The organism is Sutterella seckii, from assembly GCF_009183815.1.
Taxonomy (GTDB): Bacteria; Pseudomonadota; Gammaproteobacteria; order Burkholderiales; family Burkholderiaceae_F; genus Sutterella; species Sutterella seckii.
The window spans coordinates 1-53,795 of the sequence record NZ_WEHX01000006.1 but is presented as its reverse complement, the minus strand read 5'-3'; the positions used below and the strand labels follow the sequence as shown (position 1 = coordinate 53,795).

The window sequence follows — 53,795 nt, the reverse complement described above, 5'->3', positions numbered from 1 at the left end:
TCAAAAACGAGATGCCGTATTGAGCACATCTTCGGCTACGTTGAAAGCACCATGAAGGGCTCTATTGTCCGTACCATCGGCATGACGCGCACGCACTTTCTGAGCTGGCTGACGGTGTTCTGCTACAACGTCGCACGACAGGAGACTTTGCAGCGCACGATGCCCATGACGACGTAGCGGCGACACGGCTGAGGCGTCCGAGATCGCTTCACACACCCCCCTTAACAACTGCCTCTACAGAAAAGCCTCAACATCGGATCGGTGCTGAGGCTCTCGGCGTTGTTTTGGGTACTGTCGGCGAAGTGGAAAAACTGGCTTTCCGAATTTATGGAAGCCCCTCATTTCAAACTCCAAATAGTCCCGACAAACCGCTCCCGGACGAGATCAGTCTGTCGTTTATAAGCGACTATCCGAGTCTAGTTTTTCTGAAACCTGCCGCCGCAGAAGATTTCACCCCTTGCTAACAGTTTGCTTTATTTTCATAGTGTTATGAGTGTTTACAGATAAAGCAACGTTGTCTACAGACAACTCTGGCGCTCAACCTGCCGCCCTCCTTCCATGCCCCGGCAAACGCAGAAAGCCCGGCCTCCTCTGCGCGCAAACGGCAGAGAAGTACCGGGCTTCAAAATGCTCAGATAGAACGGAACTCAGTGAATCAGTGATCCGACTTGATTCCGGCTCCGCAGAGCGTGATGAGGACATCGGTCGCCGGTCCGTAGAGCTCGCAATAGCGATCCCAGGCGGCGAAGTTGGCGGCCGTCGTGTGCTCGATGTAGTAGCCCTCGCGAGCCACCGCAGCGCGCGCGGCGAGGATCTTGTCCTCAGGCGCCGTCACAACCGTGATGTCGTGGCGCTTCATCATGTCGAGGATTTCATGGCCGCGAAGGGGCTTTCCGATCGCAATGCCCTCAGCAATCGTGGGCTTTACGTCGACCGAGACGGGATCATCCTTCCCTTCCTTTCTCGCCTGATAGAGCGGATCGCAGTATTCGCTCTGAAGCGCCACAATCTTCGGGAACCTCTGGATCGCGCCCGAGGCATGGAGGTGTTCAAGGGCCTTCACTGCACCGATGAAGAGCGTGCCGTTTCCGACCGGAAGCACCACGTGTTCAGGAATGCGTCCGAGCTGCTCGTAGACCTCGTAGATGTAGGCCTTCATGCCTTCATAGAAGAAGGGATTTACGACGTGATTGGCATAGTAGACGCCTTCGTCCTTCACGCGGGCGCGGCAGACGTCGGCGCAGTGGTCGCGAGACCCAGGAATCACATGGACTTTGGCGCCGTGCGATTCGATCATCGCGATCTTCTTGGGGCTCGTGCCTTCAGGCACGTAGATTTCGCACTTGATGCCGGCGCGGGCGCAGTAGGCGGCGACGGAATTCCCTGCGTTGCCGCTCGAATCCTGAACGCATTCAGCGACGCCGATCGACTTCATGTGGGAGACGAGGCCAGCAGCGCCGCGGTCCTTGAAGGACAAGGTCGGCATGGCATAGTCGACCTTCACGAACATGCCGGGCTTCATCTCCACGGTGGGCGTGAGGCCCTCGCCGAGCGAAACCCCGCGCCAGGCGTCGCCGTCAAGCGCCATGAATTCGCGGTAGCGGAAGATGCTCCATTCCTTCCTGTCGATTTTCGCGTCGTCCCACTTCGGGGGCGTGAAGTCGAGTTCGAAAAGTCCGCCGCAGGAGCATGTGGGCTCGCGGGTCGTCACCGGGGTTTTCCTGCCGCAGCAGGTACAGATGTAGTTGAGCATTCTTGAATTACTCCTCATTGAGCTCAGCAACCGCCTCAATTTCAACGAGGCATCCGAAATGAAGCGGCGTCGTCGAGACAACAACGCGGCCGGGTTTATGTTCTCCGAAGAAGTCGCGGTAGACCTCATTGATCGCGCCCCAGTATTCGTTCGAGGGCGTGTAGACGCGGCAGAAAACCACCTGATCGCGGCGGGCGCCGGCGGCCTTGAGAATCCGGTCGAGATTGTCGAGCGCAAGCGCCGCGTGCTCGCGGATGCCGCCCGTGCAGGGTTCGCGCGTGTCCGGGTTGATGGAAAGCTGTCCGGAGACATAAAGCATGCCGTGCGAGACGACGGCTGCGCTGTAGTAGCCGGGATTAGTTCCCTTGAAGCCAGGATCAATGAATTTCATTCTTCTCCCCTCCAGTATGGTGTTTTGCTGAATTTCGCCATGCGTCTGATCTGGTCGAGATCGCTGTAAATCGTTACCTTTGAGACGCCAAGCCGTTCGGCGGCGTGTTCGAGCGCTCCCTTCATGAGGAAGATGCCGCGGCTCTCCATGAAAGCAAGGAGCTTCACCCGGTCCTCACGCGTCCACGAAGCCTTTCTCCCGGGGCGCGAGGGCGGCGAATCGGACGGCGCTGCCTTCGCCTCATCCACCATGCGGTCGATGAGATCAAATACGGCGTCGGCAACGCTCTCGCCTGCCGCAAGGCCCTCTTCGCGGACATTCTTCTTCGCTCTACCGGCGGCCAGGGAGGATTCCCCGAACTGAGCCTTCATTTCCGGAGGAAGAAGCCAGTCGAGGCGTACGAGCTCCGCTGCATCGGCCGTCACGTCCTGATTGACGCAGAGGGCGCCCGCGAGCTTCCCCTCGGCCCCGCGGATCAGCATCGTAACGGAACGGATCAGCTTCTCGTTTCCGTCCTCGTCCTTATGCCTGAACCACCAGACCGGAAGCAGGTCGCCTTTTTCAGGGTGCTCGCCCCGAAGGAGCATCTCCTCGACGAGGTGCCTCACGCCCTGCCCGATCTTGCGATTCGTGACATGGCCGTTCACGACGTAGACCACGGAATGAAGGGGATCTGAAAGATCATGGAGCACGACCTCCGTCTGCGTGCCGCCCACAAGCGCCACCAGATCGGCAGTCATCCGCCAGGGGGCGAGTAAGGCCGGAACCGGCGTCGCATAGGAAGAGTTGTCGTGCTGAGGCATATCTGCTGCGTGCATCCCGAAGAGGGCTGAAAGGAACATCGAGCAGTATTCCATAATTTTTTATGGATTGCAACTCTATAAAATTAAACGGTTATTTCAGAAATTAGCAGGAGAACCACGCATTCATACTCGCAGAAACCTGCCTGGTGATAGAATTTTTTATACATCTCAACAGGAGTCTTCCGCAATGATCCCCAGCGACGCTCTTCCCATCGTTTCGCCCGAATCCCTCGGCAAATTCGCGCCCGACCCGGCTCAGTCTCTGATCGGGCTCTCCGTCAATGACCCTCGCGTCCCGACGCCGTCCTTCCTGATTGAGGACGAAAAGCTCGAAAAGAACCTTGAACGCGCGAGAGCCCGCGCCAGTGAGCTCGGCGTCGCTTTCCGTCCGCACCTCAAGACCCACAAGTCGATCGTGATTGCCCGGCGGCAGATGACGTCGCCCGAAGGCCCCGCCACCGTTTCCACGCTTTCGGAAGCGCGCTACTTTGCCGCGAACGGCGTCCGCGACCTGATCTACGCCGTCGGCATAGCGCCTCAGAAGCTCGCAGAGGTCGCGAGGATCCGGTCGCTGGGCGTTGATCTGAAGATCATCCTCGACAGCACGGAAGCCGCGAAAGCCGTTTCGGACTTCTGCCGGGAGCATCAGACGGAAATCCCGGTGCTCCTCGAAGTCGACGTGGACGGCCATCGCTCGGGGCTTCCTCCCGAGTGCGATGAGCTCATTGATGCCGCAAAAGCGCTTCAGGGAGGCGCGAAGCTTGCGGGCGTTCTCACCCACGCGGGCGACAGCTATGAATGCAAAACGATTGAAGCGATCGAGGCCGCAGCCGAAGGCGAACGCGCCGGCATCGTCAAGGCGGCCGGGCGCCTCAGGGCAGCCGGATTCGAGGTCCAGATCGTTTCCGTGGGATCGAGCCCCACGCTCATGTATTCAAAGAGCGAAGCGGGCGTCACGGAAATCCGCGCGGGCGTCTGCGCCCTTTTCGACCTCTTCATGACGAACCTCGGCGTCTGCGAATCAAAAGATATCGCGGGTTCGGTTCTCGCCACCGTCATCGGCAGACAAACGAAGAAGAATCAGCTGATCCTCGATTCCGGCTTCCTCGCCATGTCGCGCGACCGCGGCACTGCGCGCCAGAAGCGCGACTTCGGCTACGGACTCGTCTGCGATGCGCTCGGGACACCGCTTGATGGCGGCCGCATCATTCTCACCGGCACGAACCAGGAGCACGGCATCCTCACGCTCCCGGAGGATTCCGCCTGCAAGCTCGACGACTTCCCGCTCGGCACGCGGCTCCGGATCCTCCCCAATCACGCCTGCCCGACGGCAGCGCCCTATAAATACATGCTCCTCGTGAAGAACGGGCTCATCATCGACGTGCTCGAGCACGTCCGCGGCTGGGATTAACCCAGAACGCGAAAAAGCCCCGGGAGAACCGATCGGATCCGCCCGGGGCTTTTCTTTATTTCAGAATCGCGTCAATTCAATCAAGCGGCGGAAGCGCTGCCGCGAGACGGTCGAACTCGGCGAGCCACGTCTTCTTCCACTTTGCCTTTTCTTCGTCCGTCACCCAGGCGGCATCGATGGAGTTCTCCACCATGGCGCGGAGGTCGGCGAGCCCAAACCCGAGGAAATTGAACATCAGGTACCAGGATTCACTGATCCGGATGTGGTGCATGGTCGGGTCGTCGCTGTTGGGGAAGAGCCTGAGGCCCATTTCGTGCATGCGGCGGATCGGGTGCTTTTGAGCCCACTCCTCGTCCGTGAAGGTTCTGAGGTAGTAGGAATTGGTGGGCACCACGGCGAAAGGCATGCCGAGCGCCTTTGCGTGCGCGGCGAGCTCGGGGTTGTCGATGATCGTGTAGCCGTGATCGATCCGTTCGCACTTGAGAAGGTCGATTGCCGTTTCGACGTTTCGCCAGTGTTCGCCGAATTCGCCCGCGTGCGCCGTGATGTGAAAGCCTGCATCGCGCGCCATGAAGTAGGCCTTCCAGAAGTTCTCGGGCTCGTGGTTGGTTTCGCGGTAGTCGATCCCGAGACCGATCGATTCGGGTTCGCGGTGCGCGATCATTTCGCTGACGAGCTCAACGGCATCCTCAGGCGTCGCCTCGCGGTCGATCGAGGGCACGAGGCGCCCGATCACGCCGTAGCGGGCTTTGCCCTCGCGAAGACCCTCGCAGATGGCGCGCTGAGCGGCTTCAAAGGTCATGAAGTGCTTGAGGCCCGTCCAGTTCCAGAAGAATTCGATGTAGCGCACGCCCTGCTTCGAAACGCATTCCATATGCTCGACGGTAATGCGCTTCAGGTATTCGGGCTTCTTCAGAATGTGGGCTTCGAGCGCGCGGAAGATGCGGAGCACCCCGACGGGCTTTTCGCCGCGGGTATAGAAGCCTTCGATTTCCTCCATGGAAACCGGGGCGCCGGAGTCGCGCACGAGGTCGATGAAGGTTTCGCGGCTCGTCGTGCCGAGAAGATGGCAGTGGAGCTCCGCCTTCGGGAATTCGGAGAAGAAATTCATCCATTCGGCCGGAAGCTTCCGGCTGAAGGGGGAGTCAGGAACAAAACCGGGATTTGTGCTGCGCATGAGTGCCTCGGGACTTCTTTTGAATGCGATGGGGAAAACTTTCAGCCGGGCCCGCATCGGGAAAGCTTCAGGGGGCCGCGGGAAAACGGAGAGATTAGCGCACTTTTCCTGCAGAGCGCATCGGGTAGCGGTATATTCCCCGACTTCCCTTTTTTCCCCTCACGATTTCTCTCCCCAAATGCTTGCCGCACTGATATCCATCATTGTGCTCGTCCTTGCGGGCTGGGCCATTGCCAAGAACTACGACGCCAAGGTCGTGCTTTTCGCCGCCGGGCTGATCCTCATGTACGCCGCGCTCCTCCTCGGGCACGACGTGCTCGCCGCCAAGGCGTCCTCGGGCCTCTCCTGGGTTGATCCCTTCAAGGCGATCAAGGATCTCTTCGTTCGCCAGTATTCAAACGCGGGCCTCATCATCCTCACGCTCTTCGGTTTTGCCGCCTACATGTCCCACATCGGCGCCAATGCCATGGTGATCAAGGTGATGAGCCGGCCGCTCGCGCACGTCCACTCGCCCTACGTGCTCGTGCCGCTCGTCTTCTATCTCGGCACGCTCCTCTCGATCATCATCCCGAGCGCGTCGTCGCTTGCCGTGATCCTGATGGCAACGCTCTACCCGGTTCTGAAGGCGGCGAAGATGTCGCCTCTTACGGCTGCGGGCGTCATCGCCACGACGGCAACGATCGTGCCGACGCCCCTGGGCGGCGACAACGTGGTTGCGGCCCGCGTCCTCGGCTTCGAGCACGTGGTCGACTACGTCTTCTACCACCATGCGCCGATCTCGATCCCCGCGATCATCATCATGGGCATCGTGCACTACTTCTGGCAGCGCTGGGAAGACAAGAAGGACCTCGAGTCCGGAAAGGCGCTCGCCGGTTCGATCGACGAATCGAAGCTCGGGGAGGATGAAACCGACGCCCCCGTCTGGTATGCGATCTTCCCGGTTCTGCCCCTCATTCTCACGATCTTCTTCTGGGCCTTCTTCAAGTCGGTCAAGATCGGCCTCGTTGAAATCACGCTCTTCTCCTTCGTCTGCGCCTTCATTGCCGAACTCGCGCGCAAGAAGAACATGAAGGGCTCGATGAAGGACGTGAACCTCTTCTTCCGCGGCATGGGCGACGGCTTCTCTAAGGTCGTCGTGCTGATCGTCGCCGCCTCGACCATGGTGGCGGGCCTCTCCGCGATGGGCCTCATCAGCATGATTTCGTCCTCCGTCTCAGGCGTTGAAAACGCGGGCGCAGGCCTCATGCTCGCCTTCTCGGGCATTACGGCGCTCATCACCTTCATCAGCGGCTCCGGGAACGCCGTCTTCTACAGCTTCATCGAACTCATCCCGCAGCTCGCAGAGAAAGCCGGCATCGACCCCCTGATGGTGGCGCTCCCGATGCAGCACACCTCGAACCTCATCCGCGCGGTTTCGCCCGTGTCGGCCGTGGTGATCATCGTTTCGGCGGTGGTCAAGGTGAATCCCCTCATGGTCGTGAAGCGCACCGCAGTGCCGCTTCTCTCGGGCTTCGTCGCGGTCCTCATTATTTCGCTCATCCGCTACATGTAACGGAAGCCTCTTTTCCTCGCATAACGCACAGAAAGCCCGGGAGCCGCCGTCAAAGCGCCCGGGCTTTTTCGCATCCTTATGCCTCGTCTGCGCGAAGGCCTTTGATTCCGGTATCGAAGACCCGCACGCGGAAAATGTTGCCCTCAGGCGTGCTCTCAAGCTCCACCTTCCAGCCCGATCGCCGGGCCGCCTTCGCCACAATTGCGAGCCCGAGGCCGGTGCCGGGAGCCGCCGGGCTGTCGCCGCGCTCATAGGCTTCGAAAATCCGCTCCCGGTCTTCTGGCTTGATGGGAGGAGCGTTATCGGCAACGAGAAAGCCGTCCGAGGTTTCCCTGAGAAGAATCCGGCCCCGACTGGTATAAGACACAGCGTTCCGAAGAAGGTTCGCCGCAACGATCCCGAGCATGCCGGGCGAATAGGTTCCGGGACAGGTTTCGGAAAAATCGGCTTCGAAGGCAAGGCCCTTTGCTTCTGCAAGCGGCTTCCAGACATCGCACGCGTTGCGGAGAATGCCCCGCACCGCATCGGGGGGCTCGGTGCTCCTGCCCGACGACGCGCGGGCGAATTCGAGGAGCGTTTCCATGAGGGACTGCATTTCGCGCGAGGCGCGGTGAATCCGCTCCACCTGGCGGCGCTCTCTTTCGCCGAGCTTCCCGGCGGCGAGGAGTTCCGCGCTCGTTTCGATCACCGTGAGGGGCGTTCTGAGTTCGTGACTCGCATCCGCCGTAAAGGCGCGCTCGCGCTCGAGCGCATCGTTGAGGCGCCTGAGCGCCCGGCTGCAGATCGCCGCAAGCTCGCCCACCTCGTCGGGTGTCTGAAGCTCCTCCGGAATCGGCGTCCAGCTGCTGCTTATCGACGCGCGCTTCACTGCGTCGGAGAGCCTTTCAATCGGGCGCATGATGCGCCGCGAAAGCCACCAGCCGGCTAAAGCGCCGGCGAGCCCGGCGACGGCAAGGGAGAGCGCCGTGAAGAGGAGAATCTCCTTTTCGGCTTCCTCAAAGCGGCTCTGGTCGCGCACGATGAGGATCGTTCCCTCGGGCCTGTTTTCCCGCCAGACGAACCGCGCCGGGTCGTCCAGGATTTCCGTGAAGCCCTGCGGAACGCCCTTCAGCGCCTCCGGGATGGGCGGGAGCCGTTTGTCGTCGCCGAAAATCTCGGTTCCCGGCGGAACGTTCGGGGCATTTCCTTCTGCAAGCGTTTCCTCCGCAAAGCTCAGTTCATCCCGAAGCAGCCCTGCAACGAGGTGCTCCTCCGTGAAGGCGATTGCAAACCAGATGGCGCTCCCGTAGAGCGCCGCCGTCAGAAGAAGAAGCGCCGCGAAGGACAAAATGATGCGCTGCGAGAGCCCGCGCATGCGGCGCCTGAAAGTGGCGAATAAGCGCGCGATGGGCATGGTTTATTCGCTCCTTTCGTCTTTCGGCGCGGCAATGGACCAGCCGAAGCCGGGGTGCGTTCTGATCATCGGAGCGTCGAACCCCTTGTCGACCGCATTTCTGAGGAGATGCATGTTGGAGCGGAGGCTGTCCGACTTCGGCGCATCGTTCCCCCAGATCCGGTTTTCGAGCGCCTCGCGGCTCACGACGCCCGGGCTCGCGCGCATGAGCTCCCTGAGAATCCGCTGCCCCGTCGGGTTGACGCGAAGAAGGACCCCGTCACGCGTGACGGTGCCCGCCGCAAGGTCGAGTTCCAGCGGGCCGATCCTGATGGAATGGGCGCGGCCGCGGTTGGCGCGCCTCAGAAGCGCCTCGATGCGGGCCGAGAGTTCGAGAAGCGAAAAGGGCTTCACGAGATAGTCGTCCGCTCCGGAGGAAAGCCCGCGCACCCGGTCTTCCATGGCATCGCGGGCCGTAAGCATCAGAACGGGCGTCTCGTCCCCGGCTTCGCGAAGGCGCCTGAGGAACGTGACGCCGTCCGTGCCCGGAAGACCGATGTCGAGCACCAGAAGATCGGCTCCCTCCTGATTGAGAAGATGCGCGCACGCTTCCGCGTCCGCCGCGCCCGAAACCTCGTACCCACGCATTTCGAGCCAGTCGCGCAGGTTCGCGCGGATGTCCGGATTGTCGTCGACCACAAGAATCCTTTGCGCCATGACAGAACCTTCTCAAGTAAAAACAGCAATAAGAAGTGTATCGGGAAAGCCTTCCTCAACAAATCCTCACAAAGTGAGGCTCGAAACCATTGAGGCGGATCACGCGCTTTGACGCACTTTTGACGCGGCATCCGGATAATTGCAAGATTATTCGTATACATGGATTTTTCCTGAAATGCGCGTCAGAGACCTTCCCCCGCAGGCCGAAAGCCGCCCGCTTTCACCGCTCGAAATCCTCTTCTGGTTCCTCATTCCGGCAGGGCTCCTCATCTGGCTTTTCCTCAATCCGCCGCATGCGCTCGATCTTTCCCTCCAGCGCCTCATCTGGAAGAACTTCGATGGAGAGTGGTTCAATACCGATCAGACGGAATTCTGGCTCCACAAGCTCCCGAAGTTCGCGTCGATCGCCGCTTATGCGCTCCTTCTCCTCGCGCTGATCCGAAGCTTCGTCCGGGAACGGACCTCTCCATCCGCCGCAAACGCCTGGGACCGTCTCATGCGGGGACGGATTCTTTATGCGCTCCTCGCAGGGGCGCTCTGCGTGCTCGCCGTCTGGTGGCTCAAGAAAACAACGGGCGTGAGCTGCCCCTGGAGCATCGCGGAATTCGGTGGGAGCGCCGAAATCACGAACCCGACCCTCTCCCTCGGCTTCCGCCCGGGCGTCTGCTGGCCCTCGGGCGCGGCGGGAAGCGGCTTCTGTCTCCTCCCCGTTTTCTTCATGCTGCGCGGGTTCCCGAGGAAGCTTTCAGTCCTTGCCCTCGCGGCAGCGATCATCCTCGGACTCACGGCCGGAATCGGACGCATGCTCGCGGGCGCGCACTTTCTTTCGCACGTCGTCGACGCCTTTCTGATCGACTGGCTGATTTCAGCGGCGCTCTACGCCCTCTTTTTCTACCGCCGCGGGTTCGCGAGCGCCGTTCTCCGGGTCCTCCGGGGATCGGAACGAACGGGAAGCACGATCGGCGCGGGATTCACGGGGAAGGAATCATTCCGCCCCGGCTTTCCTCTTCTCCTCCTCGGACTCGGGCTTTGGTGGGCGTTCGTCTTTGATGCCCCGATGCTCATGAAGCTCCTCGCCCCGCAGGGCACGGCGACGCTCTCCTCCATCGCGCTCGCACTCTCATCCGGCATCGCCTTCGCATTCGTGGGCGCAGGGCTCGCGGCGCTCCTCTCGCTCCTCCCCCGGGCAATCTTCAGGACTCTCCTCGTTCTTCTCAACGTCCTCGGGGCCCTCTCCTTTGCCGCCGCATTCCTTTACGGCACGGCCATGACCCCGGACATGGTGAGGAACTTCCTCGCGACCGACCCGGCCGAATCGGCGGGATATCTGGGAGCGCGGCCGGTCTTCGTCTTCCTCTGGGTGCTGATTCCGCCCCTCTGGCTCTCTCTCAGGGGACAGGTGCCGCCTCTTCTCAGCCTAGGGTCCGGAAAACGAGCGCTTATGAAGCGCCTGGGGCTCCGCCTCGGCGGAGCGCTCCTCTGCGCTTTCGCCGGCGTTCTGGTCATTGCCCTCAACTTTCAGGCCTTCTCGAGCGCCATGAGAAACGACAAGACGCTCCGCTACCAGATCGCGCCCGTCAATGTCGTCTATTCAACGATCCGCACCTTTGCCGCGGACGAGTCTCCCGACGCGAAGCGCGTGCGTCTCGTGACCGACCCCAGTCCGAAGGCCACAGTGCAGGTTCGCCGGCCGACGCTCTTCGTCTTTGTCGTGGGCGAGACGGCGCGCGCCGCCAACTGGGGCTTGAACGGCTACGCCCGCGATACGACGCCGGAGCTCTCGAAAATCAAGCTCATCAACTTCCCGAAGGTCACGGCCTGCGGGACCTCGACCGACGTGTCGCTCCCCTGCATGATGAGCCGCATCGGGAGGAGCAGCTACGACCGCGACCGGATTCTTCACGAGGAGTCGCTCCCGAAGCTTCTCGAACGCGCCGGCATGAACGTGCTCTGGATCGACAATCAGTCGGGCTGCAAGGGGACCTGCGAGGGCGTTCCGACGCGCGAGGCCTCGTGTCCTGAGGGGAAGTGCAGGAACGACGACGTGCTCCTCAGAGAGCTCAGCCGCGAAATCCCGAAGCTCCCCGCCGACCGCCCGACGGTGCTCTTTCTCCATATGATCGGCTCCCACGGGCCCGCCTATTCAGAGCGTTCTCCGGAAGCCGTCAAGGCCTTCGAACCCGAATGCCGGAACGCCGACCTCGGGAGCTGCTCGCGCGAGGAAGTCGTCAATGCCTACGACAATTCGATCCGCGAAACCGACCGCGTGCTCGCGGGCCTCATCCGGCGCCTCGAAGCGAGCTCGCCCCGCATGGACTCGGCGCTCCTCTACGTGTCGGATCACGGGGAGTCGCTTGGCGAATCGGGGCTCTACCTCCACGGCGCCCCCTGGTGGATGGCGCCCTCGGACCAGACGCAGGTGCCGATGATTCTCTGGATGAACGACGGCTTTGCCCGGACCTTCGACCTCAATCCCCAGTACATTCTCGCGCGCTCGAAGGAAGCGCTTTCGCACGATAATCTCTGGTCGAGCGTCCTCGGGATCCTCGGCATCGAAAGCTCCACCCTGCGGCCCGAATACGACTTCTCGGGCAGAAGCCGGTAACGAAATGAGGGACGGCAAAGAGACGCTGCGGGCATCCCGGAGCGCCTCTTTGATTCTGAGGAATAGACAAAATCACACGCTTCAGGCGCGAAGATCCTTGTCCTCGGCAAGAATCCCGAACATCTTCTCAACGCGCCGGAACATTCTCCGGCAGTCTTCCGCCTGCGGATGAAGACGCCTGAAGAGAAGCTCGTAGCGGGCGTCGGCTTTGCCGAGAATCTCAAGCCGCTCCTTTGCGTCAAGCGTCACGGCTTCCGCTGCCGCACGATGGATTTCAAGGACGAGGTCGCCCACGGCCATGAGGAAGCTCTCGGGTTCAAGCACGGCCTTGGGATCTTCGGGGAGCGCCTCCGCGACCGTTCCCCAGTAGCGCAGATCCGGGTTTTTAAGGTCAATCAGCGTCTGCGCGGCAAGGGACACTGCCGTCACGAGATAGTCGGGCGCGGCCTCAAGGGCGTTCCCTTCCGCCCAGGCGTCCGAAATCCGGCGCTCGAGGTTGGCGCGGGCGATCAGGCGGAAAGCAAGGTCGAACTGTCCGGTGCGAAGCGCAAGGAGTCCCTCCGCAAGGGGAAGGAGCGCGCGCTGGCCGTGAGCATCCGACTGCCTCACTGCCGCCGCGATCCGCGGGAAATGGTTGAGCGCAATCTGCGCGAGCGCCATTGTCTGGCGCACAGGGGCGTCAATGTGCGAGAGCGCGGCGAAAAGCGCCCGGAGGAGATTCTTCGCGTAGAGCGGGTCGTCGAGCCGCTCGGCAGGGAGCGCCTCAAAGGCCGCCACCGCTGCCGGCCATCGCGGGAGTCCGTCGGCCGGAAGTTTTTCAAGAATTTCGAGGAGCCGCTCGTCGACCGGCTGCTCAGGCGAGGATTCCCTCGGCGCATCCGCCAAAGGCCCTTTCAGCTTCTCCTTCAGCCATTTGAACATGTCTTCTTTCCCCTGCCTTTAATAGTGCATTCTTAAAGCCCGCATTTGCCGGACAGATTCGATACTACCGCGGCGAGGAGGAGATTCGCCTCTGCAGATTTCCTGAGGAAGAACCTTTTTCAAGACCGCAAGGGAGGCCTCCCGCGATTCTTTTGTCATATTTCTTTATCCGGGATTCCGCCCGATCGGGCGGCAGATAAAATGTAGTGGACGATTCTCCGCGCCCGATCTGCGCGGACCTCAACGGCACCCGGGGACCATAAGCACATGCGCCGTGCACTTACCTTTCTTCTGATTCTCTGCACGCTCCTCTTCTGGAGCATGAGCCTCTGGACGCTTTCCGCCCGCGTCTCCGGCACGGACTTCCTCTGGTGCGCGCTTCCGGCAGCGGCGGGTCTTCTGATGATGATCGGACTCTTCGCCTCGGGAAGAATCTTCAATCCCGTCGACCGCGTCAGGCGCCTCTTTTCCGCGGTGCTCGCGACGACGCTTCTCGTCGTCATCGCCTGCGTCTACGCCGACGTACTCATGCTGAACGGCGTCATCTTCGAAAAGCTCCTCGGGATCTTCAATCTCGGGATCTTCATCGACAGCCGCCTCATTCTCACGCTCGCCTGCGCCGGCGCCTGGGTTCACCCCGTGCTCTTCATCGTCGCCGGGGTCGGGCTGCTCTGCCTCCCGCCCCCGTCGGACAACTTCTTTCGTCAATGATCCTCGTCGGCCGGAATGAAGGCCGACTTCGGATGCCCGCAGTCGGGGCACACGAATTCGTCGGGAAGGTCCCTGAAGGGCGTTCCCGGAAGAATATTCTCCTCGGGACAGCCTTCGGCCGGGTCGTAGACGTACCAGCAGACCTTGCACTGCATGCGGGCATCGGGCGGAACGCGCTCGGCGGCGAGCCGGTCGAGGAGCGCCTCGATCTCAGAGCCCTTCGTAAAGCGCCCGGAATTTTCCTCAGGCATGCGACGCCTCCCTTCTGCCGCCGATCGTGCCGCGCTCAAGGTCGTGGCGGATCCATTCAATGAGATCCGTGCACTTTCTCACCGCTTCCGGGAATTCCTCGGCCGACACCGGCACCTCGGGCGGCACGCGCGCGATCACGAAGGCGTCGAGAAGCGTTTTCCCGGAATTATTGATGATGCGGCTGCGCCAGAGGTTCTTCACCCGCGTGCGCGTGAAGCGAGAGTGCGCAAACCCCTGAAGCTCCACTTCAATGTCGCCCGTGCCGAGGGTCGAAAGGAGCGCCGTCATGTCGCCGGGCGACAAGGGCTGGCGCTGGAGCTCCACCATGAATGCGGGGTCGTCCGAAAGCTTTTCGATTCTGCCCGAGGCAGTTTCTTCCTTCAATTCGTGCCCGAGTTCCTCAAGGATCGCCGGGGCGGCAAAAACGTCGGCGCTCGGATTCACGAGCTTCGGGACTTCCGTTTCGCCCCGTTCCGAGACGACGAGCACCGTGCGGGGAAGGCGTCCCAATACGAAGGAGTTGGCGGCGTGGCCTTCGTCCCCCGCCTGAACGCGCCAGAGGCCGGGAACGCCAGTGTCGGCTGCGCGCGCTTCGCCGTTGAAGAGAAGGATCTTCACCTCGCCCTCGCCGATCGTGGGGAGGAGGAAGTCGAGATGCTTCGGGTCGAAGCCCGAAAAATCCCAGACGGCATGAAGGTCGGAGCCGTCTTCGGCGGCATTGCCCTTCGCCATGTCGTCCAGATGCTGCGAAAGCTTCCCGCGGACGTCGGCAAGGAAGTCGATGGTTGCGAGCGCCGCCCTGCGCTCCGTTTCCGGGTCGAGTTCCGGGGCGTTCTGCCACCGGCGCGCCACGTCGGCGGCGGAATAAGTCTGAAGGCTCATCTCTATCTTGTCCGAATAGGTTTTGAATTCTTCTGCGAAAATCGGTCAGCAGCAGGCGCTCTCTTCGGCCGCGTTCCTCGGGAGAATCGCGACGGAGCGCTTCGGCGCCTCGGTGCGCGCCGCAATCCCGGCGAGCTTCGCGAGGTACCCGTCCCAGGAGTCGAGCCCTTCGGCGGCGCCGAGATAGACATTGCCGCGAAAGAGCGCGAGCGCGGGAAGCTTTCTCACGCCCCAGCGGGCGGCGAGAGCCCTTCCTTCCGCGACATCCGTGCACCAGGCGCTTTGAACGATGCTCCCCATGCTGCGGCGGATTTCCGGACCGATCACGACGATGTCCATCGTTTCCTTCCGGGTATTCGGGTCATCGGCAAAAATCACGAATTTGAGCCCCGGCTCGGCAAGAAAGCCCTCGAGCGAGACTTCGGAGAGCGTTCTGAATCCCTCTTCCCCGCGCATGCGCTGAAAGAGCGGGTTCGTCTGCGGATCGATTTCCGCAATTCGCGTGAATTTGGACATGCTTGAAATTCTTTTCTTAATTGAGGATTGAAGCGATTGCGGGATCAGCTTCTTCCCGGAACCAGCCTGCGCAGATGTTCGGGGAGCTCGGGTTCGCGGTCGATCAAGTCGCCGAAGCCCGCGCGGATCGCCGCCTCGTCGGCTTCGCCCGCCATGGCGAGCGCCGTCGCCTTGAGCGCGGCTTCAATTTCAGAGGCTTCCGCCTCATCAATCGCCCGGATGGCGCGGTCCTGAAAGACGAGAAGCCAGTCGCCCGGCTTCGGCGGGTCGATCATGGAAATGTCGACGACGACTTCGCTTCCCTTTCGCTCGCACCGCGCCTTCATTTCCTCGAGCGCGACGATTTTCATGGGCAAAGCAATGCACATTTGAGGTGTTCTCCCGAAAACCGATCCTTATGAGGGGTCGGACGCATGACCCGCGGGACGAACCAGAAACCGCTCGTCCCCGGTCCGGCAGGCCTCGGCCTCGTCGGGGCGCCCGGACTCATAGGCGTCGATTGAAAGGCTCTGAAAGGAGAGCGGCGGCACGCGCTCGCCCGGCGTTCTCTCGACGGGCGGGAATCCCCACTCGGAAAGAATGCCGCGGGCGGCTTCAAGGGCCTCGGGAATGCGCGCCTTCACCGTTTCGGTGAGGCTTCCGCCGTAGTCGTCAAGGAGCTCCGGCTGAATGCCCACGACGGCGATGTCCTCGGGGCTCGAGCCCATGAGCGCCGCCGTCGCGAGGAGATCATTGAAGCCCGTCTGGTGGGGCGAGATCTTGGTTGAGCTCCAGATGCGGATGTCGTCCTTTCTCAGAACGCGAAGCGTCCCCGGAGCGGCCTTCAGATCGCAGCAGTCGAAAACGAGAATGCGCTTCGTCGAGCAGATCTCGTTCACGAGCCAGCCGCCGAGCGTTCCGCCGTCCATGACTTCCGCGCCCTCAGGCAGCCGGAAGCGGCTGTTGAAGGCCTCGGCCGCCCTGGGGCCGAACCCTTCGTCCGCCCAGAGGATGTTGCCGATGCCGAGGAGCAGCACGTCGCGGGCATAGCGCCCCGGCGAGAGTTCCTGTGTATTCATGAATTTCCTCCCTGAGAGTGTTCCAGCCGGCATCTTTCTCTTCAAGAAATTGGGGTGCGGATGCTGCCGGAGACTCTTCTTATGCTGATCTCAACTATATCGAGTGAGGCTCATAAGCCGCCATTCTCCGAAAGGCCCACCGTTAAGCCTCCGGAAGCACTCCCTATGGAATAATGCGCTCCGCTTTTGGGCATAGTCCGGCCGGTCATCAGAGCAGAGGCTCCGGGAATGAAAAGCAGTACTCCAAAAATATACAAAACTATCGGTAAAAGATTGGCTACTGTTTTTTCAAATTCCCTCTTCGGTCTCGGTCGACCCACTGCACTCTCACATTGTTTACCAGAAAAGTCAAGAGAAGTACGCGAATGATGATAAAGGATCGTCCTTCCCTGAGAAGAAACCCTGATTTTTGCCTGTTTATACCGAATCGAGTTGCAAAACGCTTGAAAGCGCCATACAGTGGAACTGAGCAATGGCAATCCGTCCTTAGAAGGAGGAACCACCATGCCGGGTAAGAAAACACAATCCGCACCAAGCCCCATCAAGCCGTGCAAACCCCTTGCCAAGAGAAAGGCCTCCAGTCATGACGGCTGGGGCGGCGTTCGTCAGGGCGCCGGCCGCAAACCGCTTGGCGAAAAGGCCCTCGACAAAATGGTCGTCATTCGCCTGACGGCTGAACAGAAGACTTTCTTCAGAACGCTCGGCGGAAGCGTCTGGCTGAGACAGGTCCTCGACCTCTGCATGCGCGAAAGCACGCCGGAGAAAATCCGGGACGCAGCCAACGAGTCGCCCTTCGGCGGCATTCCTGCAGAAAAATTCTTCGCTGAAAGGATCTAAAGCCAAAATCGCCAGCAGACGAGCCGGAAGATTCAAAACATCTTCCGGCTTTTTTCTCAGTGCTGAGGAAACGCTTTGAGGAAAGCGATTCCGCTCCGCATCAGCTGCCGCTAAACGGCCTGCCGGTTCAGTCGCCGCCCGCGTCCACTTCGAGCCACTTCTCGAAGCGCCGGGTCTCGGCGTTGAAAACAAGGACTGCCCGACGGAGCTCTCGCTTCACCGAATCCTCTCCGTACGGGCGGCTCAGCATCTCCTCTTTGCCTCTTTCGAGGAGCTTCTGGATCTCTTGCGGCTCGGCGGCGAATTTGAATTCAAAAATCCAGTACCGGTGTCCGGCGCGCACCTCGATGCCGTTTTGCCCGGGTGCAGTCCGGCTTTCAACGTCCGGCATTTGAGCCGCTCCCTTCAGAAAAAGCTCAATTGAGGCGCGGCAGGCGGCTTCCGTCGCAATCGGGAACTTCCGACTGTCGACGAATTGGAAGCCGTCATTGAATCGCCTTGCGATGTCGTCGAGCGTCCCGAATTCGATGAGTTCGGAGAGCATCGGAATGCCCGGAGGATCAAGAATTTCCCCGCCGAGAAGCTCATCCGAATAAAGCGCGGCCATCGAAAGCTCCACTTCCTTGTTCGGCCAGCCGAGCTTAATCCGGCCATCGCTCAGGTGAGACCGGATCGTCAGGTACCCGGTCTGGGTGAGGAGCGCTTCAATGCCGATCGTCTGCAAATCGCGCGCGGACGTAAGTTCCGAGAAGCGGATCTGATGCGTCTTATTGAAGAAGAAAGGATCCCCGGCATTGTGTTTTTTAAGGAAATTCAATAAAACCTTCGGCTTTCCGCCGCTCTCGAACCAGTAGTTGAGAAAGCCTTCTTCCGGGGCATTCAGAAAATTGAGAACCGGTCGCGGGCAAAAGACGCGACGCCGCGCCTCGCTCTCAAAAGAGTAGCCGCCGTAGCAGGTCCGCAATCGTTGCAGAAGCTCGTCCCGATTGATCCGGAGCTCCTTTTCCGCCCGGGTGAGATGGTCGTCAAAATAGAACGCAAGCTCCTCTTCCGTCAGGCCGAGAAGGCTGCTGTATTTGGGATCCCGGGTAATGTCCGTGATACCGCTGAGCGCCGGGAAAATGCCTGCATTCATGAATGAAGCAACCCCGGTCATGAAGAAAAACCGCAGACAATGTTCTGCGGACCGGAGTGCCGCATAGAAATCGTTCAAGTGCCGGCGTACAACCTCAAGAACCCGACCATCATCGAGATGCGCGGCGAGCGGCGCATCGCAGCCGTCAATCAGGAGCACCAGTGAATCGGGCGGCAGCATCATAAGCCATGACCGGAAGTGCTCGAAAAATGCAATCCTTTCCGGGACATTCCTGAACTCAAATCCCAGCGGCGCAAAAGCCGAGATCAGCACGCTCTGAAAGTTCCGGTCAAACTGAACAGAGTTCTCAAAGAGCCGCAGTCGGGAAAAGTCAAGCCGCACAACGTTGTACTGCCGATCCGTCCAGAGCTTTTCGATGGCGAGCCCGGAAAAATGCTCTAGCCCCTCGCTGAAAAGCGACTGAAATGCGGAAACGAGGAGCGATTTGCCGAAGCATCTCGGCCGTGCAAGATAAATCCAGGATCGTCCTGCCGCCAACGCGTGGATCAGATCCGTTTTATCGGCATAGATCATGCCGTTGCGCCGAAGCGCCGGGAAATCGCTTGTACAGAGCGGCAAGGGATGCATTCCGGTTTCCTCGCGCGACGTCAGCCCAGTCAAAGACCTGGCGACTATTTGGCCCTGGCGTAGGCAGCATGCGACGCCCGAACGGCCTTCACGAGCTCCGCTTCCATTTCGGCATAGCTCCTCTCCTTGCGGGGTTCGCCGCCGATGCTGTAGACCACGTCCTTCGGACCGTAGCGCGGATCCTCGCGCACGATTGTTTCGACCGTCATGCCCTTTCCGGCCATGTAGTCGGCTTCGGAAAGCGCCCGGAGGCCCGCGAAGAAGTGCGCCCTCGCGGCGATGTCCGAATTGCTCATGCAGGGAAAGACCTTGGTAAGACGGATGAGAGGCCATCCCCGGCTGTCGAGGAGCGGCTCCTCCGGCACTCCTTCTTCCTTCTTATTGTCTTTGACGTTCCCGGTCATGGCGCAGACGCTCCGCTCAATGGTTGCAATGCACCCGATTTTAGCGGATGCCGCATGACGCGCCCGAGCTCAAGCCCTCTCGACCGGGAAAGCCGGTCTCGAAGGCCGTCGCCTGAACTTCCCGCAGCTTGCCGCCGCCCACTTTGCACTGCTTTCCGCAGAAGGCAATGCCGTACGCATAATGCTTTTGCATTGCAGCCGGTGAATAACATTCCGACGACTCGACATCCTTGTCCGCCCGAGAGAAGCTCACCTGGCAGAGCGCTTTTGGCACAAATCTTGCTTCAGAGTTTTTGAGCGACGAAAGAAATTCTTCTTCCGTCCCATGGAGAAACACTCATGAAGCTTGTCACCATCATCATCAAGCCCTTCAAGCTCGACGACGTCCGGGAAGCCCTCTCCGACGCCGGCGTTCACGGCCTCACCGTCACGGAAGTGAAGGGCTTCGGCCGGCAGCGCGGCCACACGGAGCTCTACCGCGGCGCTGAATACGTCGTCGACTTTCTTCCCAAGACCCGCATCGACGTTGCGGTCACGGACGACATGCTCGACGACGTGATCGAAACGGTCATTGCCGCCGCCCGCACGGGCAAGGTCGGAGACGGAAAGATTTTCGTGACGCCCCTTGAACAGGTCGTCCGCATCCGCACCGGCGAAACGGGAGAAGCCGCCATCTGACGCCCCGGAAGCTTCAGAGCGGTTCTTAAACCCCCAGTATCAAAAAAACTCCCAAAGACGGAGTACAAAAAATGCACGCCTACATCAAATACATCCCTTTCGCGGGGCTCCTTGCACTCATGAGCGCCCCGGGATTCGCAGCTGACGCCCCGGCGCTCGACAAAGCCGACACCGCCTGGGTCATGGTCTCGGGGCTCCTCGTCCTCCTCATGACCATCCCGGGCATTGCGCTCTTTTATGCCGGCATGGTGAGAAAGAAGAACATTCTCTCGACGCTCGCGCAGTCGGTCGCGATCTGCGGCATCATCACGCTCCTCTGGTACTTCGTCGGCTATTCCCTCGCCTTCTCGGAAGGGAGCTCCTTTGTGGGCGGGCTTTCGAAGGCCTTCCTCTCGGGCATCGGCATCAATACGCTCTCGGGCACGATTCCGGAGCTCCTCTTCGTCTTCTTCCAGATGACCTTCGCGATCCTCACGCCCGCGCTCATCACGGGTTCGATCGCCGGCCGCATGAAGTTCTCCTCCCTCCTCATCTTCATGGCCGCCTGGAGCCTTCTCGTCTACGCACCCATCTGCCACTGGGTCTGGGCTTCGGACGGATTCTTCTTCAAAATGGGCGCGCTTGACTATGCGGGCGGCACCGTCGTCCACATCAACGCCGGCATTGCGGGCCTCGTTGCCTGCCTGATGGTCGGTCCCCGCCGCGGCTGGGGTCAGCAGCACCTTGCTCCCGCGAACCTCGCGCTCGCCGTCATCGGCGCCTCGCTCCTCTGGTTCGGCTGGATGGGCTTCAACGGCGGCTCGGGCCTTGCAGCCAATGAACGCGCCGTGATGGCGATCATCGTGACGCAGATCGCGGCCGCTGCCGGCGCCGTGGCCTGGATGTTCACGGAATGGAAGACCCGCGGCAAGCCCTCGCTCCTCGGCATGATTTCGGGCGCCGTCGCAGGCCTCGTTGCCATCACCCCGGGGTCGGGCTTCGTTGAGCCGGCTCCCGCACTCTTCATCGGCCTCCTTGCCGGCGTCGTCTGCTTCTTCATGGTTGCGGTCGTGAAGGCAAAGCTCGGCTACGACGATTCGCTCGACGCCTTCGGCGTTCACGGCGTGGGCGGGATCCTCGGCGCCATCCTCACGGGCTTCTTTGCCTCGAGCGCTGTTACGGGCTCTGAACTGCCCGCCATGTGGACCCAGGTCGGCATCCAGGCTCTCTCCGTCGTCGCGACCCTCGTCTACGGCGGCGTCATGAGCTTCGTGATCCTCTTCATCATCAAGAAGACCATGGGTCTGCGCGTTTCGACCGACGACGAGCTCTCGGGCCTCGACCTTGCCTCGCACGGCGAGCGCATTGAGTAGCGCCCTGATCTTTCGGTCAACCGCATAAAAAATCCCGGGTTCGGCAGGCGCCGGATCCGGGATTTTTGCTGAGCGCCTTCTCTGAAGGGAGAGAGCGCGGGGCCGCCGGGGCGGCCTTCAGGGAAAAGCCGGTCAGAAAAGCGGCTCGTTCATGTAGATTTTCTTCAGCATGTCGTCCGCATCCGGGCCGCGCACGCTGATGCCCGCATATTCGGCATCGTTCATGGAGGTGAAGGTCACCATGCGGAGCGCCGCCTTCTGCTGACGATCAATCCGGAAGTCGAACTGGATCACCGTGCCGTCGTCGAGCCTGCAGGAGAACTGCACGTCTCCGGCCTCAACCTCTTCCCAGAGACGGCTCTTCGGCGTGCAGGCGCCGTACTGCTCGAAGGCGGTTTCAAGCGGAATCGTCTCGTCGTACGGAAGAACGGTTTTTCTCACGAGCATCACGTTGGGGGTCTGCACGGGTGCGGGCGCCTCGATTTCAGCGGAGGAAGAGGAAAGAACCCCGGTTCCGGACGTGCCGGTCGTGCCGCAGCCGGCGAGCATGCCGGCAAGAATCAAAGCTGACGAAATTCCAAGAAGTCGAAGAGAAGTATCACGAGCCACGGTATTGCGCTTCCTTGAATGGATTAAGACGCCGCCCCGGAACGGCAGCCCCGGTCATTCCCGGGTTCCGGTCGTCTGAAGGCAGCGGATGTTTTCGTATCCCAATTCTAGGAATCGCGGCTTAAGGGAATTCTGAAGGAGAGAAGAGAAAAGCCGCTCACGGGCGCATGAGGTCGTACATCGGCGCGAGGACGCCCTCGACGGGCTTCCCCTCACGGTCGAGGAGCCTCACGCCATTCGGAATCGGAAGCGCATACCAGGGGCCCTCCCCGGGCGCCGCGGAATCAAAGCGGAGCTTTCCGCCCTCAAAGGACCACTTTCCGCCTTCATCGAAGGCGCCGTCCGTCCCAAGATAGTGCGAAACGCGCGTATAGGTGCCCGACGCCCTCAGATAGAGCGCCGTGCGGATTCCTTCGCAGTCCGCGCACGGAAGCATGCCTTCATAGACGCCCGCAACTTCAGATGCTGCTCCGGCCTGGGGCGAAGCCGCCTCTTTTGCACCGTTTGAAGGCGCAGTGCACCCGGAAAGCGAAAGCGCGAGCGCTGCGCAAATGGCGAAAGGACGGATCAATGAAAGCGGCATGACGGCATCCAGCGAAGGAAGAGAAATGTAAACGGCAGGACAATCCTTGCACGAAACCTATCCCCATCATAGGGAGAGCGATGGTTCGAAGCGGCGTCCAAAATGTAACGATTCCCGACGGCATACCCTGCATGAGAGCAAATAGTCTATTGTTTTTCTTGGAGTTAACGAAATCCCTGCTGTCTTCAGCGAAGGATCCTGCACATTGGCGAAAGAAGAATTAGTAAAACCACCTACGCATAAATACGATACGCAATCGCCCGACTTTCCCGTAGTATCTAGTTCGAGGTCAAAAGGAGCCTGATCTGCCTTGCGCGACAGATCCGACTCCGCAGGGAGAGCGCCGGGAAACCGGCGCTCTTTTTGCATCCGGCGCATCAATCGATAGAATCCACTGAAACGACACCGCTTCCATTGGATTCCACCATGACTGAAAAGCTACCCAAAGTCCGCCTCCTCACCTGCGGCGGCACGATTGTTTCCTCGGGCGAGAGCGCAAGCCAGATGACGGGCTACCGCCTCAAGGACTTCAGCGTTGATGCGCTTCTCGCGGCTGTTCCCGGCCTCGCCGATGTCGCCCGCATTGACGTCCGTGAAGTCGCCCGCATCGACTCCATGTCGATGACGAGCGCCGTCTGGAAGGATCTCGGCCGCGCCGTTGCGGAAGCCGACGCGGATCCGGAAATTGACGGCATCGTCGTCACGCACGGCACCGACACGATGGAGGAAACCGCCTGGTTCACGCACCTCACGATGAAGACCGCGAAGCCCGTCGTCTTCACGGGCGCCATGCGTCCTTCGACCGCGCTTTCCGCCGACGGCCCCCTCAACCTCTACAACGCCGTGCGCATCGCCGTCGACCCCGAAGCCCGCGGCCGCGGCGTGCTCGTTGCCCTCAACGACGTGATTTACGGCGCGCGCGCCGCCATGAAGGTGAACCCCACGAATGCCGCCGCCTTCGGCGGACTCGCAGAGGGTCCCTTCGGGATCGTCTCTGGCGACGCCGTCGTCTGGCTCGGCCGACCGGAGAAGCCTTTCGGCGCCGAGACGCCCTTCAGACTTGAAACCTACTCGCACCCGAAGCGCCTCCCGCGCGTCGACATCCTCTACTCGCACGCGGACGACGACGGCATGCTCGTGCGCGCCGCCGTTGAAGCGGGCGCCGAAGCCATCGTCCATGCCGGCACCGGAAACGGCTCCATTCATGCCGAAACCGAAAAGGCGCTCGCCGAAGCCGCCGAACGCGGCGTCTTCATCATCCGGGCAAGCCGGGTGCCGGGCGGATGCGTGACCCCGGGGCTTGCCGAGTGGCAGGAGCGCGGCTACATCCCCTCGGGGACGCTTTCGCCCCAGAAGGCGCGCATTCTCGCCATGCTCGCGCTCGTCACCTTCGGATGGAATCCGGAGAAGATGAAGGAAGCGTTCGAGCGCTTCTGATGAAGAGCCTCCGGAAATAAGAAAAACGCCGGCTGACGATCAAAAGTCAGTACCGGCGTTTTTGGTTTTCCGCGAAAAATCCCCTGCTCAGTCCTTGTAGAGCGAGCAGCAGTTCTCGGCAGCCATCACAAGGGGCTTCCCTTCGGCGTCGAGGAGATGGAGCTTGCCGTCTTTTCCGACCTCAAACTCGCGATTGACGACGCCGCCCGAATTCTTGAGAAGCACGCGGCCGTTCTTCACCTCGAAGAAGCCCGTTTCAATGCCGCGGTCCTTCTTGACGGAAAGCGCGTAGCAGCCGTAATGGTCGAGCGAAAGTTCCGCGTCCGCGGCTTCCTCTGCCTGAGAGAGGAGGACGCCCGACCAGTGCCCTTCAAGCCCCGTGTCCTTGTGCGCGGTCTCAGCGGCGCCCGCAGCAAGACTGACGGAAAAAAGAGCGGCGAAAAGGACTTTGGAGAAGGACATGGCAGAGGGCCTGGGGAAAACGGGGAATGAAATGAGGAACCCGTCGAACTTCCGCGGCTCAGCTGCGACCAAGCAAGCTCACTTGAAGCGGCGGGAAGCTTCGCAAAGTTCCTCCTGATGACTCATACCTTACGCCGCGCACCTCACGCGAACCTTAAGGACAGAATCGGAAACAATTGCTGATGCTTCGCGCCGCCTTTCTCCGGATCAGAGGAGCGCGATCACGGCGTCGACGTCCTCTTCGCGGGTCGCCCAGCTCGTGCAGAAACGGCAGAGAGTCTTCCCGTCGTCGCGGCGCTCCCAGATGGAGATGGCCGCCTTCTCGCCGATGTGCTTCAGATCCTCATCAGTGAGCCAGGCAAAGATCTGGTTCGTGCGGGAGTCGACATAGAGCTCGTAGCCCTTTTCAAGGAGCGCCGCGCGGATTTTCTGCGCGAGCTCGACGCCGTGGCGTCCGGCGTCGACGTAGGTAGTCCCGCTCATGAGCACCTCGAAATTGATGCCGAGGAGCCTCCCCTTGGCAAGCACCGCGCCCTGCTGCTTCTGGAGCGTGAAGAAATGCTTCATGAGGGCCGGATTCGTGACGACGAGCGCTTCGCCGATGAGGGCGCCGCACTTCGTGCCGCCGATGTAGAAGACGTCCGCGAGCCGCGCGATGTCGGAAAGCCCGGCGTCGTTCGCTTCAGAGGCGAGGCCGTAGGCCATGCGGGCGCCGTCGATGAAGAGCGGCAGCCCGTAGCGGCAGCAAACGGCTGAAATGTCTTCGAGCTCGGCAAGGCTGTATAGCGTGCCGAATTCCGTCGGCTGCGAGATGTAGACCATCCCGGGCTGCACGACATGGTCCTTGCTCGTATCGCGAAGGAACGCCTCCATCCACTTTTCGATCGACGCGGCGGAAATCTTTCCGTCCTTCTGCGGGAGCGTGATCACCTTGTGGCCGCGCGCTTCCACTGCGCCCGCCTCATGAACGGCAATATGCCCGCTCTCGGCGGAGAGAACCCCTTCGTAGCCGGCAAGAATCGCGTGAATCGCGATGGAATTGGTCTGCGTGCCACCTTCGAGGAAGAAGACGCGGGCCTCCGGCGCCCGGCAGGCCTCACGGATGAGGCGGCGGGCATTTTCGGAAAACTCATCCTCGCCGTAGCCCGGCGCCGGAACAAGATTGGTTTCCTGAAGACGTTCAAGAATCGCCGGAAGGCAGCCTTCCTGGTAGTCGCAAGCAAGACGGATCATTGCCGAAATTTCCAATTGAATAAAAGCGGGAAGCGCCGCAGGAGAAGCGGCGCACCGATGGACAACGATTATAGGAACACCACTTTCATCATTCAGTGCGTTTTGCTCACATTTAATAACCCGGAAAAGTCGCGTAAACGCGTTCCCGAAAGAAAAATGCGGTCTCCAGTAAAGGGAAGCCCGGCAGCGGAAGCGTCCGCGGCCGGGCTTGTCTGTCGGTGAGGCTTCCTGAAGTTCCCCGAAGGGAAAGCTCGTCAGGCCCCCTTTCCTCGTGCGGATTACCAGATCACCGGATCAAAGTAGCCCGCAAAGAGAACGGAGGCGCGAAGCGCGAGCGCGCCGATGATCGAGCAGAGGCCTCCGAGCATCACCATCGAGCGGTGCTCCTTCATGAAGGTGCAAAGGATCGGCATCACGATGCCGAGGCCGATGGCGCCCGCCCAGAAGATGAGGGAAGCCCCGCCCATGAGGAGGCTTTCCGCACCCGCAGCGGCGCCGGGCGTACCCGTCCAGGCCGACTGGATGAAGGCGAAGATCACGAAGGCTTCGCCCAGGTGCACGCCCCAGGCGGTGCCGCCGAGCCAGCCGGGATGCCCCGTCTCGAGCTTTCCGCCCGCGGCGAGGAGCTCAGCAAGACCCACGGCGCAGCCGAGGCCCGAGAAGATCCAGAGGACCGGGAGCACGGCGGTATTCCAGAGCGGAACGCCCGCGGCCTGGGTGAGAAGGAACCCGGAATAGGCCGTGGCCGCAACGCCCAGAATGCCGTTGCACCAGCGCACCATCACGCCTTCAGCGATGTCGGCGAGGAAGCGGCTGCCGCCCTCCTTCGAGCCCAGCCAGATCATGAGGCCTTCAGCGACCACGGCGATGCAGAGCACTGCGAGGAGGCAGATGCCGATGAACATCCAGCTCGTGAAGTTGAAGGACCAGTTGACGAGCGCGTGAAAGGCCGCAAACGGGAGGTTGAGAAGGCGCCCCAGGTGCGAAAGCACGAGCAGCGTGCCCGCGATCGCGGCAATGCCGGAGATCACGAAGACGCGGCGGCTCTTGAGCCAGATGTTCAAAAAGAGCGCCATGCCCGAAAGGCCGACGAACCAGAGGAAGAACGCAATCGTCCACGCCCAGTGGCTCGTGGCGGCCTGAGCGGTAAGTTCCATGTATTCAGGAGTCATTTCTGCACCACGACGAAGTAGTTGGGCTTAGTGCCTTTCTGCGGGAGAAGGCGTTCAGTGCGCGAGCGGGCGATGCGCTGCGAGACGGCGGATTCCGGATCCTGGATGTTGCCGAAGGCGCGCGCCGAAACCGGGCAGGCGGCGACGCATGCCGGGTCCTGACCCTGGGCGACGAGCTTTTCGCAGCCTTCGCCCATGCACTTGACGGGAAGCCCCGTCTTCGGATGGAGCCAGCGCACGTCGTACGGGCACGCCGTAACGCAGTAGCCGCACCCCACGCAGCGCTCGGGATCGGTCTTCACCTGGCCCGTGAGCGGATCGTGGTAGTTGGCGCCGAAGGGGCAGACGCCGATGCAGGGCGCGTCGTCGCACTGCTGGCACTGCACGAGGATCTGCTGCGGACGACGGAGCGTCTCGAGCTTCACGACGCGAATGTTCGAGGGAAGAGACTTCCAGCCCGTATTCTCGTCGTTGAGCATGTCCGGATAGTTCGTCTGAGCGCAGGCCACGATGCAGGCCGAGCACCCGACGCACTGCGTCGCATCAAAGAGATGCGCAAGCTTTTTGCTGTATTGAGTCATTGCCTGATGCCTCCCTCTTAGATGCGTTCGACGCGGACGGTGGAGTTGTTGGCGAGCGAACCCGTCACCGGTTCGCGGTAGCCCGTGCAGAACCAGTGCGAGTTGATGCCTTCGCGCGTCCACTCATAGGCGCCGAGGTTTCTCTTCGTTCTCACGCCGCCGGCGAAGCCGTGGGCAAAGAGCGAGCCCGCAACGACGCGGTTGGTGACCGTCACCTTCGTGCGGCCCCTGACGCCCGTGTCGAGACTCGTGAGCTCCACGGTGTCGCCCGTGCGGATGCCGAGGCGTTCGGCGTCGACGGGGTTCATCCAGACCGTGCGGTCGCCGAGGAACTTCGTCGGCCACGTCCACATGGAGACGCCCGAATTCGAAGCGCTGTCCTTGCCCGAGACGAGATAGAACTCGTTCGAGCGCGGTCTCGGGATGGTGTAGGCCGGAGGCATCACCCAGTCGGAAAGTCCCGAAGCGCCCTTCTTTTCGTATTTGCCGGCAAAGAGGAAGGAGATGATTTCGCCCTTGCCCGTGGGGGTGCCGAAGGGCTTCTTCTGCGGATAGACGCCGAACTTCTTCGCCGAGACCTGCGACCAGCCGCGGGCCTTCACGTCCGCATCGATGCGGTCGCCTTCGCCCGCCTTGTCGCTGTTCTTCTTCGCGATGAACTTCGCCCAGGCGCCGTCCATCATGCCGCGGTACCACTTCTTGAATTCCTCGCGGGTCTTCATCTCGTGGTCGTAGCCGAGGCGCTCCTTCGCGCGCTCGGGGAATGCGCGGCGCAGGATTTCGCAGAACTGCCAGATCTCGTCGCGCGCGTCGCACCCTTCAGGAGGTTCGATCCCGGCGTTCGAGAACTGGACGTTGCCGTTCAGAGCCCACTTGACGCCGCCGTATTCGTAGGCTTCGAGGAAGAAGGTCGAGGGGAGCACGTAGTCGGCGTAGTCGATCACCTCGTGCGGGAAGATGTCCTGCACGACCATGAGGTCGAGCGCCTTGAAGGCCCTCGCCATCCTGTCCGAATTCGCCTCGCGGTGGAACATGGTCGAACCCGTGATGAAGGCGGCGCGGATCGGATAGGGCTTTCCTTCCTCAATCGCGCTGAAGATGGCCGAATAGGTGCCGGAGCCTTCCGGATAGAGGACCTTGTCGAGGGCCTTCCCTTCGGCGTTCTTCCAGGATTCGCCGTGCGGGCCCTTGCCCTTTCCGCCCGACTGCGAGGCGCCCGGCCCCTTGAAGCCGCCGCCCTGGGTGACGACGAAGCCGCCCGGCTGATCAATCTGCCCCGTGAAGAGGTTGATCATGCTCATGAGCGCATAGGCGTGGGTGTCGTTGCCGTTTCTCGAGGCGTACCAGCCGTCGTCGCAGACGCCGCCTTCGGTGAAGAAGGCGCGCGCAATGCGAACGATCGTTTCGGACGGAATCCCCGTCGTAAGCGACGCCTTCTCGGGCGTCCAGGCAATCGCGGTCTTCGAGAACCGCACGAAGGCCGTTTCAACCGCGAGGTCCCTGCCGTCGACCGTGCGGACGGTGCCCGCATAGTCGAGATCCGGGTCGACGCCTTCGGGTTCGTCGAAGCCCGTGACGGCGCCCTTCTGGTCGCGCGCGAGCCCCATCGCCGCAAAGGCTGAGGAAGCGCGGTTCATGACGACGAAGGAGTCCTTCGAAGCGCCTTCGATCAGTTCGTTCGCGGCGATCGGACGGTGCGTGCCGACCTCAATGAGGTAGGGCGCATTCGTATAGCGGCGCAGGAACTCGAAGTCGACGAGCTTTTCCGTGATGCCGACGCCGATCATCGAGAGGAGGAACGCGGAGTCCGTGCCCGGGCGGATGGGAACCCATTCAGCGCCCGAGGACATGGCGTTTTCAGGCATGCGCGGGTCGACGAAGATCACCTTCGCGCCCTTTTCGCGCGCGCGGCCGAAGACCGCAGTCACGCCCATGGCGCAGTTGAGCGAGCGCCCCACGCAGAGAAGCAGACGGCAGCGTTCGTAGTCGGGCTCGACCTTGCCCGCGCCGTCGAAGCCCTTGCCGAAGACCATGCGGCGGCCGGCAACGGAAGCGGAATTGCAGGTGGAGGAATGACTGATCACGTTGGGCGTGCCGAGAGGGGCCGCAAGCCACTGCTGAAGGCCCGAGAAATTGTGCGACGTCATCGAGATCGCGCGTTCGCCGTGCTCCTCGACGATCTTCTTCACGCGCTCGGCAATTTCAGTGAGCGCCTGATCCCAGGAGATCTCCTCGAACTTCCCTTCGCCGCGCTCGCCCGTGCGCTTCATGGGCTTTCTCAGGCGCTGCGGGTGGTTCCACACCCACATCGCCTGCGCGCCGCGGGCGCAGCAGCCGCGCTGGGGATGCGTGGGGTTCGGCATGATCTTCACGGTCGCCTGGGAACGGGCTCGCCCTTCTTGTGAAGCGCGAGCAGGCCGCAGTAGCCGCCGCACACCATGCAGGCGGTCGGGTGCGCTTCCCAGCCTTCGGCCTTCAACGCCTCGACTTCCTTCGCGATGGCTTCGTCGGCAGCCGTCCAGACAGCCGCACCGATCGTTCCCGTGCCTGCAGCCGCGCCGACCGCACCGGCGGCGCCGATGAAGCTGCGGCGGGAGAGACCGGGACCGCGGGCCGCGGAGGGCTCAACGTTCTTCGTCATAAGAATCTCCTCTTGAGGAGAGATTGCCGCCAGATAAATAAAGAAAGCAGAAGCCGTCCTGAACGCACGGATCACGGGGGGAAGTCTTCAGAAGGAAGCTTTCCCGGAAGCGCGCTCAGGACTTTAAATGAGAATCTGCGGGGGTCCTGGCAGACATCTGTCCAATCAATTTTTTTTTCAGGGTCGCGGCCTTAATGCTTAATGAATTCGTATAGTTGCCGCTGACGGCAAAGATAAAGACCCCCGCCCTCTTCTCTTACAGGGTAAGCCCTCGGTTTTTCGAATTCGTTATTCATTCAATGAATAGCGTAATGCCTTCAGTTTTCCTGAACTTTTGAAGTACATCGAACACTTAGAATTTATCTGACCCGAGGCTTAAAACGTGAGATGGGGCTAATCCACTACCTCGTAAAGAGTAGTCCCTATTAAAGACAGATTACCGTTAGCAATAAACTACCGGAAGCCTATTCCTGCGCAGACTCCCTGCCTTCTCCTAAAATAGCGGGATTATTTTTTCGACCTGCTGAACAGGAAGGCTCAGGCCTCCGGTTCCGCAGCATGAGACTTTCCCAACAAAACATCTGAAGGCATACCTACATGTCCGCCATCATTCTCGGCCATAAGCACCCCGATACCGACAGCATTGTTTCCGCCATTGCCTGCGCGGATCTCTATAAGAAGCGCGGCCTCGACGTCGTCCCGGCCGCTCAGGGGACGCCGGCTCCTGAAACGGCCTTCGTTCTCGAACGCTTCGGCCTCAAGGCTCCTGAAGTCGTCACGTCGGTTGCCGGCCGCGAGGTCTACATCGTCGACTATTCCGACCTCAATCAGGCGCCGGACGATTTTGCCGAATGCACGCTGAAGGGCATCGTCGACCACCACAAGCTCGGCGACATGACCTCCACGGCTCCGCTCGAATGCGTGATCATGCCGGTCGGCTGCACGAACACCATCCTCAAGCGCATGTACGATTATCTCGGCTTCGTTCCGCCGAAGGAAATCGCCGGCGCCATGCTCTGCGCGATCCTCTCCGACACCGTGATCTTCAAGTCCCCGACCTGCACGGAAGCCGACCGCGCCGCCGCGCGCGAGCTCGCCCTCATCGCGGGCGTTGATGACATGAAGGCCCTCGGCATGGAGCTCTTCACCGCCAAGTCCGCCGTCAAGGGCGTCGCCGCCCGCGACCTCATCATGCGCGACTTCAAGGACTTCAACATGTCGGGCAACAAGGTCGGCATCGGCCAGCTCGAACTCGTCGACCTCGCGCTCCTCGAGGACCGCATCCCCGAGCTTCTCGAGGAACTCGGCCGCATGAAGGCCGAAGGCCGCCACACCGCCATGCTGCTCCTCACGGACATCATGAAGGAAGGGTCGCTCCTTCTCATGGCTTCCGACGATCCCGCGAAGATCGCCTCCGCCTGGAAGAAGACCCTCGGCAGCGACAATCTCTGGCTCGAAGGCGTCATGTCCCGCAAGAAGCAGGTCGTGCCCTTCCTTGAAGCCGTCTTCAAGGCCTGATTGAGCAATGCCGTCCTTTGACGGCTGAGCTCTGAAGGCGCTAAGCCGAAACCCGCACTTTCTTTGATGGAAGCGCGGGTTTTTTGCGCTTCCAGCGTTCTGAGTACGCCTTTCGAAGCAGAATGGCCTTGCGTAAACAGAATGCCTTCTCCGAAGCATCTCTCAGACGCCGAACCCAATCACACTTTTCCCAAAAGGAATTCCCTCATGAATCCGATATTCCCGTGGCTCGGCATAGCCGTGCTCATCCTCTGCGGATGGGCAATCGTCAGGAAGTACCAGGTCAACATGGTGCTGCTTCTCGGCGGCCTTCTTCTCAACGCGCTCGCGATCTGGGGCGGCGCCCAGGTCTTCCCGGCCAAATTCAACGCCACCGGCATCCTGGGATTCGACCTCGTCGAGTTCCTGCGCACGATCTCGGTTTCCCAGGTGAGCGGCGTAGGCTTCCTCATCCTGATTTCCGGGGGCTTTGCCGCATACATGCAGGCAATCGGCGCATCGGACCGCTTCGTCACGGTCTGCGCGAAGCCTCTTTCCTTCATTAAGAATCCGTATCTCATCCTCGCCGCCGTCTTCATCGTCGGGCACTGTCTCGGTCTCGTCATCACGTCCGCGGCGGGCCTTGCGATGCTGATGGTGGTCACCGTCTACCCGCTCATCATCCGCGTCGGCTGCTCGCCGCTCGCCGCGGCCGCCGTCGTCGCGAGCGTGCTCGCGATCGGCTACGCACCGGCTTCGGGGACGGCCAACCTCGCCTCCCAAATCGTGCACCTTGATCCGATCGAATACCTCGTGCGCTACCAGCTCCCGATGGCGGTGCCGGTCGTGATCGCCATGGCCGTGGCGCACGTCTTCACCCAGTACTGGTTCGACCGGCGCGAGGGCAAGGGCGAGGTTGCCGACCTCGCCGAGCTTGAATCGAAGCGCCAGAATCTTGAAAAGACGCCGGCCTTCTATGCGCTCATGCCGCTCTTCCCGATCGCGCTTCTCCTCGTCTTCAACAAGTTCGTCTGGGGCACCGGCATGAACGTCGCCACCGCGATGTTCATCGCCTGGATTCTCGCCTTCGTAATCGACCTGATCGTACGGCGAAACGTGAAGGAATCCTTCGACCTTTCGTTCGCCATGTTCAAAGGCATGGGCTCGATTCTCACCTCGACCGTGGGCCTCATCTTCGTTGCCGCCTTCTTCGCGAAGGGCCTGCAGAACATCGGCATCGTCGACCTCCTCATGAGCGGCGCGCAGTCGATCGGCCTCGGCTACACCGGAACAAGCGTCGTCCTCTCGGCGATCATCGGCGTCGTTACGGTCCTCACGGGCTCGGGCGTCGCGGCCTTCACGAGCCTCGGGCACCTCGTGCCGGATGCGGCCCAGGCCTTCAACCAGAACGGCATCGCCATGATGTTGATGATGCACACCGCCTCCGAAATGCTCCGCGCCATGAGCCCGGTTGCGGGCGTCATCATCATCGTTGCGGGTTTCGCCAAGGTGAATCCGCTCACCATGGTGAAGCGCACGATCATCCCGTGCCTCACGGGCTACGTCGTCATGCTCATCACCGTGAATCTGATCGTTTGACCGAGCTGGGAACCCATGCCGCGGTCTCCGCACGAGCGCGGCATGACAGATCCTGAGAAAAAAGAAAACGCCCGCGGAAGCGAACAACTTCCGGCGGGCGTTTTCTTTGTCAGTCAAAAGCGGGAAAGCACTTTATTCGGCAGCCTTTCCATTGGCCTTCAGAAGGTCGCGGATTTCGGCGAGGAGCTTCAGCTCCTCGGCGTTGACGGGCGCGGGAGCAAGAGCCGGAGCGGGCTTTTCGGCCGCAGCCTTCTTCGCCGCCTCTTCGGCCGCCTTCTTTTCCTCCGCATCCTTGTCGGCAAGGAGGCGCGCGGCTTCAGCCGCGATGCGGGCGCGGGCCGTCACGACGATCTTGATGAGCCAGAAGACGGAGAAGGCAAGGAGAAGGAACTGGACCACGGCCGTGAGGAAGGCGCCGTAGCCGAAAACGGTGGCGCCTGCCTTGACGAGCGCCTCATACGTGTGAGGACCCGTATAGCCCGCGGGAGCATCCTTCAGAACGATGAAGAGGTTCGTGAAGTCCGGGCGCCCGACGATGACGCCGAGGATCGGATTGATGATGTCCTTCACGAGACTGTCGACGATCTTAGAAAAAGCAGCGCCGATGATCACGGCGACGGCCAGGTCAAGGACATTCCCTTTCGAAATGAATGCCTGAAATTCCTGAAAGAACTTGCGCATTTCTTTATTCACCTTTGGGTGCGTTTATGGTTTTTAAAGTGTGTTCGTTCATTCCGCCGGACGCGCAGTCCTTAGAGCCCGCGGCTCCGGCGAATTGCCGACTCCGTATTTTCCTTGAATTCGCGCGCGTCTGCGCGGGAAACGCGCAGCGACTCGCGGATTTTCTGCGCCGTCCTTCGCGCCGTCACGGGGTCGAGGCCGCCCGAAGCAGCGCTTTCGAGGAAGGTCCGGCGCGTGAGATCCGCGTCCGCAACATAGAAAATCGAGAGCGCCCAGGCGAGCCCCATGGAAACGTAGTAGGCCTTTCCGGCCCAGCGGAGCACATTTTTGTCGAGCGCGAGGCTGAGGGCGCGGGGAAGCGTCGACTCGTCGAGAAAATTGGTGAGGAGCAGCACGAGCCCCGTACGGACGCGCCAGAGTTCATCCGATTCAATGAGTTCGCGGATGAAGCAGAAGGCATCGTCGGGCGACTTTCTGAGGCACTTCATCGATCCCGCAAAAAGGTCGCAGAGCGCCCAGTTCGTGATGAAGGACTGATACTGCCTGGCATATTGAAGCCGCTCACCAAGGGGAAAACGCTTCTCGAGCGCGATCACGAGCCCAGTCGTCTTGAGTACTTCATGCGCTCGAACCTTCCCCGGGACGAGCGCTTCCGCGAGGAATTCCCTCGAACGGCCGCTCCGGATGATTCTCTGCGCCGCGGCCCGCACGGCCGCCATCGGTACGCCGATGCGGTAAGGCACGCCCGGGAGCATGACGCCCTTGGTGTCGTACATCCGGAAGTCCGCGGCGTGAATGAGTTCCATGTGGAGCTCGTCAAGGAGCGTCATAAAAAGTGCCTCTCAAAAAGGAATGCGCGAAGTTCGGAAAAGGATAGCGGAAGCGCCTCGCTCAGCGAATGAAAGAGGCCTCCCCATTGAAATCCCGAATGCGCCTCCCCTTTCGCATGCCGCTACAATGCTCTTCGAAAACAATTCCAACGCGCCCGTTGAAGCCGGGATTTTTCTGAATCTCCCGCCGGCGCTCCACCACTGCCACCGAAGTTCATCATCATGCAAAGCGAAACGCCCACCCCGGCAGCTGATCCTGCCCTGATTCAGAAGAAGAACCCCGGCATCGTCGCCTACATCGCCTTCGCGCTCGCCGTCGCGTTCTTTTCAGGCCTTCTCATTACCGACAAGTGGTGGGGCATCTTCGACTACACCGTGCTCCTCGGCGACTTCGGCTCCGTCGTCGCCAAGGTAACCGACAAGGGCGGGGAAATCTCGACCGTCATGTCGAACTTCCGCGGCAAGGGCGGCTCGGGCGCCATCGACGGCTTCATGTTTGCGCTCGCGCTTGTTCCGACCATCATGCTCGCCACGGCCATGATCGCGGTCTTCGAATACTACGGCGCCCTCAATGCCGCGGAACGCCTCCTCAACCCGATTCTGCGTCCGCTCCTCGGTCTCCCCGGCTGCTGCTCGCTCTCGATCATCGCCTCCCTCCAGTCGACCGACGCCGGCGCCGTCCTCACCCGCACGCTCAAGGAATCGGGCGACATCACCGAACGCGAAACGCTCATCTTTGCGGCCTTCCAGATGACCGCGGGCGCTGCAATCGGAAACTTCCTCTCGAGCGGCATCGTCTTCTTCTCGCTTCGCGGCGCAGACGGCTCTCTCGTTGTTCCGACGACGATCGGCACCTGCCTCGGGATCATTCTCCTCGGCAAGGTCCTTTCCGCCAACCTCACGCGCCTCGTCTTCATCCGCGAGGACAAGAAGGCTCACGCCTAAGCGTCTGCTTGAGACCTTCCGCAGCCAAAAGCCGGCCTTCCTCGGAAAGCCGGCTTTTTTGCGCCCGATGGAAGCGGATGCCTTACGGCGGCCGTTAAAATTAAAGAATTGCCGCAAAGAAAAGAGGAATACCCGCATGCGCAACCTCCCCTACCACCTTCTCGCGCTTTTCGTCGTGATCTGCTGGGGTCTCGCCTTCGTAAGCACCAAGGTGCTCTACGCCTACGGCATGGGCCCCTGGGCAGTCGTTGCGCTTCGCGCGGTGCTCGCCTACGGGCTTCTCATCTTCATCGCGCCGAAGGACCTTTACGCCGGGACCTTCCGGAACGAAGTCACCGTGGCGCTTCTCGGCTTTGCGAGCGTGCCGCTCTCCTACGGGCTCCAGAATCAGGCGCTCGTGACGGGCCAGGCGTCCACCGTCGCCGTGCTCGTCGCCATGGGACCGGTCCTCACTGGGCTTCTCGCAATGGCGGCGCTCCGCACCTGGAAGATGCACTGGATGACGATGCTCGGCCTCGTTGCCGCAGTCACGGGCGCGCTTCTTCTCTATTTCGACGTTGCCGTCATGCAGGAGCTCCCGAGCAGAGGCTTCATGCTCGGCATCGCCGCCGCGGCCGCCTATGCGCTCTACGCGCTTCTTCTGCGCGCGCTCGGCGACCTCTCGCCTCTCTTCGTGCTCCGCAAAGCCACCGGCTACGGCGTCATCGGCACCATTCCCTTCTTTCTTGCCGAAGGCCCCACGGAAGCCGTGCTCCTCACGGATCCGGTGGTCGTCGCGAACTTCCTCTTCCTCGCACTCGTGGTTTCAGCGATCGGCTGGGTGCTCTGGCAGACTGCGGAACGCCATGTCGGGGCTCCCGCAGCGCGCATCTACACCTTCATCTGGCCGCTCGCAGCCGTCCTCGGGGGCATCTTCATACTCGACGAAACCTGGAGCTACATCGGCTTCATGGGCGCCGGCATGATTCTCTGCGGCGTCATCAGCGCGCAGACGGGACTCGCCAAAGTAGCGCTTGAGATGGCGAAGCGCTATTGAAGACGAAGAACTAAAACATCGAGAAAAAGGCCTTCCCGGTTCATGCCGGAAAGGCCTTTTTGCTGGAACCCTAAGGCGTCAGAGCATCAGGAGCGGACCGACACCTGCTCGTGCGCATGACCGCCCTTCGCGATCAGATCAACCATGGCGAGCGCATAATCGGCATAGCTCACCACGCTCTCGCCCGCGGCGTTGACCGAGAACGCGTCGCTCCCGAGCACGTATTTTCCCGTTGCGGGCGCATCCGGGAGGAACGCGGCTGCCGGGCTCACATAGGTCCACAAAACGTCGGAGCGAGCCTTCACGGCTGCAACCTGACGACGCTGGGCGTCGGCGAGCGGGAAGTATTCCTTCGGGAAGGACGGCTCATCAACGACCTGACGGGTGTGCTCAGGGTCGAGCCAGAGGCTCCCGGCGCCGCCCACGATGTAGAGGCGCTTTTCAGTGCAGGAGAGAAGATCGCAGAGATGTTCCGCCGTAGTGATGTGAAGCGGAATCGTCTCCGCGGTCCAGAAGCCGAGAGCGTCCACGACGACGTCAAAAGGCTTCAGATCTTCCTTCGTAAGCGCCATAACGTCCTTCTCAATGACGGAACCGGCACCAGATTCATTCGCATGGCGGACGACCGCCGTGACATCGTATCCGCGGCGAAGCGCTTCAGTGACAATAAGGCGGCCGGACTTGCCGTTCGCGCCGACAACTGCAATCTTCAACATGTTTTGTTTCCTTTGTATGTAGTTCGATATCGAACTGTTGGCAAGGTTAATCCTTAATTTTCGAATCGTCAATATTGTTCGATATCGAACTTGTAACGAGAGATGTCGCCCTCTGGATGAAAGGCCATCAGAAGAAAAGAGAGCATGCCTGCCAATACGCCAATACCAAAACCGGACCTGAAGGCTGAAACCTCACAGCGTCGTAATGATCGGACCGGTATTTCCTGCTGATCCTTCAGAGGCTCAAGGATGTAAGAAAAAAACGGAGCCGCATTGAAGTGGAGCGTGCTGGCGTAATTCAGAGGCTGAAGAAAGGCTGGACAAAGAATCATCGGGACATTCAGTGCTGAAGGAAAGAAGAATCCCGGTACCGACGACAGGGATGATTCGCATCCAGGCTGCACGATGATTCACTCAATTGAAACAGAAGCGTGGTTCTCTGCAAATGATGAGAATTTGAATAAGGAAATCGTAACAGGTCAGTCTGTCATCAATGATCAATTTCCAGAGAATACGCAGATCAATTTCAACTGCAAGGACAAGATAATTTTCGAATGACAGGATGGAAAATTCAGTCGAACATAATCGGAATCACAGACGATTCCCATGGAAATGAAAAAATAATGAATTTTAGTGCTTATTCATCTTGATTTAATTTCAGTGCCTCTCTATATGATTCGACATTGATTTCAACGAATGAAATTCATCAACAGTGCGGACTAGTTTTTCATCGATCACATTCTGATTCTTCATCAGTTAATCATGAATTCTCTCCATCAGAAATGATGCGAATTCAATTTCACTTCCGTTATCAAATCAACCCGACATTGTTTCCTCCCTTGCATCTTCAGCAATGAACCTCATTCCATCCGGAAGCTTGATTCAGAGCGTTGGATTGATGGTCCGTTGCTCCGAAGACGACGCACAAACCCGGGGAGGGGAGGTTCCTGAATCAAAGGAAGCGTCAATTTATTGGATGCGCCACTCTGACCGCATTCCTGGCTGCTGGTGCAAGGCCGACCGTAGTCGTTCCCGTCAAATTTCTTAATCTTTAAGATGTTGTATCTGCATTGTTATACTTGATAATACTTCGTATGTTGCGTTTTATAGAATTAAAAGCGGCAACAGAAAAGCAGTCTGGAAGCCTGAAAATTGACATTTTCAGGTGTTTTATCCATTACTTGCCCACTTCATGCTTGAAGTTTATAATTCGCATAATTATGTGAATTCAACCTCATAACACATCTTAAAGTACATGTCATGAGACCATCGATTGCTGTTGAGGACGCCGTCCAGACACTCGGCGCCAATATCCGGAATGCTCGCCTCCGCCGCCGGCTCCCTCAGTCTGTCGTTGCAGAACGCGCCGGAGTTTCACTCAATACCCTTTCCAAAGTGGAGAACGGCGACTGCGGCGTTTCGATCGGAAACATTGCCTCCATACTGAACGCCGTCGGCCTTCTCCCCCTCCTCTCTTCTCTTGCATCCTCTGAGAATGATGATGCGGGTCTCCTGATGGAAGAGAAGAATCTTCCCCGGAGAATCCGTCAGAAAAAGAAGCCTTCCCTCTCCTCCTGATTTCATTCAGCGACGGAAGAAAATCAGAATTAATTCTTCTCTCTTCACGACTTTCATTCCTTTTCCACTATGAAGCAGATCGAATTCAGGCGCTGGGAAGTCCGTTCCTCGGCCTCCTCCGGAGCGCTTTTGATCGGAGAACTTTTCTTCCCTCTGAATAAGGAAAGAAATGAACTGGAATCAGATTCCAATGAATCTGATAATGGATCATTAAAAAGAGAAAAGAAGAAAAAAGCCGTCAGGAGCAGCAGAGAGAGAATTGCATCTCCATCAGGAATCAATCAGCCGCTTCTTCCGAGATTCCGCTATTCGTCTGAATGGATTGAATCGGGCTTCGCATTGGGCGCTGACCTTCCGCTTGAAAATGGAATAAAGCTCCCTTCCCGCGGAAAGAAGCTATTCGGGTTTCTCGCTGATCGTGCGCTGTCGCCCCAATCCGGATCCATCTTTCAATCCGCACGAGCGGCCGGATCAAAAGTAATGGACGGGTCAGAGGCATTCCGCAATGCGGGCGATATGGAAATGCTCTCGCTCCTTCTCCCGCATCGGGATGCGCACGCGGGAGGAGCCGAATTCTATACTGACGGCGTTCAGGCAGGGAGCGCCTCCCGAATTCCGAATGAGTCCTCGAGTCTTGAAAGCATTCTCTATGCGCTTCATGCAGAAGAACGAGGCAGAGCCAATCTGAAGGCCCTCATTGATCTCTCATCCGCCACTGCCCTCCCCGGCCGTCATACGGCGCAGGTCGTAGTCTCCGGGAATGACGAAAAGGCGCTCACGCTCAGGCGCTATTCCGATCTGATCGATGCGCCCCTCTGGCGTGAGGTCTTCATGCGGCTCGCCCGGGACTGCGGCATTGAATGCGTTGAAACGAGGCTCGCCGACACCATGGGAGCACGCGCCCTCTTTGCCGACCGCGCCGACCGTAATGAAGGCAGAAAGCGCTTTACGCTCTCAGCGCGCACCCTGTCGCCAGAAAGATCCGTGTCCTATCTCGGGATTGCCGACATTCTCAACCGGGAGGGAGCGGCGCCGAAGCTTGATCTGCCGCAGGTCTGGCGGCGCATGGTCTTCTCGCTTCTCACGGGCGCAGAGGACAGAGGCGAAAAATGGCTCTTCTACCGTACGGATTTAGGCTGGCGTCTTGCGAAAACGCATGGATTTTCGCCTGCCTCGGGAGCCGCGCGCATGATGACCGTTGACGGGCGGCGGCCTCTCGCGTCGCTCGATGATGCGATCCGCCTTGCGCCCTACTTTGCCATGACGCTTGCCGACGCCAAGGCGGGCGCCCAGGAAATGCGCCGGGTGCTCTCCTTCTGGGAAGACCGGGCGCTCGAGCTCGGCGCCGATGCAGCGGAAGCCGAAATGCTGGCTCCGGGCTTTGAAGCCTATTGAGGCCAGTTAACGCCTGGCGAGCCCAGACCCCGAAAAGCAGGCGCCCGGAATCCTCGTTAAGGAACTCCGGGCGCTTCTTTAATGGAGAGCGATCAGACAGTTATTCGTCATCGCGCTTCGCCGCGCGGAAGTCGAGCTCCATGTCGTACCAGACGGCGCCGCCGTGGACGGACTTCGAAATGCCGCAGTTGACGAATCCGAAGCCTGAATAGAAGTCAATGAGGTGCTTCTTGCAGGTGAGGATCACGCCGTCGCGCCCTTCCTGACGGGCCTTTTCAATAAAGGCGCGCATCAATGCGGAGGCATAGCCCTGATGCTGCTCCTCGGGGATGACGGCAAGGCCGAAGATCGACTGCCAGTGGCCGTCGGGGTTATGCATCTTCGCGTCGGCGAACATCTCGTCGCAGATCGTGCGGTTGTCCGTCACCATGCCGTCGATCAGGCCGACGGGACGATCGTCCTTCATCAGAATGAGAAAGCAGTCGGAAAAAGCGTTGAGACGCTCGACGAAGCGCTCTCTGCTCGCCCTTTCCGCAGGCGGAAAGCACTTCGCTTCGATCTCAGTAACGATGTCGACATCGGCCGGCGAAGCCGCACGGATGGAAAGCATGTAAACCCCTCTGTAAACCCGACGTCTTCCTGGAGTCCCGGAAACCAATGCCCGGGGATGAAGGAAGCGCGTGAGGCATCATCTTAACGTAGCCTTATCCCCCGATGCCGATCCGCAGAGCTTCTATTTGGCTTTTTCACCACGTATCGGCTGCTTTTTCGAACGTCCCTTCAGTTTGACCGGCCGCACTCCTCTCCCCGAAGCGGGCTATTCCGGGGAAGCCCGCTAAAATTTCCCTGAGCCTCTTTTTTCCTCTCTCCGGTTCCAACCATGAAAGCCCTGCGAATTGCCTTTGTCCTCGTTCTCATTGCTCTCCTTGCGGGAACCGCCTGGTGGCTGAGGAACCATGAGGACAAGGCCCCGCTCACGCGCGCCTGGGGGAACGTCGATACGCGTCAGATTTCGCTCGCCTTCGAGGCATCAGGCCGCATTCTGAAGCTTGGCCCTCAGGAGGGAGCTCCGGTGAAGGCGGGAGAGATCATCGGGAAGCTCGATACGGAAGCCCTCAGAATTGAGCGCGATCGGGCTCAGGCAGAGCTTGAGCGCGCCGAGGCGCAGGCCTCTCTCTCTCGCGAAGGATATCGCGCCGAGGATATCGAGGCGCAGCGCGCGCAGACGCTTGCCCTTCAATCCCGTCTCGAGCTCGCCCGCCGCACCTACGTACGCCAGAAGGAACTCGCCCGGGCGAACGTCTCGAGCCGGCAGAACCTCGATGATGCTGAGATGTCGCTCGAAGCCGCCCGCCGCGAACTGAAGGCTTCCGAAGCGCAGCTCCATGCGCTTGAATCCGGACTTCGCCCGCAGGAAGTCGCTTCTGCGGAAGCTGCAGCCAAATCTGCGCAGGCGGCCGTCGCCTCGCTCGACTATCAGATCGAGAAGGCTTCCATCCTCAAAGCTCCTGCGGACGGCATCATCCGCACGCGTCTGGCCGAACCCGGCGACATGGCGTCTCCCTCGAGAACGATCTATCAGCTCTCCATCGTCTCGCCCAAGTGGATCCGGACGTACGTGACTGAAAATCAGCTCGGCCTCGTGAAGGAAGGCGCCGAGGCCCTCATTTCCACCGACACGATCGGGTCCCTCAATGCGCGCGTGAGCTGGATCTCGAGCACCGCGGAGTTCACGCCCAAGACGGTGCAGACGGCGGAACTGCGCACCGCGCTCGTTTACGAAGTCCGCCTTGAAGCGGCTGATCCGGAAAACCGCCTGCGCCTCGGCCAGCCCGTCACCGTCGACTTCATTCCCGGGAAATGAAGCAGAGGATGACTGACGCCCGTTCACTTCCCGTCGAAATCAGGAACCTCAGAAAAACCTTCCGGGGTCCTGACGGGAAGCCTTTTGCCGCCGTCGACAATCTCTCGGTCGTATTGCCTGAGCCCGGCGCCATCGTGAGCCTCATCGGCCCGGACGGCGCGGGGAAGACGACGCTTCTGAGGCTCCTTGCCGGGATCCTCACGCCGGACGACGGCGAAATCTCGCTCTTCGGCAAAAAGCCCGACACCGATGATCCGGACTTCGTCGCCATGCTCGGCTTCATGCCGCAGCGCTTCGGCCTCTATGAAGAGCTTTCCGTCTGGGAAAACTTCCGGATCTTCGGCGCCCTGAGAGGCATCCGCGAGAAAGCGCTCGAAGCGCGGTTTCGGGACCTCATGACGCTCTCGGGCCTGAGGGGCTTCGAATCCCGCGAGGCCGGGAAGCTCTCGGGCGGCATGAAGCAGAAGCTCGGGCTCTCCTGCTCGCTCCTCGCGGAACCTAAACTACTCCTTCTTGACGAGCCGACCGTGGGCGTTGATCCGCTCTCGCGCCGCGAGCTCTGGCGCATTCTCCGGGACATGCGGGACCGCACCGGAATGACGGTGCTCGTCTCCACGGCGTATCTCGACGAGGCGGAGGCCGCCGACCGGACGATCCTTATTTCGTCGGGGCGCCTCATTGCGGAGGGCGACCCGAAGGCGCTCGCGCGGGAAACTCAGGGCCGGACCTGGCTCGCAAGGGCCCGAGACGAACGCAGAACACTTCCGCTCGCACGAACGCTCATGCGCGAAGTCCGGGCTGCGGACCCCAGGGCCCCCTGGCTTGATGCCGTTCCGCACGGCGACGCCGTCAACCTGCTTGCTCCGGAAGACGCTGTTGATGCGCCCCGGGAACTCCCGGACGGCGCAGCGCTCTCTTCCAGAACGCCCGCCCTCGAAGACGCCTACTGCGCTCTCACCTTTCCGCTTGCCGCCAAAACCGACGCGCTCCGGATTCTCCCGCCCGCCTATTCGGTTGAGGAGCCGGACGCGGTGGTCGCGAGAAACATCTCCCGCCGGTTCGGGAGCTTCACGGCGGTCGAGGACACGAGCTTTTCCGTGAAGAAGGGCGAGATCTTCGGACTCCTTGGTCCCAATGGGGCCGGGAAGACCACGACCTTCCGCATGCTCTGCGGGCTTCTGCCGGCTTCGGGCGGCACGATTTCCGTCACGGGCTCCGACCTGAGGACGGCAAGGAGCGCTGCGCGCGCCAAGGTGGGCTACGTCGCGCAGAAGTTTTCGCTCTACGCGCAGCTCTCCGCCCGGCAGAATCTTGAATATTTCGGCGCCTGCTTCGGCGTCGCCGGCCGGCAGCTTGAAGACCGGATAGAGGAGCTCACGACGGGGAGCGACCTCGGAGAGCGGCTCGAATCCATCACTCGGGAGCTCCCACTGGGCGCCAAGCGCGAGCTTGCGCTTGCCTGCGCTCTGATTCACAGGCCGGCCATACTTTTCCTCGATGAGGCAACGTCAGGCGCCGACATCGCCGCCCGGCGCGCCTTCTGGCGGCGGATCGTCGGCCTCGCGGAAGCGGGCACCACCGTCATCGTCACGACGCACTTCCTTGAAGAAGCCGAATACTGCGACCGCTTCCTCATTCAGGATGCGGGCCGGGTGCTTACGCTCGGAACCCCCTCGGAAGTCCGGAAGGAAACCGGGGCATCGAGCATTGAGGAGGCCTTCATCTCCATCGTGACCCGGGCGCGCAGGAACCGCGAAGAAGCGGAGAATCAGTCATGACGCAGATGCAAGGCTTTTCTCCGGTGCGGTTCATGACGCTTCTCTTGAAGGAATTCCAGCAGATGGTCTGCGATCCGGCGACCATCTTCCTCGGCACCATCCTCCCCGTCATTCTGATTCTTCTTTTCGGCTGGGGCCTCTCGATGGACCTCACCCGGGTCCCCGCGGCCGTCGTCGAAAGCGAAGCGACGCCCCTCGCACGGGCGCTCACCCAGGAATTCGTCGGGAGCCGCTACTTCGACATCACGACGCTTAGAAACAGAACGGAAGCCGAGGCGCTTCTTTCCGCCCGCCGGATCGAGGCGATCATCGACATCCCGCAGGGCTTTGAACGCGACGCGTCGCGCGGCGAAGCCGTGATCGGCCTCACGATCCACGGCGTTGATGCGAGCGCCGCAACGATCATCCGCACCTATGCGAAAGCTGCGGTTGCGCTTCTTCAGGAAAAGATCGCTCTCCGCGAGGACGGCGCCGCCATGACGGGCGTGAGCGGCGCGGGCAGTACGGGCGGCGTCATGATGCTTTCGCGCTCCTGGTTCAACGAAGCCAATACCTCCGCCTGGTACCTCGTTCCCGGACTCTCCATCGTCGTCCTCACGCTTTCAGCGAGCTTCCTCGGAAGCATCGTCATCGCCCGCGAGTGGGAGCGGGGAACGATGGAGACGCTCGCGATCACCCCCGCGACTTCGCTTGAGATCGTGCTCTCGAAGTTCCTCGCGAACTACGCCCTGATTGCCGTCGGAAGCCTCCTCACCTTCCTCACGGCCGTCTTCATTTTCGACGCTCCGGTGCGCGGAAGCCTCTTTCTTCTCGCGCTCACGATGCTCTTTTATACCGCCTGGGCCGTAAGCTTCGGACTTTTCCTCTCCGCCTTTCTGAAGAGCCAGTTCGTCGCGATCCAGCTCGCCGTAATCGGAAGCTACCTCCCGTCCCTCATTCTCTCCGGGTACCTCTTCGACCTTCGCAGCGTCCCCGCCTTTATTTCGGCGGTCGGCCACATGATGCCCCCCACCTACGCGATCGAGTCCGTGAAGATTCTCTATCTCTCGGGAGGTCCGGAGCACATCGTGCTCTCAAACCTCGCCGTCCTCGCCGCCTGGGTGGTCCTCTTCCTTGCCCTCGCGCTCGCTGCGACCAGGAAGCGCCTTGACTGACGGATGGAGAAGCCCGAAATGTTCAGCACTTCCTTCCTCGCCGGGCTCAGAGCCTCTCTTCTGAGGCTCCGCGCGCTCGCGCGCAAGGAGCTCATCACGCTCCTGCGCGACCCCGGCATGCGCCGGATCCTCGTCGTTCCCATCATCGCGCAGTCGATTCTCTTCGGCTACGGCGCGACCTTCAATCTCGAGGAAGCTCCCTACGTCATTTACGACGCGTCGCAAAGCCCGGCGAGCGAACGCGTGATCCGGAAAATCGAAGCGAACCGCATCTTCGTGCGCGCGGGATCCCCGCAGTCCTACGAGGCTTTCGAGCAGGCCGTGAACGACGGCGACGCACTGATCGGCCTCTATTTCCCCGATGACTTCGCAAAGAAGCTTGCCCGGGGCGAACCCGCGGAAATCTTCGTCGCCGCCGACGCGAGAAACACCACCACCGCCAATGTGGCGACGGGCTACGTCTCGGCGATCATCGAATCCATCGCCCGCGAGGACGGCACCGCGGGCCCCATCGAGGTGCGCGAGCGCTACCGCTACAACGAAAACGGCATCACCCGCTACAACATCATGACGGGCCTCATCCTCGGTCTTGCCATGATTCAGGTGATGCTCCTCGCCGGGCTCGCGATCTCGCGCGAGCGCGAGGAAGGGGCCTTCGACATGATGCTGATGACGCCGCTCTCGCCCGTGGAAATCTTTATCGGCAAGGCCGCCGCCCCCATTCTCATCGGGATCTTCCAGAGCTTTCTGATTTTCGCCGTCTGCCGCTGGTGGTTCGACATTCCCTTTGCCGGGTCGCTTCCGCTCCTCTTCTTCGTGGTGGCGCTCTTCTCAACGAGCATTGTGGGGCTCGCGCTTGCGATCTCCGCCTGGGCGAAGACCCTTCAGCAGTCGGTGGTCCTCTCCTTCATTCTGCTTCTTCCCTCGCTCGTCCTCTCGGGCCTCATGACGCCGGTGGCGGCCATGCCTGAATGGATGCAGACCATCACCATCCTCAACCCCGTCCGCTACGGGATCCTCACGATCCGCATGATCTACTTTGAGAATGCAGGATTGAGCGACATCCTCCCCTACCTCTGGCCGCTCGCCGTGATTTCGGCCGTGACGATTCCGGGCGCGGCCTGGCTCTTCCGGAACAAAGTCGTCTAAGGTTTTTCGGCCCGCAAGAGAAAGCCGCAGCGCCCGTTGCGAGATTGCGGGGCTGCGGCTTTTCTTTTTTTCTTATCGTCCCGGGAAGCCGGAAAGGTTTTCCGGGACGATGTCGGTCTTCAGACGTTTTCAGGCTGAAAAGGCTGCGGAGGAAGCTCCCGCTTTTTCAACCCTCACTGCGCACACCTTGTATTCCGGCGTGGAGCAGATGTTGTCGAGCGCGGCCTTCGTGAGCCAGTTGCAGTTGCCGTCCTGGAAGTGGAAGGGCATCCAGGTCTCGCCCGCATTGGTCTTCCCGGAGACGTGCGCCACCGATTCGATCCTGCCGCGGCGGGAGCTCACGACGACGCGGTCGCCGTCGGCGATGCCGAGGTTCGCCGCATCCTTCGTGTTGATCTCGATGAAGGAGTGGCCGGAGATCTCGTTGATGCCCTCGGTCTTGTCCGTCATCGCGCAGGCGTTGTAGTGGTAGAGGACGCGCCCCGTCGTCAGCATGAGCGGATAGTCGGCGTCGGGGAGTTCGCTCGATTCGCGGTAGGCCGCGGTCGAATAACGGCCAAGCCCGCGCGTGAACTTCCCGACATGGAGGATGGGCGTTCCCGGATGGTCCTTCCCGGTGCAGGGCCACTGAAGACCCTGACCGTTCACCTCGGGGCTGTCGAGACGCGCGTGGCTGATGCCCGCGAAGGACGGCGTCACCGAGGCGATTTCGTCCATGATCTCTGCCGGCGTCAGACGCGGCTGCGGATACCCCATGCGGTTCATGATGTCCGTGAAGATGTCCGTGTCGGCCCGGGTGCCTTCGATCGTCACCGCACGGCGGATTCGCTGCACGCGGCGTTCGGTGTTGCTGAAGGTGCCCTCTTTTTCCGCGTAGCTTCTGCCAGGCAGAACGACGTCGGCGTACTTCGCCGTTTCCGTGAGGAAGAGGTCGTCCACCACGAGGAAGTCGAGGTTCTTAAGCGCCTTGATGACGTGATGCGTGTCGGGATCCGTGCGCACCGGATCCTCGCCGAAGATGAAGAGGCCCTTCACGGCGCCTTCGATCATCTTCGGGTAGCAGTCCGTGGCGTAGAGGCCCTTGAAGCGCGGGAGCTCCGTGCCCCAGGCCTTTTCGAACTTCTCGACGATGCCGGGCTGAGCAATCTTCTGGTAGCCCGTCAGGTCGCCCGGGGACGCACCCATGTCGCAGGCGCCCTGAACGTTGTTCTGGCCGCGAAGCGGGTTGATGCCGCAGCCGGGACGCCCGTACTTCCCCGTCACCATGGCCATGTTGGAGAGCGCCATCACGCCTTCGGTGCCGGACGAATGTTCGGTGACGCCCAAGCAGTAGACGATCGCCGCGCGCTTCGCTTCGCCGTACATGCGCGCCGCCGCGATCAGGTCGCGGGGGTCGATGCGGCAGATTTCAGCGACGCGCTCGGGCGTATAGGCCTCGACCATTGCCTTGAGGTCTTCAAACCCTTCCGTGCGCGTGCGGATGAATTCCTGATCAATGAGTCCGTCATGAATGAGCTGACGAACGATGCCGTTCGCGAAGGCGACGTTCGTGCCCGGACGGAGCTTCAGGTGAATCTGCGCGGCCTGAGCGAGTCCGATGTCGCGGGGATCAACCACGATGAGCTTCAGGCCCCGTCGGATCGCAGCGCGAAGCTGCATGCCGATCACCGGATGCGCTTCCTCGGGGTTCGAGCCCACAAGCACCACGACCTCGGCGTTTTCGCAGATGTCCGAAATCGGATTCGTCATGGCGCCCGAGCCGAGCGTTCTCTGAAGACCCGCCACGGAGGGACCGTGGCAGACGCGCGCGCAGTTGTCGACGTTGTTGGTTTTGAAGACCGTGCGCGCCATCTTCTGGAGCATGTAGATGTCTTCGTTCGCGGACCGCGCGCAGGCAAAGGCGGCGAGCGCTTCGCCTCCGAACTTGTCGCGGAGTTCCGTGAACTTCTTCGCGACGAGATCAAGCGCCTCGTCCCAGGAAGCGGGTTCGAGCTCGCCCGTGACGGAGGAGCGGATGAGGGGCGTCGTCAGACGGCGGTCCGACTGCACGAAGTCGAAGCTCGCCGAGCGGCCCTTCACGCAGAGGAGTCCGTGATTCGAGGGGCCGTCCGCGGCTTCCGTATCGACGATGCGGCCGTCCTTCACGATCAGGTCGTACTGGCAGCCCGTCGCGCAGTGCGGACACGTCGTGCGGACCTTCTTGATTTCCCACGAGCGGTAGGCGCGGCGGCGCTTCATCGTGATGGCGCCCGTCGGGCAGGCCGCGGCGCAGGTGCCGCAGGATTCGCAGTTCGTGCTCTTCCAGTCCCTGCCGAAGGGCGCGAGGATCGTCGTGCGAAGGCCCGCCTTGCCGGAGACCAGCGTGTGGTTCCCGGCAGCGTTGTTGCACGCGCCCACGCAGCGCTGGCAGCGGATGCAGAGCGACGGATTGAAGGCGATGAAGGGGTTGCTGTCGAGGATCTCGCCCGATGCCGGCGTAATTTTGAAGGGCGACGTTTCGACGCCGAGTTCGCGGCAGCGGTGCTGAAGCTCGCAGCTTCCGTTCTTCGTGCAGCTGAAGCAGTACTGCGTGCTGTTCAAGCCGTGCTCGGCGATGATGAGCTGAAGCGCCGTGCGGCGGGCCCGGTCGATCGCTTCAGAACGGGTCTTCACGACCATGCCGGGGTGCGCGAGCGTATTGCAGGAGGAGACGAGCCCGCTCACGCCTTCGACCTCCACCACGCAGAGGCGGCAGGAGCCGATATTGCTCACGTTCTTCAGGTAGCAGAGGGTCGGGATGTGAATGCCGGCGGAACGCGCCGCATCAAGGAGCGTTGCGCCCTCTTCGACCGCGATCGTGCGGCCGTCCATCGTAATGTCAAACATACTGAATCCTCCCGCCCACGGCAGCACCCGCGCCGAAGCAGTCGCAGCGCAGGCAGCGGCTGCATTCCTGAACGGCTTCTTCCCTGCTCATCCCGAGCTCGACGTCCTTGAAGTCGCGCTTGCGGAACTTCACCGGACGCTCATTGATGTTGACGCGCCCCATCGGGGTGCGGTTGTTGGCCTTCGGAGCCGGCGCCGTGACGCCGCAGTCGAGAATGTGGTGGTAGCCGAGCATCTCGTCGATGTTGCGCGCAGCGGCCTTGCCGGCGCCCACGGCGCGAATGACGGTCGTCGGTCCGCTCTGGCAGTCTCCGCCCGCATAAACGTTCGGGAGACCCGGAACCTGCAGGAACTCGTCCGTGACGAAGGCGCCCCACTTGACGGGCATGCCGAAATCCTCAAAGGGCTTCGTGACGACGTCCTGACCGACGGCGGCGATGATGAGGTCGGCTTCGAGTCGTTCCGTTTCCTTGTCGGCTTTGGCGACCCCCGGACGACCGCGCGAGTAGGCGCCGATCTTCTGGGGCTGCATGATGAGCGCCCTGCAGCATCCGTTTTCGTCGGCTTCGACGGAAACCGGGGCCTCGAGCGTCAGCATTTCGACGCCTTCGGCGATCGCCGCGTGGATTTCTTCCTTCAATGCCGTCATGTCGTCGATGCGGCGGCGGTAGACGAGATTCACTTCGTCCGCGCCCGCGCGCACGGCCGTGCGCACGCAGTCCATCGCGACGTTGCCGCCGCCGATCACGGCGATCTTCTTTCCGCGATAGTCGGGATAGGCGTCGTCGCCGATCGCGCGGAGCATTTCAACCGCCGAGATGACGCCCTTCGAATCCATGCCGGGGAGCTTCAGGCCCTTCGCCGCATGCGCGCCGATCGCCACATAGACCGCGTCGCATTCCTTCGAGAGGGTCTTCATCTCCTCCGTGCCGATCGAGGCGTTCGTGACGACTTCAATGTCGCCCGCAGAAAGAATGGCGCGGATGTCTTCATCGAGGCGCTCGCGCGGGAAGCGGTAGGCGGGGATGCCGTAGCGCATCATGCCGCCCAACTTGTCGCGGGCTTCAAAGACCTTCACCTTGTGGCCCATGAGGGCGAGATAGTAAGCGCAGGTGAGCCCGGAGGGGCCGGCGCCGATCACGGCGATGGTGCGGCCCGTGGGAGGCAGAGCCTTCGGGACCGGAACCGTGTCGGCAGCCGCGCCGTCGACCGCATACTTCTTGATGCCGCGGATGTTGATGGGCGCATCAATGAGGGTCCTCCGGCAGCGCTTTTCGCAGGGGTGTTCGCAGACGAACCCGCAGGCCGTCGGGAACGGATTGTCCTTGCGGATCAGGGCGACGGCTTCGGCAAACAGACCTTCGCCCGCGAGCGCAATGTAGCCCGGCACATCCACGTGCGCGGGGCAGAAGGTTTCGCAGGGAACGGACTGGGAAATCCCCTTCTGGCACGCATGCGCCTCAATGTGGCTTTTGAATTCGTCGGAGAAGCGCTCGATGCCGTCGAGCACCGCCTGAGCGGCGTCCCAGCCGATCGCGCAGTCGGAACCGTCGCGGATCACTTCGGCGAGAGACTTAAGCGCCTCGAGGTCGTCGGGCTCCGCCTTGCAGGAGGCGATGCGGCGAAGGATTTCCGCAAGCTGCGGCAATCCGTCGCGGCAGGGCACGCACTTGCCGCAGGTCTGAAGGAGCGATGCGTCGAGTTGACTTAGGAGCAGCGTTATGGCGCACTGCCCCGGAGGCGTGGCTTCAATGCGGCGCATGAAGCCCTGCATGGTCTCCTCATTGCGCGCATCAGTCACGGCTGGCGGACGGACGGATAGACGTGTCATTTTCTTTTTCTTGGCGTTTTGCTCTCCGCATGCGGGCTGAGGACTTCTCTCACGAAGTCATCGCCAGTACGGGAAGCATTGGTGGGTCTTGTTTATTAGTGTTATCCCTAGCTATTTCTTGTCCGTTGATTCTAGCGTTTTCCCTTCCTCTCCTGAAGAGGTATTGAAGATTCAACGCGCGATCATTTGAAAAAATTCACTAGCGCCGGATATGAATTTACATTTCGCAAGTACCCGAATTCTGTTTACAGACTTCGCCTGCGCCTCAGGGATCCGCAGAGTTTTAAGCGGCCTCCGGAACCTGAGGTTTATGCATCTTTGCGTCATGTATAGACGCTTAATAACCGTACCGTAATTGGCGAAGCCAACCGGGCGGATAGTTCCCGCCTTATCGAGGAGTTAGAGATTTCGAAATAACTTGAGCAGGCATTGGGATCATACGGATCTGCCCGGCTCGACCACCTGCCCGAGACCCGCCGCATTGGATGACCATCATGGTCTGTTCGGCGATTACGGAAGCGTCAAGCCAACAAGCAAAGAACGAGAAAGTGCTATCCGTGAGAGTCCACGAAAGTGAAGCAGTGACATTACATTTTCTTACATTTAAGGAACGTAAAATAACTATAAATATCAACTCATTCACGTTTGCGACATAGTTTTAGATCTGCTTTTCCACAATTGCGCCATACTTTCAGCGGCCATTTTCCACAATTGCGCACGCATTTCTCATCAGGCAAGGAGAAACCGCACCTCTGCACCGCCTTCAACGGACGCAGCCGCTGAACTCAAACCCGGTGAAGCCTCGTCAGCCTTCACGAATTTCCGCGGCCTTGCGGGCGAAACCGGCCATGCGCTCAATCATCTGCGGCATTTCGCGCTCACGCGAAATGAGATAGATCCCGTGCCGGAAGCCTGATTCCGGAAGCGCCTCGACATGCACGCGACTCCTTGCCTCCGGATGCCGGAGGAAGACGGAGGAAGCGACTATGCCCTGTAATGCACGGCGCAGGTGCTTTTCAAAACATCCAACGCACCAATGCTAGTATTTTGATATCCATAAAGTTCAAGCTTCCTGAAGCTTCTGCCCATGCGCAATCTCCCGCTCGGCATCTCCGATTTTTCGACCATCCGCAATCCCTCCCGCAACTTCATTTATATCGACAAGACTGCGCAGATTGCGGAGATGGTGCGGATGTTTCCTGCGGTCTTCATCGCCCGTCCGCGCCGTTTCGGGAAGTCCCTCCTCGCCTCAACGCTTCGCGATCTTTTCGGCAAGGGCATTGAAGGCTTTGAAGGTCTGGACATTGCCAAGACCTGGACAGACACCACGTATAAAGTCGTGAGTCTGGATTTCTCTGCCTTCAGGGATGTCGGGACGCTGGAGGATTTTTTACTCGCGTTCGATCTGCACCTTCAGGGACGTCTGCGCGCCGCAGGAATCGAAACCTCGCCTGATGTGTCGCGCTTCCCGCTTCAGCGCTGGGAGACAGCGCTATTGTCGCTGCCGAACAGCTCGCTCGTGCTGCTCATCGACGAATACGATGCGCCGCTCACCGAATGTCTACATTTGCCGGAACGGTTCGAGCAGTATCGCAGAGTCATCGCATCCTTCTTTGCAAGAACAAAGTCGCTCTCCGGGGCCCTCCGGTTCTTATGCGTCACCGGTGTCATGAAGTTCAAGCAAAACGTGCTGACTCCGAGCTTCAATGCCTTGACGGATCTGTCGATGATGCCTCAGTACGGCTCTCTGCTCGGATTCACGGAAGACGAACTTCGAACCAATTTTTCAACCTGGCTCGAGCGGGCATCGGACCTCTGCGGCATGTCACACGACCAACTCATTAGTCGAATGCGCCGCGAGTACGGCGGCTTTTGCTTCGACCAAAATGCTTCGACGGATGTCTTCGCGCCCTGGTCGGTTTTGCAGTTCCTAGCGTGTCCGCAACCCGACTTTCAGCACTATGGGCTCAATCCCGGCGGCACGACTGCGATTGTTCGCAACTTCCTAAAAGTTCGGGGCCTGCTTGATCCTGCTCATTACGATGAACCGTTTTTAGAGGACCTGACAGTCATCGCCAGCGACGATCCTATTCTGGAGCTCCAGCCAACCTCTGTCCTTGTGCATACGGGCTATCTGACCATTAAGAAGGCAACCGGCGACGGTGCCGTCATGCTCGGCTATCCGAACGAAGAGGTGCGGGAGGCGATGGGGAATCTTTGCTCGCTTCATCGCTGAACTCAACTCGCAGGATTAAGGCCAACATCTCTCCCGCGCGGACTCCCGCTGATTTTCTGCCTTCAGCGGGAGTCTCTTCATTATTGAGACACGAGCTTCAGTCCGATCAGGGAAGCAATCAGTGTAAAGAGGAAAAAGAGTCTCAAAGGCGCCGCTGGCTCTTTGAAAACCAGGATGCCGACAAGAACGGTTCCCACGGCACCGATGCCCGTCCAGACGGCATAAGCAGTGCCGAGCGGGAGCGTCTGCGAAGCTTTTGCGAGGAGTCCCATGCTGAGCGCCGCCGAAATGAGAAATCCGCCGGCCCAGAGGCAGAATTCAAAGCCCTCCGCGCCCCGGGTCTTCCCGAGGCAAAACGTCATGCCGACCTCAAAGGCGCCGGCAAAAAGCAAAAGGAGCCAATCCATACGTCCGGACGACATCAGGCCTTTTCGGCGATCAGAATCTTTTCCACTTTCCGGATCCCTGCTTTTTCGCGCCAGCCCGCGATCCACCCGTCAAGAAGCACGGTGTCGTCCATATCGGCTTCAAGCCGCCAGGCGCCGTCGGGCAATTTCTGAAGCTTCTGCGTCGTATTATTAACAAAGGTATTTAATAGTTGACGGATGGTGCTGTGTGGCGCTTGGGGTCAGGCCGCCTGTGCATAGAGGGTACTCTCATTCGTAAAACAGGCGCGAATAGGGGTCTTCTGACTTTTGAAGGTGGAGGTGATCTCCTTTGCGTGCTCGAGCGTTTCTTCGTGATTCTTCGGCCCCTTCACCCGCAGACTCGTTTTGAGCTGACGATTCAGAAACTCATCGGGGTTCAG

General features: G+C 60.6%; 51 protein-coding genes. 19 read left to right on the top strand and 32 right to left on the bottom strand.

The genetic code is table 11. From position 1 onward, the window contains the following. Positions 1-655: 655 nt before the first annotated feature. From GBM95_RS02460 to GBM95_RS02450, 3 genes are read right to left on the bottom strand one after another with little or no spacing between them, the layout of a single operon-like run. Positions 656-1,753 carry a threonine synthase gene (locus GBM95_RS02460; RefSeq protein WP_152157628.1) on the bottom strand — a complete coding sequence of 366 codons (1,098 nt, stop codon included), beginning with the start codon at positions 1,751-1,753 and terminating at the stop codon, positions 656-658. 7 nt (positions 1,754-1,760) lie between these two features. Beyond that, positions 1,761-2,144 carry a RidA family protein gene (locus tag GBM95_RS02455; RefSeq protein ID WP_152157627.1) on the bottom strand — a complete coding sequence of 128 codons (384 nt, stop codon included), beginning with the start codon at positions 2,142-2,144 and terminating at the stop codon, positions 1,761-1,763. Then, positions 2,141-2,986 carry a helix-turn-helix transcriptional regulator gene (locus GBM95_RS02450; RefSeq protein ID WP_193222543.1) on the bottom strand — a complete coding sequence of 282 codons (846 nt, stop codon included), beginning with the start codon at positions 2,984-2,986 and terminating at the stop codon, positions 2,141-2,143. The genes GBM95_RS02455 and GBM95_RS02450 overlap by 4 nt, the downstream gene beginning before the upstream one ends. Positions 2,987-3,134: 148 nt before the next feature. Between GBM95_RS02450 and GBM95_RS02445 the strand changes: the two genes are divergently transcribed. After that, positions 3,135-4,358 (top strand): alanine racemase, encoded by a 1,224-nt coding sequence (locus tag GBM95_RS02445; RefSeq protein WP_152157625.1) that lies wholly within the window; start codon positions 3,135-3,137, stop codon positions 4,356-4,358. A gap of 76 nt (positions 4,359-4,434) precedes the next feature. On the opposite strand, the gene GBM95_RS02440 is transcribed toward GBM95_RS02445, so the two are convergent. Further along, positions 4,435-5,535, bottom strand: a complete 1,101-nt coding sequence (locus GBM95_RS02440; protein WP_152157624.1) for an adenosine deaminase family protein — start codon at positions 5,533-5,535, stop codon at positions 4,435-4,437. Positions 5,536-5,713: 178 nt separating this feature from the next. Here GBM95_RS02440 and dcuC (GBM95_RS02435) point away from each other — a divergent pair, with 178 nt between their 5' ends. Then, positions 5,714-7,087, top strand: a complete 1,374-nt coding sequence (gene dcuC / locus GBM95_RS02435) for a C4-dicarboxylate transporter DcuC (RefSeq protein ID WP_152157623.1) — start codon at positions 5,714-5,716, stop codon at positions 7,085-7,087. A gap of 76 nt (positions 7,088-7,163) precedes the next feature. On the opposite strand, the gene GBM95_RS02430 is transcribed toward dcuC (GBM95_RS02435), so the two are convergent. Both GBM95_RS02430 and GBM95_RS02425 read right to left on the bottom strand, forming a co-directional pair. Beyond that, the gene (locus GBM95_RS02430; RefSeq protein ID WP_152157622.1) at positions 7,164-8,480 is read right to left on the bottom strand and encodes a sensor histidine kinase; all 1,317 of its coding nucleotides are present in this window, start codon (positions 8,478-8,480) and stop codon (positions 7,164-7,166) included. A 3-nt stretch (positions 8,481-8,483) separates the two neighbouring features. Next, positions 8,484-9,176, bottom strand: a complete 693-nt coding sequence (locus GBM95_RS02425) for a response regulator transcription factor (protein WP_152157621.1) — start codon at positions 9,174-9,176, stop codon at positions 8,484-8,486. Positions 9,177-9,351: 175 nt separating this feature from the next. Between GBM95_RS02425 and GBM95_RS02420 the strand changes: the two genes are divergently transcribed. After that, entirely contained in the window at positions 9,352-11,781 is a 2,430-nt protein-coding gene (locus GBM95_RS02420) for a sulfatase-like hydrolase/transferase (protein WP_226963118.1), read from the top strand. An 81-nt stretch (positions 11,782-11,862) separates the two neighbouring features. On the opposite strand, the gene GBM95_RS02415 is transcribed toward GBM95_RS02420, so the two are convergent. Further along, positions 11,863-12,702, bottom strand: coding sequence for a hypothetical protein (locus GBM95_RS02415; protein WP_152157620.1), 840 nt, complete (start codon positions 12,700-12,702; stop codon positions 11,863-11,865). Positions 12,703-12,969: 267 nt separating this feature from the next. Here GBM95_RS02415 and GBM95_RS02410 point away from each other — a divergent pair, with 267 nt between their 5' ends. Then, positions 12,970-13,413, top strand: a complete 444-nt coding sequence (locus tag GBM95_RS02410) for a hypothetical protein (RefSeq protein WP_152157619.1) — start codon at positions 12,970-12,972, stop codon at positions 13,411-13,413. On the opposite strand, the gene GBM95_RS02405 is transcribed toward GBM95_RS02410, so the two are convergent. The 5 genes from GBM95_RS02405 to GBM95_RS02385 are packed head-to-tail and all read right to left on the bottom strand — an operon-like array spanning position 13,407 to position 16,121. Next, positions 13,407-13,664 (bottom strand): rubredoxin, encoded by a 258-nt coding sequence (locus tag GBM95_RS02405; RefSeq protein WP_152157618.1) that lies wholly within the window; start codon positions 13,662-13,664, stop codon positions 13,407-13,409. The genes GBM95_RS02410 and GBM95_RS02405 overlap by 7 nt on opposite strands. Then, positions 13,657-14,547 carry a hydrogenase expression/formation C-terminal domain-containing protein gene (locus GBM95_RS02400; protein WP_152157617.1) on the bottom strand — a complete coding sequence of 297 codons (891 nt, stop codon included), beginning with the start codon at positions 14,545-14,547 and terminating at the stop codon, positions 13,657-13,659. Before GBM95_RS02400 ends, GBM95_RS02405 begins: the two co-directional genes overlap by 8 nt. Before the next feature lie 45 nt (positions 14,548-14,592). Beyond that, positions 14,593-15,063, bottom strand: coding sequence for a thioredoxin domain-containing protein (locus tag GBM95_RS02395; protein WP_152157616.1), 471 nt, complete (start codon positions 15,061-15,063; stop codon positions 14,593-14,595). A 44-nt stretch (positions 15,064-15,107) separates the two neighbouring features. Continuing rightward, the gene (locus GBM95_RS02390) at positions 15,108-15,431 is read right to left on the bottom strand and encodes a HypC/HybG/HupF family hydrogenase formation chaperone (protein WP_152157615.1); all 324 of its coding nucleotides are present in this window, start codon (positions 15,429-15,431) and stop codon (positions 15,108-15,110) included. 27 nt (positions 15,432-15,458) lie between these two features. Beyond that, the gene (locus tag GBM95_RS02385) at positions 15,459-16,121 is read right to left on the bottom strand and encodes a HyaD/HybD family hydrogenase maturation endopeptidase (protein ID WP_152157614.1); all 663 of its coding nucleotides are present in this window, start codon (positions 16,119-16,121) and stop codon (positions 15,459-15,461) included. 504 nt (positions 16,122-16,625) lie between these two features. Here GBM95_RS02385 and GBM95_RS02380 point away from each other — a divergent pair. Continuing rightward, entirely contained in the window at positions 16,626-16,958 is a 333-nt protein-coding gene (locus tag GBM95_RS02380; RefSeq protein WP_152157613.1) for a hypothetical protein, read from the top strand. Between the two features lie 127 nt (positions 16,959-17,085). Here the strand turns inward: GBM95_RS02380 and GBM95_RS02375 are convergent, their stop codons facing one another. Continuing rightward, positions 17,086-18,672: an AAA family ATPase gene (locus tag GBM95_RS02375; RefSeq protein ID WP_193222542.1), complete on the bottom strand. Its 1,587-nt coding sequence runs from the start codon at positions 18,670-18,672 to the stop codon at positions 17,086-17,088. Positions 18,673-18,725: 53 nt separating this feature from the next. Beyond that, positions 18,726-19,085 (bottom strand): hypothetical protein, encoded by a 360-nt coding sequence (locus GBM95_RS12255; protein ID WP_193222541.1) that lies wholly within the window; start codon positions 19,083-19,085, stop codon positions 18,726-18,728. Between the two features lie 339 nt (positions 19,086-19,424). On the opposite strand from GBM95_RS12255, the gene glnK reads away from it, so the two are divergent. Further along, positions 19,425-19,763 (top strand): P-II family nitrogen regulator, encoded by a 339-nt coding sequence (gene glnK, locus GBM95_RS02365; protein ID WP_152157610.1) that lies wholly within the window; start codon positions 19,425-19,427, stop codon positions 19,761-19,763. 71 nt (positions 19,764-19,834) lie between these two features. Continuing rightward, positions 19,835-21,115 (top strand): ammonium transporter, encoded by a 1,281-nt coding sequence (locus GBM95_RS02360; RefSeq protein ID WP_193222540.1) that lies wholly within the window; start codon positions 19,835-19,837, stop codon positions 21,113-21,115. 132 nt (positions 21,116-21,247) lie between these two features. Here GBM95_RS02360 and GBM95_RS02355 read toward each other — a convergent pair whose 3' ends face one another. Both GBM95_RS02355 and GBM95_RS02350 read right to left on the bottom strand, forming a co-directional pair. Further along, positions 21,248-21,724 carry a hypothetical protein gene (locus GBM95_RS02355; protein ID WP_226963117.1) on the bottom strand — a complete coding sequence of 159 codons (477 nt, stop codon included), beginning with the start codon at positions 21,722-21,724 and terminating at the stop codon, positions 21,248-21,250. Positions 21,725-21,881: 157 nt separating this feature from the next. Further along, a complete protein-coding gene (locus GBM95_RS02350) occupies positions 21,882-22,307 on the bottom strand; it encodes a copper resistance protein NlpE (protein WP_152157609.1) in 426 nt (141 codons plus the stop codon). Between the two features lie 426 nt (positions 22,308-22,733). Between GBM95_RS02350 and GBM95_RS02345 the strand changes: the two genes are divergently transcribed. Then, entirely contained in the window at positions 22,734-23,744 is a 1,011-nt protein-coding gene (locus tag GBM95_RS02345; protein ID WP_152157608.1) for an asparaginase, read from the top strand. A gap of 87 nt (positions 23,745-23,831) precedes the next feature. Here the strand turns inward: GBM95_RS02345 and GBM95_RS02340 are convergent, their stop codons facing one another. The 6 genes from GBM95_RS02340 to GBM95_RS12510 form a co-directional block, all read right to left on the bottom strand. Beyond that, positions 23,832-24,206, bottom strand: coding sequence for a hypothetical protein (locus GBM95_RS02340; RefSeq protein ID WP_152157607.1), 375 nt, complete (start codon positions 24,204-24,206; stop codon positions 23,832-23,834). Between the two features lie 207 nt (positions 24,207-24,413). Continuing rightward, complete coding sequence (locus GBM95_RS02335) at positions 24,414-25,439, bottom strand: threonine aldolase family protein (protein ID WP_152157606.1); 1,026 nt, start codon at positions 25,437-25,439, stop codon at positions 24,414-24,416. A gap of 278 nt (positions 25,440-25,717) precedes the next feature. After that, complete coding sequence (nrfD, locus tag GBM95_RS02330) at positions 25,718-26,611, bottom strand: NrfD/PsrC family molybdoenzyme membrane anchor subunit (RefSeq protein WP_152157605.1); 894 nt, start codon at positions 26,609-26,611, stop codon at positions 25,718-25,720. Next, positions 26,608-27,192, bottom strand: a complete 585-nt coding sequence (locus GBM95_RS02325) for a 4Fe-4S dicluster domain-containing protein (RefSeq protein ID WP_152157604.1) — start codon at positions 27,190-27,192, stop codon at positions 26,608-26,610. Before GBM95_RS02325 ends, nrfD begins: the two co-directional genes overlap by 4 nt. Before the next feature lie 17 nt (positions 27,193-27,209). Then, positions 27,210-29,555, bottom strand: coding sequence for a molybdopterin-containing oxidoreductase family protein (locus tag GBM95_RS02320; protein ID WP_226963116.1), 2,346 nt, complete (start codon positions 29,553-29,555; stop codon positions 27,210-27,212). A gap of 5 nt (positions 29,556-29,560) precedes the next feature. Beyond that, positions 29,561-29,833 (bottom strand): twin-arginine translocation signal domain-containing protein, encoded by a 273-nt coding sequence (locus tag GBM95_RS12510; RefSeq protein ID WP_226963115.1) that lies wholly within the window; start codon positions 29,831-29,833, stop codon positions 29,561-29,563. Between the two features lie 597 nt (positions 29,834-30,430). On the opposite strand from GBM95_RS12510, the gene GBM95_RS02315 reads away from it, so the two are divergent. Continuing rightward, positions 30,431-31,351 carry a manganese-dependent inorganic pyrophosphatase gene (locus GBM95_RS02315; protein ID WP_152157603.1) on the top strand — a complete coding sequence of 307 codons (921 nt, stop codon included), beginning with the start codon at positions 30,431-30,433 and terminating at the stop codon, positions 31,349-31,351. Between the two features lie 207 nt (positions 31,352-31,558). Further along, positions 31,559-32,929 (top strand): C4-dicarboxylate transporter DcuC, encoded by a 1,371-nt coding sequence (gene dcuC / locus GBM95_RS02310; protein ID WP_152157602.1) that lies wholly within the window; start codon positions 31,559-31,561, stop codon positions 32,927-32,929. Positions 32,930-33,061: 132 nt separating this feature from the next. Here the strand turns inward: dcuC (GBM95_RS02310) and mscL are convergent, their stop codons facing one another. Next, positions 33,062-33,610: a large conductance mechanosensitive channel protein MscL gene (gene mscL, locus GBM95_RS02305; protein ID WP_152157601.1), complete on the bottom strand. Its 549-nt coding sequence runs from the start codon at positions 33,608-33,610 to the stop codon at positions 33,062-33,064. 71 nt (positions 33,611-33,681) lie between these two features. Further along, entirely contained in the window at positions 33,682-34,440 is a 759-nt protein-coding gene (locus GBM95_RS02300) for a DNA alkylation repair protein (protein ID WP_152157600.1), read from the bottom strand. A 222-nt stretch (positions 34,441-34,662) separates the two neighbouring features. Here GBM95_RS02300 and GBM95_RS02295 point away from each other — a divergent pair, with 222 nt between their 5' ends. Together GBM95_RS02295 and GBM95_RS02290 are read left to right on the top strand one after the other, a co-directional pair. Beyond that, entirely contained in the window at positions 34,663-35,385 is a 723-nt protein-coding gene (locus GBM95_RS02295; protein WP_152157599.1) for a nucleoside recognition domain-containing protein, read from the top strand. Between the two features lie 136 nt (positions 35,386-35,521). Beyond that, a complete protein-coding gene (locus GBM95_RS02290) occupies positions 35,522-36,421 on the top strand; it encodes a DMT family transporter (RefSeq protein ID WP_152157598.1) in 900 nt (299 codons plus the stop codon). A gap of 86 nt (positions 36,422-36,507) precedes the next feature. On the opposite strand, the gene GBM95_RS02285 is transcribed toward GBM95_RS02290, so the two are convergent. After that, the gene (locus tag GBM95_RS02285; protein WP_152157597.1) at positions 36,508-37,137 is read right to left on the bottom strand and encodes an NAD(P)-dependent oxidoreductase; all 630 of its coding nucleotides are present in this window, start codon (positions 37,135-37,137) and stop codon (positions 36,508-36,510) included. Positions 37,138-38,397: 1,260 nt separating this feature from the next. Here GBM95_RS02285 and GBM95_RS02280 point away from each other — a divergent pair. Together GBM95_RS02280 and GBM95_RS02275 are read left to right on the top strand one after the other, a co-directional pair. After that, complete coding sequence (locus GBM95_RS02280; protein WP_152157596.1) at positions 38,398-38,715, top strand: helix-turn-helix domain-containing protein; 318 nt, start codon at positions 38,398-38,400, stop codon at positions 38,713-38,715. Positions 38,716-39,195: 480 nt separating this feature from the next. After that, positions 39,196-40,110, top strand: coding sequence for a HipA domain-containing protein (locus GBM95_RS02275; protein WP_152157595.1), 915 nt, complete (start codon positions 39,196-39,198; stop codon positions 40,108-40,110). A gap of 100 nt (positions 40,111-40,210) precedes the next feature. Here GBM95_RS02275 and GBM95_RS02270 read toward each other — a convergent pair whose 3' ends face one another. Continuing rightward, on the bottom strand, positions 40,211-40,720 hold the full coding sequence (locus tag GBM95_RS02270; protein WP_152157594.1) for a GNAT family N-acetyltransferase: 510 nt from the start codon (positions 40,718-40,720) through the stop codon (positions 40,211-40,213). Between the two features lie 270 nt (positions 40,721-40,990). Between GBM95_RS02270 and GBM95_RS02265 the strand changes: the two genes are divergently transcribed. The 4 genes from GBM95_RS02265 to GBM95_RS02250 are packed head-to-tail and all read left to right on the top strand — an operon-like array spanning position 40,991 to position 46,055. Next, on the top strand, positions 40,991-41,974 hold the full coding sequence (locus GBM95_RS02265) for an HlyD family efflux transporter periplasmic adaptor subunit (protein WP_152157593.1): 984 nt from the start codon (positions 40,991-40,993) through the stop codon (positions 41,972-41,974). A gap of 8 nt (positions 41,975-41,982) precedes the next feature. Then, positions 41,983-43,752 (top strand): ATP-binding cassette domain-containing protein, encoded by a 1,770-nt coding sequence (locus GBM95_RS02260; RefSeq protein WP_152157592.1) that lies wholly within the window; start codon positions 41,983-41,985, stop codon positions 43,750-43,752. Beyond that, positions 43,749-44,906 (top strand): ABC transporter permease, encoded by a 1,158-nt coding sequence (locus tag GBM95_RS02255; RefSeq protein ID WP_152157591.1) that lies wholly within the window; start codon positions 43,749-43,751, stop codon positions 44,904-44,906. Before GBM95_RS02260 ends, GBM95_RS02255 begins: the two co-directional genes overlap by 4 nt. Before the next feature lie 18 nt (positions 44,907-44,924). Continuing rightward, the gene (locus GBM95_RS02250) at positions 44,925-46,055 is read left to right on the top strand and encodes an ABC transporter permease (RefSeq protein ID WP_152157590.1); all 1,131 of its coding nucleotides are present in this window, start codon (positions 44,925-44,927) and stop codon (positions 46,053-46,055) included. A gap of 129 nt (positions 46,056-46,184) precedes the next feature. Here the strand turns inward: GBM95_RS02250 and fdhF are convergent, their stop codons facing one another. The 3 genes from fdhF to GBM95_RS12925 form a co-directional block, all read right to left on the bottom strand. Continuing rightward, the gene (gene fdhF, locus GBM95_RS02245) at positions 46,185-48,920 is read right to left on the bottom strand and encodes a formate dehydrogenase subunit alpha (protein ID WP_152157589.1); all 2,736 of its coding nucleotides are present in this window, start codon (positions 48,918-48,920) and stop codon (positions 46,185-46,187) included. Further along, positions 48,913-50,751 (bottom strand): NAD(P)-binding protein, encoded by a 1,839-nt coding sequence (locus GBM95_RS02240; protein WP_152157588.1) that lies wholly within the window; start codon positions 50,749-50,751, stop codon positions 48,913-48,915. Before GBM95_RS02240 ends, fdhF begins: the two co-directional genes overlap by 8 nt. 805 nt (positions 50,752-51,556) lie before the next feature. Beyond that, complete coding sequence (locus tag GBM95_RS12925; RefSeq protein ID WP_264298063.1) at positions 51,557-51,691, bottom strand: hypothetical protein; 135 nt, start codon at positions 51,689-51,691, stop codon at positions 51,557-51,559. A gap of 147 nt (positions 51,692-51,838) precedes the next feature. On the opposite strand from GBM95_RS12925, the gene GBM95_RS02235 reads away from it, so the two are divergent. Continuing rightward, on the top strand, positions 51,839-52,987 hold the full coding sequence (locus GBM95_RS02235; protein WP_152157587.1) for an AAA family ATPase: 1,149 nt from the start codon (positions 51,839-51,841) through the stop codon (positions 52,985-52,987). Positions 52,988-53,067: 80 nt separating this feature from the next. Here the strand turns inward: GBM95_RS02235 and GBM95_RS02230 are convergent, their stop codons facing one another. From GBM95_RS02230 to GBM95_RS12505, 3 genes are all read right to left on the bottom strand, one after another. Then, a complete protein-coding gene (locus GBM95_RS02230) occupies positions 53,068-53,409 on the bottom strand; it encodes a DMT family transporter (RefSeq protein WP_264298062.1) in 342 nt (113 codons plus the stop codon). Beyond that, complete coding sequence (locus GBM95_RS12920) at positions 53,409-53,540, bottom strand: hypothetical protein (RefSeq protein WP_264298061.1); 132 nt, start codon at positions 53,538-53,540, stop codon at positions 53,409-53,411. The genes GBM95_RS02230 and GBM95_RS12920 overlap by 1 nt, the downstream gene beginning before the upstream one ends. A gap of 75 nt (positions 53,541-53,615) precedes the next feature. Then, the coding region (locus GBM95_RS12505) for a hypothetical protein (RefSeq protein ID WP_226963114.1) at positions 53,616-53,795 on the bottom strand (180 nt) is incomplete at its 5' end.

Bases quoted from the DNA above. Each gene is read 5' to 3' on its own strand.
- GBM95_RS02360 (WP_193222540.1), top strand. From the start codon at position 19,835: ATGCACGCCTACATCAAATACATCCCTTTCGCGGGGCTCCTTGCACTC.
- GBM95_RS02300 (WP_152157600.1), bottom strand. From the start codon at position 34,440: ATGACGCTCCTTGACGAGCTCCACATGGAACTCATTCACGCCGCGGAC.
- GBM95_RS02260 (WP_152157592.1), top strand. From the start codon at position 41,983: ATGACTGACGCCCGTTCACTTCCCGTCGAAATCAGGAACCTCAGAAAA.
- GBM95_RS02460 (WP_152157628.1), bottom strand. From the start codon at position 1,753: ATGCTCAACTACATCTGTACCTGCTGCGGCAGGAAAACCCCGGTGACG.
- GBM95_RS12255 (WP_193222541.1), bottom strand. From the start codon at position 19,085: ATGACCGGGAACGTCAAAGACAATAAGAAGGAAGAAGGAGTGCCGGAG.
- GBM95_RS02315 (WP_152157603.1), top strand. From the start codon at position 30,431: ATGTCCGCCATCATTCTCGGCCATAAGCACCCCGATACCGACAGCATT.
- nrfD (WP_152157605.1), bottom strand. From the start codon at position 26,611: ATGACTCCTGAATACATGGAACTTACCGCTCAGGCCGCCACGAGCCAC.
- GBM95_RS02395 (WP_152157616.1), bottom strand. From the start codon at position 15,063: ATGTCCAAATTCACGCGAATTGCGGAAATCGATCCGCAGACGAACCCG.
- GBM95_RS02270 (WP_152157594.1), bottom strand. From the start codon at position 40,720: ATGCTTTCCATCCGTGCGGCTTCGCCGGCCGATGTCGACATCGTTACT.
- GBM95_RS02455 (WP_152157627.1), bottom strand. From the start codon at position 2,144: ATGAAATTCATTGATCCTGGCTTCAAGGGAACTAATCCCGGCTACTAC.
- GBM95_RS02235 (WP_152157587.1), top strand. From the start codon at position 51,839: ATGCGCAATCTCCCGCTCGGCATCTCCGATTTTTCGACCATCCGCAAT.
- GBM95_RS02405 (WP_152157618.1), bottom strand. From the start codon at position 13,664: ATGCCTGAGGAAAATTCCGGGCGCTTTACGAAGGGCTCTGAGATCGAG.
- GBM95_RS02440 (WP_152157624.1), bottom strand. From the start codon at position 5,535: ATGCGCAGCACAAATCCCGGTTTTGTTCCTGACTCCCCCTTCAGCCGG.
- glnK (WP_152157610.1), top strand. From the start codon at position 19,425: ATGAAGCTTGTCACCATCATCATCAAGCCCTTCAAGCTCGACGACGTC.
- fdhF (WP_152157589.1), bottom strand. From the start codon at position 48,920: ATGTTTGACATTACGATGGACGGCCGCACGATCGCGGTCGAAGAGGGC.
- GBM95_RS02380 (WP_152157613.1), top strand. From the start codon at position 16,626: ATGCCGGGTAAGAAAACACAATCCGCACCAAGCCCCATCAAGCCGTGC.
- GBM95_RS02335 (WP_152157606.1), bottom strand. From the start codon at position 25,439: ATGATCCGTCTTGCTTGCGACTACCAGGAAGGCTGCCTTCCGGCGATT.
- GBM95_RS02340 (WP_152157607.1), bottom strand. From the start codon at position 24,206: ATGTCCTTCTCCAAAGTCCTTTTCGCCGCTCTTTTTTCCGTCAGTCTT.
- GBM95_RS02230 (WP_264298062.1), bottom strand. From the start codon at position 53,409: ATGTCGTCCGGACGTATGGATTGGCTCCTTTTGCTTTTTGCCGGCGCC.
- GBM95_RS02275 (WP_152157595.1), top strand. From the start codon at position 39,196: ATGGACGGGTCAGAGGCATTCCGCAATGCGGGCGATATGGAAATGCTC.
- GBM95_RS02285 (WP_152157597.1), bottom strand. From the start codon at position 37,137: ATGTTGAAGATTGCAGTTGTCGGCGCGAACGGCAAGTCCGGCCGCCTT.
- GBM95_RS02410 (WP_152157619.1), top strand. From the start codon at position 12,970: ATGCGCCGTGCACTTACCTTTCTTCTGATTCTCTGCACGCTCCTCTTC.
- GBM95_RS02420 (WP_226963118.1), top strand. From the start codon at position 9,352: ATGCGCGTCAGAGACCTTCCCCCGCAGGCCGAAAGCCGCCCGCTTTCA.
- GBM95_RS02250 (WP_152157590.1), top strand. From the start codon at position 44,925: ATGTTCAGCACTTCCTTCCTCGCCGGGCTCAGAGCCTCTCTTCTGAGG.
- GBM95_RS02280 (WP_152157596.1), top strand. From the start codon at position 38,398: ATGAGACCATCGATTGCTGTTGAGGACGCCGTCCAGACACTCGGCGCC.
- GBM95_RS02290 (WP_152157598.1), top strand. From the start codon at position 35,522: ATGCGCAACCTCCCCTACCACCTTCTCGCGCTTTTCGTCGTGATCTGC.
- GBM95_RS02265 (WP_152157593.1), top strand. From the start codon at position 40,991: ATGAAAGCCCTGCGAATTGCCTTTGTCCTCGTTCTCATTGCTCTCCTT.
- dcuC (WP_152157602.1), top strand. From the start codon at position 31,559: ATGAATCCGATATTCCCGTGGCTCGGCATAGCCGTGCTCATCCTCTGC.
- GBM95_RS02320 (WP_226963116.1), bottom strand. From the start codon at position 29,555: ATGCCGAACCCCACGCATCCCCAGCGCGGCTGCTGCGCCCGCGGCGCG.
- GBM95_RS02450 (WP_193222543.1), bottom strand. From the start codon at position 2,986: ATGTTCCTTTCAGCCCTCTTCGGGATGCACGCAGCAGATATGCCTCAG.
- GBM95_RS02345 (WP_152157608.1), top strand. From the start codon at position 22,734: ATGACTGAAAAGCTACCCAAAGTCCGCCTCCTCACCTGCGGCGGCACG.
- GBM95_RS02240 (WP_152157588.1), bottom strand. From the start codon at position 50,751: ATGACACGTCTATCCGTCCGTCCGCCAGCCGTGACTGATGCGCGCAAT.
- GBM95_RS02325 (WP_152157604.1), bottom strand. From the start codon at position 27,192: ATGACTCAATACAGCAAAAAGCTTGCGCATCTCTTTGATGCGACGCAG.
- GBM95_RS02425 (WP_152157621.1), bottom strand. From the start codon at position 9,176: ATGGCGCAAAGGATTCTTGTGGTCGACGACAATCCGGACATCCGCGCG.
- GBM95_RS02445 (WP_152157625.1), top strand. From the start codon at position 3,135: ATGATCCCCAGCGACGCTCTTCCCATCGTTTCGCCCGAATCCCTCGGC.
- GBM95_RS02255 (WP_152157591.1), top strand. From the start codon at position 43,749: ATGACGCAGATGCAAGGCTTTTCTCCGGTGCGGTTCATGACGCTTCTC.
- GBM95_RS02400 (WP_152157617.1), bottom strand. From the start codon at position 14,547: ATGAGCCTTCAGACTTATTCCGCCGCCGACGTGGCGCGCCGGTGGCAG.
- GBM95_RS02350 (WP_152157609.1), bottom strand. From the start codon at position 22,307: ATGCCGCTTTCATTGATCCGTCCTTTCGCCATTTGCGCAGCGCTCGCG.
- dcuC (WP_152157623.1), top strand. From the start codon at position 5,714: ATGCTTGCCGCACTGATATCCATCATTGTGCTCGTCCTTGCGGGCTGG.
- GBM95_RS02430 (WP_152157622.1), bottom strand. From the start codon at position 8,480: ATGCCCATCGCGCGCTTATTCGCCACTTTCAGGCGCCGCATGCGCGGG.
- mscL (WP_152157601.1), bottom strand. From the start codon at position 33,610: ATGCGCAAGTTCTTTCAGGAATTTCAGGCATTCATTTCGAAAGGGAAT.
- GBM95_RS02415 (WP_152157620.1), bottom strand. From the start codon at position 12,702: ATGTTCAAATGGCTGAAGGAGAAGCTGAAAGGGCCTTTGGCGGATGCG.
- GBM95_RS02385 (WP_152157614.1), bottom strand. From the start codon at position 16,121: ATGAATACACAGGAACTCTCGCCGGGGCGCTATGCCCGCGACGTGCTG.
- GBM95_RS12510 (WP_226963115.1), bottom strand. From the start codon at position 29,833: ATGACGAAGAACGTTGAGCCCTCCGCGGCCCGCGGTCCCGGTCTCTCC.
- GBM95_RS02295 (WP_152157599.1), top strand. From the start codon at position 34,663: ATGCAAAGCGAAACGCCCACCCCGGCAGCTGATCCTGCCCTGATTCAG.
- GBM95_RS02390 (WP_152157615.1), bottom strand. From the start codon at position 15,431: ATGTGCATTGCTTTGCCCATGAAAATCGTCGCGCTCGAGGAAATGAAG.